Genomic DNA, 57,422 nt, shown 5'->3' with positions numbered 1-57,422 from the left:
GCGTCGTCCAGCGGATCCTCGATGAGCGAGACCTCGCGGATCTCCGAGTGCTCGAACCCGACAGCCAGCGAGCCGACCGCACGGCGCCCGAGCGCCTCGTACAGCCGCACGATCACATCGCCCGATCCGTCGTCGGCGAGCTTGACGCCCGACACGACGATGCCGTCGCCCGCGACCGATACGAGCGGCTCGACCTCGCGCGCACCGCGCACGACGGATGCCGGCGCGTTGAGCGCGATGCCCTCGGCGGTGGCGATCGCGGCATCCGCTCCGATCACGAACCCGATCTCGATCTGGTGCGGTCCGTGGTCGGTGTCCGGGTCGGGGAACCGCGGCGCGCGCAGCAGCGACAGACGCACGGTCGTGGTGACCGCGTCGCCTTCCACGTCACGCGACGTGTCGTACCCGTAGATCGAGTCGTTGACGAGCGCGACGCCGAAGTCCTGCTCTCGCACGAGCACGAAACGGTGCATCGACGCCTCGAACTTCGCGGCCTCCCAGCTGGTGTTCGTGTGGGTGACGCGCGACTGGTAGCCGAACTGCGTCTCGGCCTCGGTGTGCGACGCCTGCACGTCGAGCGGGAAGGCGAGCTTCAGCAGCTTCTCGGTCTCGTGCCAGTCGACGTCGTTGCGCAGGTGCACCGTGCGCGAGCCGGGGGCCAGCACGATGGTCTGCTCGATGCGCGACTGAGAGAACTCGCGCACGACCCGCACTGCGGCCACGCCGTCGACGACGGATGCCGAGATCGACGCGACCCCGGTGAGGTCGTCGACGCTGTTGCGGTAGTAGCGGTCGATGTCCCACGCGTCCCACATGTTGGGGAAGTCCTGGTGCAGCTGGAAGAGGTTCGCGGCGCGGCCCTCGGCGACGGCCTCTCGTCCCGTGGCCTTGTCGACGGCCGACACGATCAGACCCTCGCCCGACACGAGCACCGACACGAGCTCGTTCTCGAGACGCCAGCCGCCCGCCTCCTCCTCGAGCGAGGCGGGAGCGCCGGCGGGTCCGTCCGCCCAGGCGGCGCCGAGCGCGCGGCCGCGACCGTCGACGGAGCTCGGCGTGAACCGCAGCTCGCGGTCGCCCTCGCCCGCGAGCGACCGCCGCGCGGCATCCGCGATGTCCTGCGCGTCCGACAGCACGCCGCTCAGCACCTCGACGGCCTCGCGGTGGACCCAGGCGATCGAGGTGCCGGGCAGGATGTCGTGGAACTCGTGCAGGAGCACGGTCTCCCACAGCCGGTCGATCTCGGCCTTCGGGTATGCGGCGCCGGTGCGCACGGCATCCGTCGCCGCCCACAGCTCCGCCTCGACGAGCGCGTGCTCCGCCCAGCGGTGCAGCGCCTTCGTCGCATGCTGGCTGGTGAGCGTGCCGCGGTGCAGTTCGAGGTAGAGCTCGCCGACCCAGACCGCGGGGTTCGCGATCTCGGCGCGCGCCTTCTCGAAGAAGGAGTCAGGATGCTCCCATTCGACGCGCGCGCTGCCCTCGAGGTCGCGCAGACGCTCGGCCTTGCCGGTCATCTCGCGGGTCGTGCCGCCGCCGCCGTCGCCCCAGCCCACGGGCGCGATCGACCGGGAGGAGACGCGGTTCTCCTTGAACTGGCGCGCGGCCTTCGCGACCTCCATGCCGCTCAGCTGCGAGTTGTAGGTGTCCATCGACGGGAAGTGCGTGAACATCCGCGAGCCGTCGATGCCCTCCCACAGGAAGCTGTGGTGCGGGAACACGTTCTGCTGGTTCCAGGAGATCTTCTGCGTGAAGAACCACTCGAACCCTGCCCGCCGCATGAGCTGGGGCAGGGCGGGCGAGTAGCCGAAGCTGTCGGGCAGCCAGACCCCCTTCGAGCGGATGCCGAACTCGCGCTCGAAGAACCGCTGGCCGTACGCGAACTGGCGCACGAGCGACTCCCCCGACGGCATCACGGTGTCGGATTCGACCCACATGCCGCCGAGCGGAAGGAAGCGTCCATCGGCGACGGCGGCCTTGACGCGCTCCCACACCTCCGGGCGGTGCTGCTTGAGCCACGCGTACTGCTGCGCGCTCGACATGCCGTACTGGAAGTCCGGCTGCTCCTCGATCAGCGAGGTCATCGACGAGGTCGTGCGGGCGACCTTGCGGATCGTCTCGCGCACCGGCCACAGCCAGGCGGAATCGATGTGCGCGTGCCCGATCGCCGAGATCCGGTGCGCGCTGGCCTCGGCAGGCGAAGCCAGGACGCCTGCGAGGCGGGCACGGGCGTCGGAGGCGGTCTCGGCGATGCGCTGCAGGTCGAGCACGTCGAGCGCGTCATCCATGGCCTGCAGGATACGCATGCGCCGCGGCGAGGTCGGAGCGAGCTCGGCCTGCAGCTCGTAGAGGACCTCGAGGTCGAGGGACAGGTCGAAGACCTCCTGCTCGAACACGGCGAGGTCCATCCGCCGCGAGCGGTACAGGCGCTCCGGGGACGACGTGCGGATGTCGCCCTCCTGGGTGGGGAGGAAGGGGTGGTAGTCGAGCAGCACGGGGTTCGCCGCCGCCTCGAGGTACAGCTCGACGGGCTCGTCGCCGGCGGCGGTCTGGGCGATCGGCACCCACTGGTTGCGCGGGTTGATGCTCTTCACGGGAGAGCCGTCGGGACGATACACGAGCGCCTCGCACTGGAACCCCGGCATGTTGATGTCGAAGCCGAGGTCGATCACGGCCTCGACGCGGCGGCCGGCCCACTCCGCCGGCACGCTGCCGGTGAGCCGGAACCACGTGGTGCCCCAGGCGGGACCCCACATCTGGCCGACCGCGGCCGGCTCGAAGTCGAGGGCGAGTCCCTCGGTCGGGGCGATGGGCTCACCCGGCAACTCGTGCAGTGCGATCTCCAGCGGCACGGAGGCCGAGTGGACGGCGGGGCGGATCCGCTCTTCCAGGACGCGCTTGACGCGGCCGACGGTGAGCGAGGTGTCGTCATGCATGGGTCAGTCTCCGAGCTCGACGGTGAGAGGGGGCGGGGGACGGCGAGGGGGATTGCGGTGCCGTCCGACGATGCTATCCGATTTACTAAAGCGATCTAGCATCGGTGCTTGCAGGGTGTCGTCACTTCTTCCTGCGGGCTAAACCGATCAAGTATGGTGAGGGACTATGAGCCCGGCGAAACGCGTCACCATCGCCGACATCGCGCGCATGGCCGGCGTCTCGCCCGGTGCCGTCTCGTTCGCCCTGAACGGCCGCCCCGGCGTCAGCGAGGAGACGCGGCAGCGCATCCTGTCGATCGTCGAGGAGAACGGCTGGCAGCCCAGCTCCGCAGCCAGGGCACTCGTCGGGGCGCGCGCGAACACGGTCGGCTTCGCCCTCGCGCGCCCGGCCCGGTCTCTGGGGTCGGAGGCGTTCTTCACCGACCTCATCGCCGGCATCGAATCCCGCCTCTCCGAGAGCAAGGTCAGCCTGCAGCTGCGCCTCGTCAGCGGCATCGCCGAGGAGATGGAGGTGCATCGGCAGTGGCGCTCGTCCAATCAGGTCGACGGCATCATCCTGATCGACCCTCGCGACGACGACCCCCGCGGCGAGCGCATCACCGCCCTCGACGCCCGCGCCGTCATGATCGGCTCGAAGCCGTCGCCCGAAGGCTCCGTGCCGAGCGTGTGGATCGGCGACGACGCGGTGGCGGAGTCGCTGTTCTCGTATCTCGCCGCACTGGGCCACGAGCGCGTCGCCTACGTCGCCGGGCCCGCCGAGCTCGAGCACACGCGGCTGCGTGCCGAGGTGCTCGACCGCATGACCGGCGACGGCGTCGCGGGCGAGGTCATCACGACCGACTTCTCCCCCGCGCGCGCGTCGGCCGTGACCCGCACGCTCCTGGCCGGCCGTCAGCGTCCGACCGCGATCGTCTACGACAACGACGTCATGGCCGTGGCCGGGCTCCGGGTGGCCCAGGAGATGGGCCGACACGTCCCCCGCGACGTGTCGCTCGCGTCCTTCGACGACTCGGTGATCGCCGGCCTCATCAACCCGTCGATCACGGCGATGACCCGCGACACGTTCGAGCTCGGCGAGCGCGCGGCGACGCTGCTGCTGCAGCAGATCGAGGCCGGGGCGAACCTGCCGAGCGTCGAGGGCCCGACCCCGACGCTGACGGTGCGCGAGAGCACCGCGCCGCCGGCGCCGGTCGCCTGAGCGGGCGACCCCGGCTCAGGCCTGCACGACGGTGTTCACCGAGCCGTAGCGGTCGACGCCGCTCGCGGCGAGATCGGGACGGATGAGGTGCCGGATGCCGCGGGCGTCGAGCGCCGCGGCATCGAGTGCGTCGAGGGAGGTGACCAGGGCGGGGTCGAGCCCGCCGGCGCACGCATCCACCCACGCCTGGAACACCGCTCCGCCCGGGCTCAGCGCGGCCCGGCTCACCGGCACCTCCCGCTCGTCGACCTCGACGACGATCGCGGTGTCGCGCGCGGGGGCGGCGGTGCGCCGCCGCAGCTCGGGGATGAGTTCGGCCAGGCGGCGGCCGATCGGCTTCGCAGCACCCGTCTGATCGATGAGGCCCAGCGAGTACTCCAGCTCGGGGAAGTCTCCGAGCTCGCGGCTCACGTCGTGCGAGCACCACCAGGTGATGCCCCAGAGGTTCTCGGTGCGCGCGGCCGAACGGACGGTCGCCTCGAGGAAGTCGGGCATCTCGTCGTCGGCGAGGCAGTTCGACGGCGCGCCGACCTCCTGCAGCCAGACCACGCGGTCGGGGTCGGTCGCGAAGGCGCGGGAGAGCTCGATGAGGTACTCGGCGTGCCGGTCGGAGGCCACCGACCTTCCGCCGTAGCGCTGCGCCGTGCCGTTGAAGATCCACGAGTGGATGGTCGTCATCGCCCCCAGGCGGGAGGCGTGCGCCGGCGTGAACCCGTGGCCGTCCATGTACCAGACGGCGTCGTACTCGCTGTGCACGTGCGGCAGCCCCGGGGCCGCCTGCTCGGCCGCCGACAGCAGCGCCGAGATCCATCCGCCCGCCTCGTCCTGCGTCACCGGCCAGGGCGAGGGGTGGGTGTGAGCGGAGAACTGGTTCGTCTCGTTGCCGAGCGTCAGGCCGAGGAAGTTGGGGGCGTCGCGCAGCGCACGGCCGAGGCGATCGACGAGCGCGACCTGGCCGCTCAGGGCCTTGGCGTCGGTGAACATGTTCTTGTCATGCCAGGTCCCGAGCCAGGACGGCACGAAGTCGAAGCTCGACAGGTGGCCCTGGATGACGTCGACGCTCGCGTCCATCCCGAACTCGCCGGCGATGTCGACCACCGCTCGGACGTCGTCGACAGCCCCGTCGCGGATGAAGGTGCGGTTCGGCTGCAGCACGGTCCACAGCGGGAAGACGCGGACGTGGTCGAGGCCGAGCTCCGCGAGAGCCGAGAAGTCGCGGCGCACGTCGTCGGGGGTGAAGTCCAGCCAGGAGTGCATCCAGTCCTTCGACGGCGTGTAGTTCGCCCCGAATCTCAGGGGAGCATCGAGGGCGCCGCGCTGCGTCATGTATCCGGACCTTTCCGACGGTGTCCTCCGGCGAGGACGGGATCGGACCACTATAACGCTTGAGCAACATCGTGCATACCACGCCGCAGATCGCCGCAAGAGGCCGCCGCGGCGAGCCTTGACACGCGCCGTTTCGGATGGTTTCATCTGCTAAAGCGCTGTAGTCCAATGATCGGACCGGCGCCCGATCGCCCGCCTCGAGGAAGAAGCACGATGAGAGTTCCGACACGCATTGCCACGGTGGCAGCCTTCAGCATCGGCGTCCTGGCGCTGACGAGTTGCACGGGAGGTGGCGGCGCGGGCGGCGACAGCGGCCCGATCGACACGTCCGGCGAGCTGAGCGGAACGATCCAGTTCCAGACCTGGTCGCTCAAGAACGAGAAGTTCACGCCGTACTTCGAAGACCTCATCGACGCGTTCGAGAAGGAGCACCCCGACGTCACGGTCGAGTGGCTCGACCAGCCCGGCGACGGCTACCAGGAGAAGATCCTCAGCCAGGCCAACGCCAACACCCTGCCCGACGTGCTGAACCTGCCGCCCGACATCGCCTATCCGCTCGTCGCCGCCGGCAAGCTCCTCGACATCGACGAGGCGGATGCCGACCTGAAGTCGGTCTACAACACGGGCGCGTGGGAGTCCTACAGCCAGTACCCGGGCGTCGAGGGCACGTACGGTCTGCCCTGGTACCTCTCCAGCGACGCCTCATGGTGGAACCTCGCACAGCTCGCGCCCTACGGCGTCACCGAGGACAACCTGCCCACCACGGTCGACGAGCTCCTCACCCTCGCGAAGGACGTCGCATCGCAGTCCGGCGGCAAGGTGCAGCTGCTGTCGTCGATCCCCGCACTCGACACCTTCACGTCCGCCGGTATGGAGGTCATCGACGACGAGGGCGAGTTCGTCTTCAACACCGACGAGGCCGCCGAGATCATCCAGGCCTACGCCGACGCCTACGCGGCAGGAGCGATGCCTGCCGAGGCGCTGACCGGCGACTACGGCGGGAACGCCGAGGCCTACATCCAGGAGAAGGTCGCCTTCACCACCGGCGGCACCGGCTTCACCACCGACCTGCAGAAGGACGCCCCGGCGCTCCTTGAGAACACGGTCGCGACGCCGCGCCTCGGCATCCCTCCCCTGTACGTGCAGGGGCTGAACGTCTCGGCCGACTCCGACAACAAGTCCGCGGCGCTCGCGTTCGCCGAGTACGTCACCAACGAGGAGAACCAGATCGCGTTCTCGTCGCTGGCGGTCGGCACCGCGCCCGGCACGACCTCCGGCGGCGACACGGTCGTCGAGAACATCTCGTCGTCGGTCACCGACCCGAAGCAGCTCGCCGCGATCGACACCGTGTTCACCGCGATGCAGGATGCGAAGGCGATCCCGTTCCAGTGGACGTCCGACATGGCGACGTACATGACGCAGCAGATCGCGCTCGCCATCAACGGCGAGGCCGACCCGAAGACGCAGCTCGACAAGATCGTCGAGTACGCCAACGCGAACCGGGTGGACCAGTAAGCATGGCCGCGGACACCGGCACCCGGAAGCGGAGCAGCGGGATCACCTCCCACAGGTGGTTCACGCCGTGGCTCCTGCTCGCACCCGCCGTCATCTGGGTGCTGGTGTTCGCGCTCTGGCCGTTCCTCAACACGGTCGTCCTGAGCTTCACGGACGCCAAGCCCCTGCGCACGCCCGAGTTCGTCGGCGGCGCGAACTACGAGCGCATGTTCGGCGACGAGATGTTCTGGAACGCGCTCACCACCTGCATCATCTACGTGGTCGTGTGCGTGCCGCTGCTCACGATCCTGCCGCTGCTGCTGGCGCTGCTCGTGCAGAAGAAGCTCCCCGGCATCTCGTTCTTCCGCACCACCTTCTACTTCCCCGTGATCGCCTCGGTCGTCGTGGTCGCCCTGATCTGGACCTGGCTGTTCGACAGTCGCGGCATCATCAACCAGACGCTCGAGTTCCTCGGAGTCGTCGACAAGCCGGTGGCGTTCCTCGTCGATCGGTGGCTGCTGCTGGGCTGCGCCATCCTCCTCACCGTGTGGAAGGGCCTCGGCTACTACATGGTCGTGTACCTCGCTGCACTCGGAAACGTCGGCAAGGAGCTGCACGAGGCGGCGATGCTCGACGGCGCCGGATCCTTCCGTCGTTTCCTGTCGGTGACGATCCCCTCGGTGCGCGGGGCGATGCTGCTGATCTCGGTGCTCATAGCGGTGTCGGCGATGCGCGTCTTCGCCGAGCTCGACGTGCTCTCCAAGAGCACCGGCGGGCCGGGCGGCTACGACATGTCGCTCGTCATGCTGATCCGTCAGGTCGGATCCGGCCTGAACGGCAACATCGGCTACGCCTCCGCGATCAGCGTCGCGCTGTTCCTCCTCACCCTCATCCCGCTCGCCGCGATCGCCTTCATGAATCGCGAGAAGAAGGCGAAGGCTCCCGCATGAGCATCCTGACCCGCCCCCGCACCGAAGACGAGCGCCCCGCCGACGACGCCGCGCCGCCGTCGCGCGAGCGCATCTTCCGCCGCCGCGGTTCGGGCGACTTCAGCAAGCCGACGCTCGGCGGGCTGATCGGCCGCTACGCGCTGCTCCTGCTCGTGCTGTTCCTCGTGATCGGCCCGTTCGTGTGGCAGCTGTCGACCTCGTTCAAGGGCCCGCAGGAGAACATCTACTCCTTCCCGCCGAACCTCATCCCCCGCGATCCGACCCTCGGGAACTACGCCACCGTCGCCGACGTCGTGCCCGTGTATCTGTACGCGTGGCACTCGCTGCTCGTGTCGGTCGGCACCGTGATCAGCAACGTCGTGCTCGCGACCTTCGCCGGCTACGCACTGGGATGCATGCGGTTCCGCGGCAAGTGGATCGTGATGGCCATCCTGCTCTCGACCCTGCTCTTCCCCGGCGAGGTCACCGTGACGAGCAACTTCCTCACGATCCGCGCGCTCGGCCTCGCCGACACCCTGTGGGGCGTCTTCCTGCCGGGAGCGATCAGCGCCATGAACGTGCTGCTCGTCGCGACGGCGTGCCGCATGATCCCGAAGGACGTGCTGGATGCCGCGACGGTCGACGGGGCCACGACCTGGCAGCGCATCCGCCACATCGTGTGGCCGAACATCCGCGGCATGGTCTCGGTCGTCGCGATCTTCGCCTTCATCGGCGCGTGGGACGACTACCTCTGGCCGCTCATCGTGCTGTCCGACCCGTCGAAGTACACCCTGACGGTCGGCATGGCCTACCTGAACAGCAGCTTCTCCGTGGACCCGCGGCTCATCGCTGCCGGCACCATGATCGCCCTCGTGCCCATCGTGATCATGTTCTCGTTCACGCAGCGGTTCTTCTTCAAGGGCGTCCAGGAGGGCGCCGTCAAGGGGTGACCGCGCCGCGGCTCACCCCCGCGGACGGCCCGGCGGACCCGCCGTCGTCGCGCCCGCGCTCCGGCGTCCTCGCGGCGCCGGTGTTCGCGTTCGACGTCGATCCGGCCGCGGGCCCGCAGCGCGTCGACGTGCCGGACCTGGGCCCGATCGAGATCACACCGGACACCGTGCTGCACTGGGCCTTCTACGCCGACAGCGCGGATGCCGCGCTCGCGCCGCACGCCGCGCTCGCCGTATCGGTCGACGTGCGCGTCGATGACGGCGACGGCAACGATGACGGCGACGGGAACGGCAACGGGCTCGGCGACGTCACACGCCTCGGCGACGACCCGGCCGTCCGCGACCGCTACGGTTTCGCGATCACGGCGGACGCGCAGTTCGCGGCACGCTGGAGCATGCCGGAGCAGTGGAACGCCGACACCGTCTCGCTCGCGCCGCTCGCCGGGCGTCGCGGGGCGGTCGAGGTCGTGCTCGGCGCGGGATCGCTGGCCGATGCCGCCGGCCTCCCCGCCAGGGTGAGCGGGTTCGTGCAGGTGCTGGTCGAGCAGCGGAGCGCCGCGGCATCCGACCTCGCTCCCGTGGAGCGGGTCGACACGCGTCGCGGAACGCACTCGGGTGCGCGGTTCTCGCGCGGCAACACCATTCCCGCGGTGGCACGCCCGCACGGCTTCGCGTTCGTGACCCCGGCTACCGACGCCGCCGACGCGAACTGGCCGTACCGCCCGTCCGTGCACGACGATCCGCAGGGCCGCCGGCTGGAGGCGTTGCAGTTCTCGCATCAGCCGAGCCCGTGGATCGGCGACCGCTCGGTGCTCCAGCTCATGCCGTTCGCGGGGACCGCGGCATCGGAGCGCGGCGCCCGCCGGCGCTGGATCGTCCCGGGGTCGGAGCGCGCACGGCCGCACGAGTACGCGGCGGCGCTCGACGACGGGCACGGCGGCCTGATCCGCGCGGAGCTCACGGCGACCGGGCACGGCGCGGCGTTCCGTGTGCGCGGCGACGACGACGAGCGCGTGGGCTTCGTGATCGACCAGCTCACGGACGAGGGAGAGCTCCGCTGGACGGATGCCGACGGTTTCGCGGGCTGGATCCCCGAGGGGTCCGAGGACTGGGGCAATGCCCCGCGCTGCTACTTCGCCGGGCGGGTGGTCGGAGGCGGCTGCGCCGAACGGGGCCCGCTCTCCGACGCCGGACGAGGACGGGTGGCCGGGTTCGTCGCCGGCCGCGGATCGCTCGAGGTGCGGGTGGCCGTGTCATTCCTGTCGATCGAGCAGGCCGAGCGCAGCCTCGCTCTCGAACTCGACGCCGCGACCGGGTTCGACGAGCTGCGCGCCGACGCCGCGGCATCCTGGAACCGGCTGCTCGGCCGCGTCACGATCCCATCGCTGTCCGCGTCCGACGCGGCGTATCGTGCGCTCGCCGATGAGGAGGACAGGGCGCGGATCGCCGCCGCCCTGCATCGCATGCACCTGTATCCGAACACCGCAGCCGAGGACACCGGGTCGGCCCACTCTCCGGCATCCGCGTTCGCCGATGTCTTCGCCGAGCGGACGCCGTTCGGCGAGACGCGCACGGGCGCGCCCGTCGTCGCGGGCGAACTCGTCGTCAACAACGGCTACTGGGACACGTATCGCACGGAGTGGCCCGGCCTGGCGCTGCTCGATCCGGCGCTCGCGGGGCGCCTGCTCGACGGGCAGCTCGCGCAGTACCGCCGCGGCGGCTGGATGGCGCGGTGGAGCGCACCGGGGTACGTCGACAGCATGGTGGGCACGTCGAGCGACCAGATCTTCGCGGATGCCGCGCGCTGGGGCGTCGAGTTCGATCGGCGCGCGGCGTTCGAGAGCGGGTGGCGCAACGCCTGCGAGCCGGGGCCCGACGCACGGCGCGGGCGAAAGGGCATCGACCGCGGCCGCTTCACGGGGTACATCTCCTCGGCAGTACCGGAGGGTATGAGCTGGAGCATCGAGAACGCGATCAGCGACGCCGCCCTCGGCCGGTTCGCCGCGCAGCTCGCGTCCGACGAGGCGACCTCGACGACGGATGCCGCGCGCTACCGCGCCTTCTCCCGCTACTTCGCGAACCGTGCGCTGTCGTACCGCTCGCTGTTCGACCGGGAGGCGGGGTTCTTCCGCGGCCGCGACGACCGGGGATCGTTCTCGTCCGAACCCTTCGACCCGCGCACGTGGGGCGGCGACAACGTCGAGACGAACGCGTGGGGCATGTCGGTCGGTGCGGTGCACGACGGCGACGGACTGGCCGACCTCTACGGCGGCCGAGCCGGACTCCGACAGCACCTCGATGCGCTGTTCGCCGAACCGGAGACCGCCGACGAGCAGTTCGCCGGCGCGTACGGCACGGTCATCCACGAGCAGCGCGAAGCCCGCGCTCTGCGCGCCGGCATGTGCGCGATATCCAATCAACCAGCCCACCACATACCGCTCATGTACGCGTTCACGGATCAGCCGTGGCGCGCGGGCGAGACCGTGCACGAGCTGGCCGGGCGCCTGTTCGCGGGCGCGCACATCGGCCAGGGCTTCCCCGGCGACGAGGACAACGGCGAGATGAGCGCCTGGTGGCTGTGGGCCGCACTCGGGCTCTATCCGCTCGAACTCGCCTCGGGGATGCTGCGCATCGGCTCGCCCCTGCTCGACGATGTCCGCGTCGACCGCGGGAACGGGTCGTCCCTGCGTATCCGGTCGCGCCGCAGCACGCCGAATGCGCACGTGCTGCACGAGGCACGGCTGAACGGCGTCTCGCTCGCGACGGCCGAGCTGCCCGTCGACGCCCTGGTCGGATGTGCGTCCGACGACCTCGTGCTCGATCTCGTGTTCGGCGACGACCCGCAGGACTGGCTCGGCGGAGTCCCTGACACGGATGCCGTGCCCTGGCGTCCCGACCTCACGGCGACCGACGGCTCGCCGATCGCCTCGGAGGGCGTCCGGCACGCGGAGCGCGCGTTCGACGACGGGGATGCGGCCGGCGCCGACGGCGTCGTCCTGCGGCAGGGCGAGTGGATCGGCTGGCGGTTCGCCGAGGCGCGGGCGGTCAGCGACGTCTCGGTGACGACGGTGACGGCGGCGTCCTCGACCGCGCTCGTGTGGGAGTCGGAGACATCGAAGGGCTGGGAGCGGATCGCCGTCACCGCCGAGATCGAGCTTCCCGCGGATCGCACCACGCCGTTCACCCTCGCCGGACGCACCGCGACCTCGGCGCTCCGCGTGCGGGCGGAGGCCGAGGTCACCGTGCGTCAGCTCGAGCTCTTCGATCTGGGCTGACGGCCCCGATTCCCGCTCACTGCGGGGAGTAGACCGTCGCCTCGCCCTTGATCGCCTCGGTGATGCCCGAGATCAGCGACGACTGGTTCGTCGCGGTGAGGTTGTACGCGACGTAGACGCCGTAGCCGTCGGCGGCCGTGCGCTGCGCGAAGTCCGCTGCGGTCGCCGCGCTCGTGTTCGAGAGGTCGATCGCCGCGGCGCCGATGCGCGACCTGTCGTCGAGCCCGGGGACCGTGGGGGCGTCGTAGGTCGGGTAGTACGGATTCCAGGCGTAGTCGAGAGTGGCGCTCACGTCGAAGGCGCCGAAGTCGGTCGTGGTGTACGACGGTCCGATCGCGTACAGCGTGATGAGCTTGTCGGGGCCGAGACGGTCGCGCAGAGCCGACGCCACCCATCCGAACGACTGCGCGTTGGGCTGGGGCGTGCCGTTCGCGCCGTACTGGCTCCACTCGTCGTCGAAGTCGATGCCGTCGAGTCCGTAGGTCGTCACGGCGTCGGCGAGCTGGGCGGCGAACGCGTCGGCCTCGGCGTACGTCGAGAAGTTCGCGAAGCCGGCGCCCTGGTGGTTGCCGAGCACCGACAGCAGCACCTTGGTGCCCTGGGCCTGCAGCGGACGGATCTGGTTCTCGGCATCCTGCAGCGTCTCGGTAACGCGCTCGTTGAAGTGCAGGTACGCCTTCTCGCCGTCGTAGTTGATGTTCGCGGCGAAGATCATCGCCAGGTCGACCGCCGGGGCCCCGGAATCGGAGAGCCGGTAGTCGGCGACGTTCGCTAAATCGTTCGAGTTCACTTCGACATAGACGGCGAGCTTCGCGTCGGTGTCGGGCGCCTCGTCTGCCGCGGCCGACGAGGCGGCGACGCCTCCCACGGCGGCGATGGCGAGCGCAGCGGATGCCGCCAGGCATCGCCGGATCAGGGAATGACGGGGGTTCGGCTGACTCATGGTGGAGCTTCTCCTTCGGCGTCGTTGTCGATCTCGCGCCGCGTCGATGCGGCGTGCCGATGACTATATCGCTTAAGTGAAGCGCTCGGAAGAGGTCGGCGCACACAGCAAAGAGGGGCGGATGCCGCAGCATCCGCCCCTCTCCCCGGCGTCAGATCGGTCGCGATCCGCTCAGATGTTCACGTCGCCCACGAGGTTGACCTTGATGCCCATGCCGGCGAACATCGCGGCCTTCGCGATGAGCGCCTTGTCGGCGGTCTCGGCGTCGGGGGCGTAGACGGTCTGCGCGTGGTTGGCCTTGTGGCGGGCCATGAACTGATCGCGCGAGATGCCGTGCAGCACGACGTGCGCGATCGGCCACTCCGGGTTCGTGTCGTTCTTGCGGCGCTGCGTCTCCTCCTCGGGCAGCTCGACGACCGAGGCCCGGAAGATGTCGGCCTGCAGGATGCCGTCGGCGATGAAGACCCGCGACAGCACGACCTCGCCGGGCTTCGAGACGCCGTTGATCGTGGCGCCGCCCGCGGGGAAGAACACGTGGCCCTGCCGCCATCCCTCGGCGTTCTGCCACCCGCCGAGGTGGGAGGCGGGCACCGAACCCGAGATCTCGTAGACCCAGACGAACCGGCCGTCGTAGTCCTCGCCCCAGCGGACGTCGTGCAGCGTGTTGTCCGGCACGAGCCCCATGGCGCGCCACACCCGGTCGGTCACGAGCGCGTCGACCGCGACACCCTCGTCGGCCTCGTTGAAGTGCGGGAACGCGCGCCCCTCGTGCAGCACCCGCGAGCCGTCGCGGGAGGTGACCGGCGGACGCTCGGTCGAGTTGAGGATGCCCTCGGCGAGGTCGGAGGCGGGCACGAGATCCTTGAGCCCCTGCTGGTACTGGATGCCGACGGCATCCAACCCGAAATCGTCGGCGATGCGCAGCGCGGCGATGTACATCTTGAGCTGCCACTGCACCTGCTCGCGGGTGAGCTCGGTCGCGGCGTCCTCGCCGTACCGGAACGTCATGCCGTGCTCGATGAGCCAGTCGTAGGCGGCATCGGCCTCGGAGTCGGCGACCTCGAGCATCTCGGCGTACAGCGCCGATTGCGACAGACGCTCCTTGTAGATGCCCGTCTTGTTGAGCAGCTCGTCGTCGAAGATCGCGTTGTACATGCCCATGCAGCCCTCGTCGAAGACGCCGATGATGGCCTTCTCCGCGAGCAGTTCCGCCGCGAGCGCCTCACCCAACTGCTTCTCCGGACTGTCGGGCAGCTCGGGCAGCGCGCGCACGTGCGAGGCGTCGTGCGTGATGGTGCCGGTCTCGGTCCATTCGCGGATGCCGTCGCGGAACCAGTCGTCGGTGAAGTCGACCGACCAGATCGACGAGTACGGCTTGTCCATCTTGGTCAGGCCCGCGTTCAGGCCGAGCAGGCCGACCAGGCCGGGCCAGTCGCCCGCGAAGTTCGCGACGGTGAGGATCGGACCCTCATGCGTGCGGAGTCCGGCGAGCACGTGGTGCGAGTACTGCCACACGGCCTCGGCGACGATGAGCGGAGCGTCGACCGGGATGTTCTTGAACACCTCGAGGCCCATGCGCTGACTCGAGATGAAGCCGTGACCGGTCTCGGGGTCGACGTCGTTCGCGCGGATCACGGTCCAGCCCAGGTCGTTCAGCACGCCGGTGACGCCGGCCTCCAGCTCGACCTGGGTCGGCCAGCCGGCCGTGTTGGCCGACTCGCGCAGATCGCCTGACGCGATCAGGTACGCGGTCTTCGGGGCGGATGCCGGGCGGGATGCCGGTGCCGGCAGGGTGTAGGTGGTCATGGTGCCTCTCCGGTGGTGCTGGTGGTGCTTGTGCTGGTGGTGGCGCTGGTGCTGGTGGTGGGTGTGGTGGTGCTGGTCGTGCTCGTCCCGGGCGGTCGGAGATCGACGCGGTGCGTCTCCCCTTCGCCGAGCCGGATCGCGCCGGCGACGCTGCGATCGCGCAGCGCGAGATCTGCGATCTCGAGCCGTCCGCCCTCGACGTGGAGCGTGAGGGAGTCGTCGTCGATCGCGACCCGCCCCCAGCCCGTGCCGGTCGTGAAGAGGCCGGTGAAGAAGCCGCCGCCCGCCGGCGCGAACGAGAGCGTCTTCGTCGGGGCGTCCCACTGCGCACCGCTCGCGCCGAGCAGCAGCGCCCACGACGCGAGTGACCGCGCATAGTGGTTGCCGCACTCGATCTCGTTCCACGGGTTGCGGTCGACGCCGTCGTAGCGCGCGCGGACGGCCCGTTCGATCCGCAGCGCGTCGTCGGAGCGCCCGGCGTACAGCAGCGATGCCGCGACCTGGTGCTCGATGCCGGTCCAGACCTCGTCGGAGTACACGAACGGGATCGTCGGCCGGCCGCCGCGGGGCCAGGAGGCGAGCAGCAGTCCGCCTTCGTCGTTCAGTGCGTACACCCGCTGCGTGCTCTCCTGCGCCGAGAGGTCGTCGCGGAGGTTGTGGGCGACGATCGCGGCGAGCGCCGAGTCGATGTGCGCGGCGGGGAGGATGTGACCGAGGCCGTTGACGAACGCGTGGAACTGTCCGAGCAGCTGGTCCGACAGCACGCCGTCGCCGTACTGGTAGCGGTGCGCATCGACGTCGTCGATCACCTGGCGGTAGTACTCGCCGTTCCACAGCACCTCGTCCATGGCGGCGGCCACGTGGTCGGCGCGGCGCGTCCACTCCTCGGCGCGATCGAGATCACCGAGATGCGCGGCCATGCGCGCCCCCGCGCGGAGCGCGGCGAGATGGATGCCGTTGGCGAGCGGCTCCGTGCCGTGGAACTCGATGTCGTACGTGTTGTGCATCTCGCCGTCGAGCAGACCGTCGCCGTCGCGGTCCCACTCGCGCGCCGCATAGTCGAGGGTGCGGACGGCTGCGGGCCACACTTCGCGCAGGAAGTCGTCATCACCGCTGAAGCGCCACTCGCGGTGCAGGCGCAGCAGCGTGCCGAGCTGGCCGTCGACCGCGGGGGCCATGAACCACGACGGACCGCCGAGCACCCGGTTGCCGCGGAACTTCTGCGCGCCGGCGTCATCGGTCTCGAGCAGGTACTCGGCCCGGCGGGCGCTGCGCTCGAGCGACGGGAACAGCCAGGCCACCGTCTGCGCGTACGACCACACGTGGGTGCTGGTGCCCTCGCAGGATCCGCCGTGATCGAAGGACCCCTCCCACGCCGCGAACACCGGCCCCTCTCCGAGATCGGGATGCGGCGACTCGACGACGAAGCACGTCGTCGACCGGGCCGCGGCGATGTTCGCGCCGACCGCGTCGGCCAGCACGGGGTCGAGGCTGCCGCCGTAGAGCGCCTCGACGAAGGCATCCGTCGTCCGCTCCAGGGTTGGCAGCTCGGTGTGCAGGTGCGCGGCGGCGCTCCACGCGTCGGGCCAGAGCGTCGCGTAGTGGTTGCGGATGATGCCGTCCGCCGGGTCGGCGAACACGATGTGCCCGTGCCAGCCGCTGCGGCGGTTCGGGAAGCTCCACGCGAGCACGAACTCGAAGTCGCGGCTCTCTCCCGGAGCGAGGGTGTGCACGATGCCGAGCGAGCCGGTGCGCAGCCGCGGCAGCTTCGCGAGCATCTGCTCCTCGGTCAGCGGGGCCGCCTCGGAGGAGTCCGCCGCCCCGGTCTCGTCCAGCTCGGCGAAGAGCCCACGCGGCCGGTCTTCGAGCGTGAGACGCGGTTCGGGCTGCAGCAGGCCGTCGTCGGCGAGGTCGTCCCAGAACAGCCGGGCGCCGTCGGGCCAGTAGCTCGTCACCCACTGGGGCTTCACCGTGGTCGACTCGTCGGCGGTGGTGAGGCTCAGCGTGCCGTACCCGGGGTCGTCGTCCGGGAGATCGATGTCGAAGTCGAGCCCGCGCACCCCCTCCTCGTCGCGCCAGCGCACCCGCTGCGTGCCGCGCATTCCCCAGGGAGCGTCGGGCCCCGGCATCCCCCGTCCGGCCGTGTGCGAGACGCTGCCGACGACCGTGACGGCGACGGGGACCTGCCCGGGGTTCGTCACGCGATAGCGCAGCACGGCGGCGGGGATGCCGGACTCGTCGGCGTCGAGGGGGACGAGCGGGGTGAACGCGTGCAGCGAGACGTCGACGGGGAGCGTCGTGTCGGTGAAGTCGACGTCGACGACCGGGTACTCGCCGTGCAGCGTCGCTCCGTCGAGGCGCGGCAGGCCGGCGAGCTGGTCGAACGGGTACCCCGCGTCGGCGTCGTGTCGACCCGTCAGCCGCGCCTCGAGCACGCGGGTGACCGACCGACCGCCCTGGGGTGCCGCATGGATCGCGAAGAACGAGTGCGGGTTGCGGCGTCCCTTGTCGGGGAGGTTCTCGAGCTCCCAGTCGCGCAGCTCGCCTCGAGCCCCGATCGACACGTTCCCGGTGCCGATGCCGCCGAGGGGGAAGGCGGTCGCCTGCGAGGTGTGCGGGATGCTGCGGGCGCGGCGGGTCATGCCGACGCGCCCCTCTGCTCGGCGGCGAGCTCGTGAACGACGTCCGCCGTCTCGCGGTAGAGGCGGGTGTAGCGGTCGAACAGCTCGTCGTAGAGCTCGCGCAGCGAGTCGTCGGGACGGATGGTCTCGGTGACGGGGTTCCACGCGGCGATGCTCGGCGCTTCGCCGTCGGCCGTGGCATCGCCTTCGACCGTGGCGACCGCCGCGAGGAAGGCGGCGCCGTAGCTCGCGCCGATCGTCGTCGCCGGCACCTCCTGCACGAGGCCGGTGACGTCGGAGACGATCTGCAGCCAGAGCCGTCCCTGCGTGCCGCCGCCGACCGCGACGATGCGGCGGATGTCCGCGCCCGCTGCACGCATCGTCTCGACGTTGTGCCGCACACCGAGGGCGGTCGCCTCGAGCGCGGCGCGGTAGAGGTCACCGCGGGTGTGGGCCAGGGTGAGCCCGGCGATGACGCCGCGGGCGTCCGGATCCTGGATGGGCGTGCGCTCCCCCGCGAAGTACGGGAGCACGAGCAGTCCGCGGGCCCCGGCGCCGGAGGCGGTCGCCTCGGCGAGCAGCTGCGGGTAGTCGGCGCCCGTGAGGTCCTTGAGCCACGCGGTGAGGGCGCCGGACGTCGAGAGCCCACCCGCCAGGTTCCTCGTACCGGCGAAGGCCCCGGCCGTGGTCCACATGGAGGGCGTGCGCAGCGTCTCCTCGCCCGTCGCGACGAGGAACATCGTCGTGCCGTACATGAGCATGAGGTCGCCGAGCCCGTGCGCACCGACGCTGACGGCCTCGGTCCATGCGTCGATCGTGCCGGCGATCACGGGAGTGCCCTCAGGGATGCCGGTGGCCTGCGCCGCGTCGGCGGAGACGGCGCCGGCGACATCGCCGGCCCAGAGCAGCGGCGGCTGCTCGATCGACGACGCGTACCGCTGCCACCACTCGTCGTGCCACGCCTCGCGCTCGATGTCGTAGAGAGGCGAGACCTGGCTCGCCGACTGGTGGTCGAGCACGTAGGCGCCGGTCAGGCGTCGGGCGAGCCACGAGGCCGGCATGTACACCCGGCGCGCGCGCTGCCACACGTCGGGCTCCTCGTCGGCGACCCAGACGAGCTTGGGGCCTCCGGCCTGCGAGGTCAGGGTCGATCCGCCGATGCGCGTGATCTCCGACTCGCCCAGTTCCCGCGTCATCCGCTCGATCTGCGCGGTGGAACGGGTGTCGACGCCGTAGAGGATCGCCGGTCGGACGGGGCGATCGTCCTCGTCGGCGAGGAGGATGCAGGGGCCCATGCCGCTCACGCCGACGCCGGCGACCTCGGCGTCGGGCACCGCAGCGAGGAGTTCGCGGGCGAGGTCGACGAACTCGTCCCACCACACGTCGCCGTCCATCTCGACCCACCCCGTGCGCGGGCGGGAGACGTCGTGCGACCGAGTCGCGGTGGCGACGATCGCGCCGTCGGCATCCACCAGCACGCCCTTGCTGCTGGATGTGCCGATGTCCACCCCGAGGGTGCAGCGCATGGTGTCCTCCTTGAAACCCGGGCCGGTGATTCTGAAATCTCTCGCAACTGTACGCGAAATCGATTTCAACGTGCAAGCGCTCCGACCATTGCTGCACCGGAGCGGGCCGGTGACGAGCTGTCCACGCCTTGCGGACCGAACCGGCGCTCGGCGCGACGAGGGACCGAAATACCGTGACAACCTGGGCTTTCGCTCGCAGAATGGAGTCGTGGAGATGACCGAACCCCAGACCTGGACCGTGATCGGCGTGTTCGCCGCGATGATGCTCGGCGGCATGACCCTCATGACCACGCAGTTCAGCCGGGTGATCCGCGCCGAGGTCGGCGGCCTCCGCAGCGAGATGCTGGGGGAGCTGGGCGGATTCCGTGGGGAGCTGAACGGGTTCCGCGGCGAGGTGAACGGACGGTTGGACGTCATCGAGAGCCGCCTCACGCGCGTCGAGTCGAAGGTCGACGACCTCGACACCGAGCTCACCAATCTGGCGACACGGTTCTGGAAGTCGCAGTAGCCGGATTCGCCGTAGCCGGGGGCAGTCGGCGAAGTCAGGCCCGCGCGGTCCGTGCCGGCTGGATCTCGTTGCGCAGCACCACGGTGCGCGAGGGCTGCGTGTCACCGCCGATGCGCTCGAGCAGCATCCGCGCCGCCGTCACGCCCATGTGTCGCGCAGGGAGCCGCACGACCGTCACCGCGCTGGGAGAGAGCGTCGTGAACGGCAGCGAACCGATCACCGCGACGCCCACGCGCGGCGGGGTGAGGCCGCGCTCCGTCAGCACCTGGATCGCGCCGACTCCGATGAGGTTGTTGCCGGCGACGACGGCGTCGGGTGGTTCGGGCAGCGCGAGCAGCTCCTCCATCGCCTCCCGGCCGCCGTCCACGCGGAAGGATGCGAAGCGAGCGAGTCCGTCGACGTCGAGGTCGGGCTGCACCCTGGTCAGCGCCGCCCGCCATCCTGCCGCGCGCTCGGCGGCGGTGTCGATGTGCTCGGGCCCGCCGATGTATGCGATGCGGCGGTATCCGGCATCCAACAGGTCTTTCGCGGCCGACGTCCCTGCCGCCCTGTTCGCCATGACGACTCCGTCGATGTCGTAGGCCGTGCTGCGGTCGACCGCGACGACCGGGCGCCCCGTGGCGAGGATCGTGTCGAGCTTGGTACTCTCGTCGGCGGTCGCGATGATGACGCCGGACATGTGCTCGGCGATCGCGATCCGCAGATACGTCGCCTCCTTTTCGACCTGGGAGTCGGAGTTGCAGAGCACGACCGAGTAGCCTGCCTCGGACGCGACGTCCTCGACGCCGCGGGCCATCTCGGTGAAGTACGGGTTCTCGATGTCGGGGATGACGAGGGCGATCACCTCGGAGCTCTGCCGACGCAGGGAGCGAGCCATCCGGTTGGGGGTGAAACTCAGTTTCGCCGCGGCGTCGCGCACCGCGGCCACCTTGTCCTCCGACACACTCGTGCCGTTGAAGACGCGCGAGACCGTGGCGGGAGACACTCCGGCGAGTTCCGCGACGTCGTAGATGGTGGCCATTCGAACCTCATTGCTGTGCCCGGCCGAGCCGGATCTCCAGCAACAGTAGCGCGCGATCACGGGATCTCTGGTGTTCCATCCTGAAATCGATTACATTGGCCGCCATGACTTACGCATCCTCCGACCTCGCGAGCATCGCAGCGCTGCGATCCGTGCAGACGCGATCCATCAGCCCCGAGAACTTCGACGGATCCGCTGGGGGCGGAGGCCGGGCGACCGAGGGCACGGGGGCGTCGTGCGCCCGCGACCTCGGCCCCGGCTGGAAGATCTCCCCGAGCGTCGACGTCAAGGCCGGCGAGACCTTCGACCTCGCGAACATCGAGGGCGCGGGAAAGATCACCCACATCTGGATCACGACCCACACCGACAACTGGCGCACCCTGCTGCTGCGCGCCTACTGGGACGGGGCGGAGGAACCGGCGGTCGAGGTGCCCTACGGGGACTTCTTCTGCAACGGCTGGGGCGTGTTCGCGCAGGTGAACTCGCAGACCATCGCCGCGAACCCGCACGGCGGGTTCAACTCGTACTGGCCGATGCCGTTCCGCGACGGTGCACGGCTCACGATCGAGAACACGTCTGTCGTCGACGTGCGCATCTACTTCCAGATCACGTACGAGATCGGCGGCGATCACTCGGACGACGCGTACTTCCACGCGCAGTGGCGCCGGTCGAACCCGCTGGAGGAGCTCACCCCGCACGTGATCCTCGAGGGCATCGAGGGCCAGGGGCAGTACGTCGGCACGTACATCGCGTGGGGCGTGAACTCGAACGGCTGGTGGGGCGAGGGCGAGATCAAGTTCTACCTCGACGACGACACCGACTATCCGACGATCGCGGGCACCGGCACCGAGGACTACTTCGGCGGCGCCTGGAACTTCGACATCCCCGGGCAGGGGTACACCGCGTTCTCGACGCCCTATCTGGGGATGCCGCAGATCATCCGACCCGACGGCCTCTACGTCAGCCAGCAGCGCTTCGGCATGTACCGATGGCACCTGCTCGACCCGATCCACTTCGCCACCGGCATCCCGAAGGTCGACATCCAGGCGCTCGGCTGGCGGAGCGGATGGCGCTACCTGCCGCTGCGCGACGACATCGCCTCGACGGCGATGTTCTACCTCGACCGCCCCACGGCGCGCAGGCCCAGGACGCCCTCGGCCGATGACCTGGAGGTGCACCTAGGAACCGCCCCGGTGCCCGACCTCGGCGCCACTCCCCCGCGGTGAGCAGTACTGATCCTGATCCGCCGCCTACCTCGCCGCGGACGAGTCTGGTGTCGTATCCTCGTCGTCGCTCATCAGCCGTGCGTGGAGGTCTCGGAGAGCCCCTTCGACGGAGGGGATGTCCTGTCCGACTGTGACCCGCACGGTCTCGATATCGATCCAGGCGTAGCCGTGCGCGATACGGTTCCGCATTCCCCAGATCACGATCCACTCATCTCCGAACAGGTCCGTCGTGAGGTCCGGCGCACCGCGATGTAGAGCCTCGATCATGGCCGCCAGACGCAGCGACACGGCATCCGCAACAGTCTCGTCGTCAATGCTGCCTCGATCGAGGTGGCGGTGAAGGGCGTCGAGGTGAGCGATCGCTTCCGCTACGAGCTCTGCCGTCGTCCGACTCAGAGCGGCACCGCCTCCGCGAGCACTCGTTCCTTGACGTATGTCGGAAGTGAGCGCAACGGGACGACGTCAACCTGAGCTTCGAGGGCGACCCGCAGCTCCTGCTCCAGCCGGGCGATCGCCCCCAGGCCCATCACGTTCGGAACGTCGATCAGCAGATCGATATCGGAATGAGGCCCCTCATCGCGAGTCGCGACGCTGCCGAAGACGAGCGCCTCCTCGACGCCGTGCTTCGCGAGGATCTCGAGCAGGCTCTCCCGCTTCGTCGCAATGCGAAGAGCCAGCGGACCCGGTCGGCTCTGCTTGAGAAGGCGCGATACCTCGGGCTGACTGCGCCCCACCAAAGCGGCGATCTCTCGCTGATTCGCCCCCTCCGCTGCTGCGCGATGCACGGCATCGACCAACAGGCCGCGCGCGTGGCGATGCAGCGCATCCGCGCGCCGAGCCTCCTGCCGAATTTCCTTGAACGCAGCACTACTCATATAGCAAATACTATCAGGGGTCGGTTCGCGGGCGAGAATGCAGTGGCGGCGGCCTGCACGCCAGTCCTTCCATCGGTCCCAGCACGCCGCTCGCGCCGGTCACGGAGAGCAGCATATGACCACCCGCCTACACGAGCCCCTGCACGCGGAACTGCTCGGAGTGGTAGACGCTGTTGTTGCCGGTGTTCCACTGGCTGACGCTGAGGTGCAGGTCAGACAGCGTCGACCCGGGGATGATGTACCCGCCGTAGAGCTGGGCGACGTGGGAGGAGTCCTCCTGCCCCCACTCCGTGCCGGTCAGCAGGGTGGTCTTCGCGGCGGTGTAGAGATTGTCGGTCGGGGTGTTCAGCACCATCGCGTCGATCCGGTACGCGGCCGCGTTGAACCAGGTGAGGATCCACTTGCCGCCGAGCGGCCGCAGGCACATCTCCCCGAAGCCACCGGGCAGGATCTCGGTCACGGGCTTGCCCCAGCCCCACGAGCCGTTCGCGAAGCCCCAGGGCTGGTAGGCCGACAGGGTGGTCATGTCATTCGACGGCACACGGTAGAGCACGATGCCCTTGTCGCGCTGGAACCCGGTGCCGTAGATGTACACGTATCCGTCGTTGCCGAGGCCCCACGTGATGCACTGGAACTTGCCGCCCGCCATATCCGCCGGGAACTGCAGCCCGGTGTGCTGCCAGGTGGCGCCGTTGTCGTCGGACTTCCACAGCTCGGTCCATCGCACCGCCCCGAACTGCGGGCCGTTCACGATCGCGTGCAGATACATGCGCGAGCCGATCGTGATGACGTCCGACGGGATGACGGTCGTGAAGTACGCATCGTGCGGGTAGTACCAGAACTGCGGCGCCACACCCTGCGTGTTGGCGCCCGCTCCGGCCGAGCCGGTGAAGACGACCCCGGCGGCGAGGTTCGTGGTCGACGAGTAAAGACCGACAGGCGAACGCCAGTTCGCGCCTCCGACGTGATCGGCCCACGTGTCGCCGAAGACGAACAGCAGACGTCCGTCCGGCGTGCGAGCCGGGATGCCGAGATCGGTCGCCCCGATCCCGTACTGCACGGGACTCTGCGTCCCGGCGAGCACCTTCAGTCTCGTGACGGTGAGCGGGCCGGCGGCGGATGCCGGAGCGGCGGCGCCGATTCCGACCGCGGGTGCCGCCAGCATCCCGGCGCCGAGCGCGAGCGCGCCCTGCAGGATGCCTCGGCGGGAGATGAGCGGGGATGTGTGCTGCTCGGTCATCGTCGACCTCTTTCCGTGTGGGTGTCGCTCTGCGTCGGCCGGCCCTACTTCAGACCGGCCATCTTGATGTTTCCGATGATCTGGCGCTGGAAGATGAGGAACAGGATCATGACGGGCGCCGCGGCCAGCACCGAGCCGGCCATGAGCAGCCCCAGCTCGCTCGTGCGCTCGGACCGGAACGTCGCGAGGAACTGCTGCACGACGAAGCGCTCGGGCGTGGTGATGGTGAGGATCGGCCACACGTAGGAGTTCCAGTACGCGAGGAACGACGTGATGCCCATGACCACGAACGGCGGCTTCGACAGCGGCAGGAAGATGCGCACGAAGATCGCGAACCGTCCGCAGCCGTCGAGCATCGCGGCCTCCTCGAGGCTGGCGGGGATGTTCAGGTAGAACTGGCGGATGAAGAACACCGTGCCGGCGCTCGCAGCCCCAGGCAGCACCAGCACGGCGAGCGTGTCGAGCATCGACAGCCGGGTCACGACGATGAAGCTTGTGAGCAGGATCGTCATCCCCGGGATGAACATGGTCGTGATGACGATGACCCACAGCGTGCGCTGGAACCGGAAGTCGAGGCGAGCGAACGCGTAGGCGGCGAGCGAGTTGACGGTCAGGCTCAGCAGCGTGAAGAGCACCGCGCCGCCGAACGTCCACAGCATCGTGCGGGTGAAGGTGGGGTCGGCGAGGATCTGCGCGTAGTTCTCCCAGCGCCACACCTCGGGGAAGAACTGGAACGGGGTCTGGATGACCTCGGTCTTCGACTTGAATCCGGCGATGATCATCCAGGCGAGCGGGAACAGCGCCGCCACGAGGAACACCGCTCCTGCGAGCATCTTCGCGATGACCGTCGCCCACGATCCGGGGGTCCTCGGCAGGCGGGCGCGCCGGGACGGCTCGGTCCCTGCGAGCACGATCCCGCGCGTGGTGTCCTGCGGCGCGATGGTGACCATCAGTCCACCAGCCTCTCGGAGTTGACGAACTTGAAGACGATCGCCGAGACCGTGCCGAGCACGACGAACATGACGAGCGCGGCGGCGATCGAGTACCCGACGTTGATGTCGTTGCGGAAGTGGTTGAAGATGAACAGGTTCGGCAGGGTCGTCGAGTCCAGCGGCCCGCCGCCTGTCATCACGAGCGGCAGCTCGAACTGCTGGATGGCCGCGACGAATCCGGTGATCAGCAGGTACAGGATGATGTTCTTCATCTGCGGCAGCGTGATGAAGGCGGTCTTCTGCCACCAGTTGGCGCCCTCCATCGCCGCCGCCTCGTAGAACTCGGTGGGGATGTCGACCATCGCGGCGACCATGATGAGCGACGTGAGTCCCATGCCCAGCCAGATCGCGGGGATCGCGATCGCGAGCAGCGCCCACGCCGGGTCGCCGATCCAGGCGATCGGGTCGACGCCGAAGATGCCGAGGAACCAGTTCAGCAGTCCGCCCGAGTAGTCGTACATCAGCACGAAGATGATCGACGTGATGACCGACGAGATGATCGTGGGGATGTAGATGCTGACCTTGAGGATGCCGGCGAAGCGCCGCGACACGCTCACCACCAGGCTCGCGAAGAAGAATGCGAGCACGAGCATGGGCGGCACCGTCATCGCGACGAAGGCGAAGCCGCGGCCCACCGACGCCCAGAACAGCGGGTCGCTGAGGACGGCGGTGAAGTTGCGGAAGCCGACGAACTCGGGGTCCTTGTAGAAGCTCCAGTTCTGGAACGACAGGAACCCCGCGTAGATCGCCGGCCAGATCACGAAGATCCCGAGCAGGCCGACCACCGGGAGCAGGAAGAGGTACGCGACCTTCGTGTCGCGGTAGCGTCGGGCGTCCGTGCGGCGTCTCACCGCCCGCCGCTCCGTCGAGACTGCACTGACCATCGTTCGCTCCACCCGTTCCCTCGTTCTGACGTGACCCGCAGGCGGGGGCGGCGCGCGGCGCCGACCCCCGCGTGGAGTGCTACTGGCTCGGCGCCTTGTCGGCGAGACCCTCGCGGTCGATGACCGTCTGGATGGCCTTGTTCGCGGTGTCGATCGCGGCATCCGGCGACGCGGACCCCTTCATGACCGACTCGAAGGCGGTGCCGACCGCGAGGGAGACGTCCCACGGGTAGGTGGGCTCGGGGATCGCGTTCGGGGCGATCTCCTCGGTGATGATCGACGACCAGGGGGCGTCGGCCGCCTTGGGGTCGGCCGCGACGGCATCCTGCACCGACTGCCGCACCGGCGCCTTGGTGAACTGCGTGTCGACGAAGAACGGCACGAGGTTCTCGGGGTCGCCCGCGATGGCCCAGGAGAGGAACTTCCCCGCGGCCTCGGCGTTCTTGGTCTTGGCGTCGACGACCCACTTGAAGTTACCGAGCGTGGTGGCGGTGCGGCCGTCGGCCTCCGCCGAGTTCACCATCGGGCCGATCCCGGTCTTGCCGAGCACGTCGGCGTAGTCCGAGCCGATCTCCGACAGCATCCACGACCCGGAGACCTTGAACGCGACCTTCTCCTCGCCGAAGTCCTTGCCCCCGCCGTAGTCCGCGAGGGGCTGCTTGGGCATGTACCCCTCGTCCCACAGCGTCTTGTACTGCGTCATCATGTCGCGGTACCCGGCGTCGTCGATGTCGGCGGCGGTCCAGTCGGAGTTCAGCGCGGTGTGCCCGGCGAAGTTGTACTGCTGTCCGACGGTCGACCACGCGAACGTCGCCGCGTCCTGCGCCGGCGAGATGCAGTACTGCCCGTCGGCGAGGGTCGGCTGGATCTTGGCGCACGCGTCCATGAGCTCGTCCCACGTGGTCGGCCCCTGCTCCGAGTCGACGCCCGCCGCGTCCAGCATGTCCTTGTTCCAGAACAGCACCGCCTGCGGCTCGAGCAGCAGCGGATAGGCGTAATAGGTGCCGTCGATCTCGGACACGGGCTTCGCGGCATCCGAGATCTCGGCGAGGGCGTCGTCCGGCACGATCCCGTCGAGCTCGTGCAGCTGCCCCGCGTTCACCGCGTCCTGGATGCTTCCGGGGTGGGTGTAGATGTCAGGCGCCTTGCCCGCGGCCTGCGCGGCCTTCATCTTCTGATCCCACGCATCGCCGGGCACCTGCGTGCCGACGACCTTGATCTCGTCCTGCGAGTCGTTGAACTTCTTGATGATGTCCTCGTACCACTCGTTCTCGACCGGCGTGAAGTTGCGGTGCCAGAACTGGATCGTGGTGACGCCATCCTCGCCGCCGGAGTCGGCGGATTCTCCTGGCGTGCCGGATCCGCAGCCGGCGATCATCGCGCCGATGGTGAGAGCCCCGAGAGCGGCGAACGTCGCCCTGCGGGTGCGTGGGGTGATTCTCATGGGTTCCTCCTCAGGAACGGACTCCTCGTCGAGTCGCTGCTGTGTGCTCGGCTGTCGCCGAAACCCACCGGCCCAGCCGACGGTCCTCGGCGACCGGGTATGCGCCAGAGTAAGCGAAATCGATTTCATAAGCAAGAGATCCGATATCTCAGTTCGACCGCTCGAGATCGGCAGAGAACCAGAACACGTTGTACGGCCCCCACAGCGACAGCGTGAAGTGGATGCGCCTGCCGTCCTCCGTCACGTACCGCGGATTCAGGTACGGCGAGTAGAGACCCTCGTACTCGCTGCCCGGCACGAGCTCGAGCGGATCGCCCCACGGCCCCCACGGCGTGATGCCCTCTCGGATGTACGCGTTCCCCGCGTCGGAGTACGTCATGACCCATCGATCGAGGTACGTCGACCACATCACCGAGAGCTCGCCGATCGTGCCGTCGACCACGGTCTGGGCGTCGGCCATGTCGTCGCTCCAGGTCGGCGCACCGCCGTCGACCCCGGCGAAGTACGAGTACGCCGACTGGTCCTCGACGGCCTCCTCTGTCGCTCGGACGCGCATGAGCTGCACGCTGCCGAAGCGTCCGGACGGGATCGACCAGAAGTAGATCCAGTCCTCGCCGCCCTCGTTCACCTCGGCGGTCGCGACCTGGACGAAGTTGGAGTCCCCCGGCCATTCGACGCCCTCGACGGGGTCCCAGCTCTGGCCGCCGTCGCGCGAGACGATCAGCGCCGATCGATTGGCATCCCAGGCCCCGGGCTCTCCCCAGAAGCGCACCGACATGTACGACACGTACATGGTGTCGCCGATCGCGAAGCCGTACGTGGGGATCTTCGTGACCTCTCCCTCCGCGCCGTTGGCATCGTGATCGCCCTCGATGAGGGCCTCCGCCAGGCCGATGTCGTCGGTCACCCACCCGTCGAAGTCGATGCCGTCGGTCGGGTCGTCGTCCTCCGTCCACGCCGCGACGTTCGACCGCCAGAACCCGCCCTGCCCGCCGATCGACTCCGGGTCGCGCTCGCCGAACGTGTCGCCGAAGAAGAAGAAGGTGCGGTCGCCGACGTTCGTCATCGAACCGAGATCGGTGCCGGCCACCGACACCGCGGCCGTGTCGTTCATCGCGCCGGGTCCGGTCAGGCGCGCGATCTCGGTGAGGTTCGAGACACCCTCGAGCACGAACGGCTTGTCGGGGTTCGGATCCACGCTCACGACGGATCCTCCGGCTCCTGCCGCGCAGCCGGAGAGCGCCAGAGCCAGGACGACGGATGCCGCGGCGAGGCGGCGATGGGATGCGGATGCACGGCGCATGATCCTCCTCGATCGGCGGTGCGGAAGCACCGCGCCTGGCATCGAACCTAGCGAAATCGATTTCATAGCACTAGGGTCTCAGGCATGTCCGCATCGAGCGAAGGACCCTGGCTGCGCGCCGACGGTGAGCCGCGGTGGGGTCACCGCGACGGCATCCGGATCGGCATCCCTCCCCTGCCCGGCCCGCGAGGTCTCCTGCGCGTCTACACGCCGTATCTCGACCACCCGCCGGAACGACTCGTGAACTTCATCGCCGTCGAACCGATCCCGCAGGGGCGGGCGGAGCGCGGGTTCTCGGAGCTGGAGCCGAGCACGCTCGACCCCGGCGAGCGCGGCAAGCGCATGTGGGCGGCCGACGACCCGGAGGCCGCAGCGGACCCCGACCCGTCGGCGGGGCCCGCCCGCGGGGTCGTCGCGGAGATCGACGGTGTCGAGACCCTGACGGTGTGGATCGGGGTCGAGCGCTTCGACGAGGGAGCAGACGTGCGTGTGCGCGTGCGCTTCGCCGCCGATCGCCCGCACGAGGTCGAGGTCGCGGGGTTCGCGAACGAGGGCTCGGTGCCGCTCGCCCATCTCGTGCTCACCGCCACCATGGGCAACTGGGCGCGGCTGCGTGTGCTGCGGCTCGCCGACCGCATCGTCACCCCGGGAGATCTGTGGCCGGGATTCACCGGCACCGCCTTCACGGAGCACGGACGCTTCGGCCTCGCCGAGTTGATTCGCGACGGCGGGGCAGCGATCGTCGAAGCCGTCGGGGACGAGGAGGATCCGTGGTCGGTCGAGTACGCGCCCGACACCGCCGACCACTGGCGGTTCCTCGGCCGGCGTTCGGTGCAGCGGTGGCGGGTCGACGATCCGCATCCCGAGCTCGAAGCCCGAGTGAATGCCCGCTGGGCCTACTGGGCCAGCACCTCGCCGATCCCCGGCGGTCCGGCGTTCGAGAACGTCGAGATCGTCGAGCCGTTCCGCCAGGGGGCGGCGTTCCGGTTCTCGGTCGAACCGGTGTGAGCGGAGTCCCTACATGCCGGGGTCAGCTGATCCAGGCCGGCACGCGTCCGCGCAGGAACGCGCCGTCGAGCGAGAATCGTCCGGCGCCGGTGAACGCGAGCGCCAGGGCCGCCACGCCGAGCACCGCGACGAACTCGTAGCCGCCCTCGCCCACCCAGAGGCCGGCGGGCAGGTGCACGGCGACGAGCGCGACGACCATGTCGACCGCGAGCAGGATGCCGACGGGCCGCGTGAACAGACCGAGTGCGAGCAGGATCCCGCCGATCAGCTCGAGGAACGCGACGAGCGGAGCGGCGATCTCGGGCAGCGGGATGCCCATGCCCGAGAAGCTCCCGATGGTTCCGGGGATCGTGTACTCGAAGACCTTCTGCGCACCGTGGGCGGCGAAGATCCCGCCGACGACGAGTCGCAGGACCAGCAGTCCGAACGAGGGGGCGGCAGAGGGGGCGGTGGTGTTCGTCATGAGGAGTTCTTCCTTCGTGGCAGGACACCGCGCCAGGCGCGGAGCAGGGGCGTTCCCTGCCTCCACGCTAGGAACGACACTTTGCGATCTCCTGTGCGCGGCGAGCTCCGGCGGCGTACTCGCCTGACGGCCGACGCCGAGGGGCGGGGCGACCGCGTCACCCCGCCCCTCGCACCATCCGCTCCGCCCGCGCTCAGCCGGCTGTGGCGTTCTCGTAGGCGCGCATCGCGGCCTGCTGGGCGTCGGCGAGCGCCTTTTCCGGCTCCTTGTCGCCGAGCAGGGCCGCGGTGATCGCGTTGTTCAGCTCGTTCTGGATCTCCTGCCCCGCGGGCGAGGAGCCGAACGACTGGCCGTAGCCGACGACGTCGTAGAAGGTCGAGATGACCTGGTCGAAGCCGGCGTTGCCGGTCTCGGTGACGAACTTGTCGCGGATCGCCTCGTCGGAGGCGGGGGAACCGGTGAACAGCCCGGTGTTGAGACCGCCGTCATCGGTCAGGGTCTGCGCCCTGGCCTCGCCCGCCGCCATCCAGGCGTCGTCGGAGGTGAGATCGACCATCCACGCACAGGCCGCCGCCGGGTTCTTCGCGCCGACCGGCACGACGAACGCCGTGCCCGAGGCGACCGAGAACGGCTCGCCGTCCTTGTCGCGGAACGGTACGGCTTCGATGTCGATCTGATCCGCGTACGGACCGAGCACGTTCGGGTACCACTGCGCGTTGACCTGCGCGCCGACCTGACCGGCGACGTACTGGTTGTCGTCGCCGAACGTGTCGAACGAGTCGGTGAAGCTCTTCACCGCCGCGAATCCGCCCTGGGCGTCGGTGATGCGCTTCAGCAGCTCGATGCCGGCCAGGTTGCTCGGGTCGTCGAGCGTCGGGGCACCCTCGTCGTCGTTGAGCTGACCGCCCATCGCGAGGATCCAGAGTCCGCCCTGGCCTGTCGCGACCGGGTCGAACCCGAGTCGCGACGGCACACCGCCGGACTCCTGATAGATCTTGCCGATCGCGTCGATGAGACCGTCGGGGTCCGACGTGTCGAACTGGTCGGGGGTGACGCCGGCCTCGGCGAGCACCGTCTTGTTCACGATGATGGCCGGCGGCTGATAGAACTGCGGCACCGCCCAGACCTCGTCGTCGTACGTGACATCGTCGACCACGAACGGATACCAGTGGTCGCGCGGCTCGACGTCCTGCGCCGCGAAGCACTCGTCGAGCGGCATGATCAGCCCCTGCGCCGCGTAGGTCGTCACGTAGCGGCGGTCCATCTGCACGACGTCCGGCACGTCGCCGCTCGCGATGCGCGTGGTGAACTTCTGCGCGTCGAAGGCCGTGGCGTCGAGGTCGACCTCGACATCGGCGAGCTGCTCGGCCGCGTAGTCGACACGGGACTGCCCCACGTCGTCGGCGTTCTCGAAGCCCCAGGCGTTGAGGGTGCCGGTGGGTTCGGCGTCGAAGTCGGCATCCGCGCCGCCTTCGCCCGCCCCTCCCCCGCTGCAGCCGGCGAGAACGATGGCTGATGCCGCGGCCATGGCGGCGAATCCCAGGATGCGGGTGCGCATGTCATTCCTTCTTTCGTTGCTGTGTGGTGTCGGATCGGTGCAGGAGCCGTGGTGTCCCGGTCGGCCCCTGCGGTCTAGCCTTTTCGGCCCTGGGTGGCGACTCCCTCGATGAAGTAGCGCTGCCCGAAGGCGAACAGGAGGAGCATGGGCAGCGTCACGATCAGCGACGCCACCATGACGTACTGGTAATCGCCGTGGCCGCCGGCCGTCGGGCTGTACTTGGTCATGGCATAGGCGATGCCGAGCGGTGCCGTGAACTCGTCGACGGACCCGGCGTTCAGATAGATGAGCGCCGACTGCAGGTTGTTCCAGCTGGCCTGGAACTCGAACAGGAAGACGATGATGAACGACGGGATCGAGAGCGGCATCGCGATGCGCCAGAACAGCCCCCAGTAGCTGGCGCCGTCGAGACGCGCGGCCTCGAAGAGCTCGCGCGGCAGGCCGAGGAAGAACTGCCGCTGCAGGAAGATGTAGAACGCGGAGCCGAAGAGGTTCATACCCCACAGGGGCACCCACGTGCCCAGCATCCCCGTCTCCTTCCAGATCAGGTAGATCGGGATCATCGTGACGGCGCCCGGCAGCATCATCGTGGCGAGGACGAGTCCGAAGAGCAGTCCGCGGCCGGGGAACTTGAAGTACGCGAAGCCGAACGCGACGATCGAGCTCGAGATCGCGACAGCCCCGGCGGCGAGCAGCGCGATCGCGATGCTGTTCCACATCCAGCTGAGCAGCGGGAGCTGGTTCCACACCTCGATGTAGTTCTCGGGTACGAACGTCTTGGGGATGAGCGAGTTGTCGAAGACCTCTCCGCGGGGCTTGAAGCTCGCGGCGAGCAGCCACACGAACGGGTAGAGGAAGAGGAGCCCGAACCCGACGAGGATGACGGCGAGCACGATCCGCACCGCGAGGCTCTTCGGCTGCGACATCGCGCGCCGCCATCGCGACTTGTCGGGCACGGTGATCGCGCGGGTCTCGTTCTCGAGCACGGGCTCGGCGGCAGGCGGCAGCTGCCGCAGCGACGTCGACATCAGCGATCTCCCTCGTAGTAGACGAACCGGTTGCCGACCTTCACCTGGATGACCGTGATGATCATGATGATGACGAACAGCAGCCAGGCCATGGCGGCGGCGAAACCGAAGTTGAACTGACGGAAGGCCTGTTGGAAGAGGTAGATCGCATAGAAGAGCGACGCCTCGGGAGACGAGTTGCTCTGATCTCGCCAGAACAGCAGATACGCCTGGTCGAAGATCTGGAAGGCGGCGATCGACAGCACGATGACGTTGAAGAACATCGCGCCGGAGATCATCGGGAGCGTGATCGAGAAGAAGCGGCGGATCGCCCCCGCGCCGTCGATGGACGCGACCTCGTAGAGCTCGGTCGGCACGTTCTTCAGCGCCGCGAGGAAGATCACCATCGTGCCGGCGACCGTCCACAGAGTCATGATGACGATGCTCGGCTTCACCCATGCGGGGTCGACGAGCCACTGCGGACCCTGGATGCCGAAGAGGCGCAGGAACTGGTTGATCGCGCCGGAGTTGCCGTTCAGCAGCAGGAAGAACACGGCGGCGGTCGCGACGGCCGGCGTCATCTTCGGCAGGTAGTAGAGGGTGCGGAAGATGCCGGCCCCGCGGCCCACGCGGTTGAGCAACAGCGCGAGGATGAGCGCGAAGACGATCTCGAGCGGCACGGCCATGACGACGTAGAAGAGGGTGTTGGCGAGCGAGACGCCCACCCGCGGATCCTCGAACAGCTGCTCGTAGTTGGTCGTGCCGACGGGCCGAGCCGTGTTGGTCGCGAGGTTGTAGTTGCTGAACGAGATGTAGAGGCTGTACGCCATCGCCCCCGCGGTGAAGATCAGGAACCCGATGATCCACGGCGAGATGAAGAGGTATCCGGCGAGCGCCTCGCGCTTGTTGTAGTGCTGCTTCAGTGCGCGCCCGTTGCCGTCTCGAACGCGACCGCGACGACCTGCGCTGCGCTGCGCGGCCTCCTCGCGGTGCCGGGTGTCTGTCATGTCGTGTCTCCCGTCGCCTGTGGCACCGCGAAAGGTTAGGACCGGAGAAGCGCTCCTCCATGCCCCTTGCGCTTCTCTGCTCGGTTGTGCTTCCCCACCTCCCGATCGATCGCGTTCACTCCCCTGTCGGTCGGTGTGAACAGCGGATCCCTAGGGTGAGGGCGGCCCATCTCGGACAGGGAATCCCGATGCGGCCTCACTTCACCACCTGAGACTGGGGACATCCATGGGGACCTTCACGTCATCCCGGCGCGCCCGCGCCGATCGACCGGGGGCGCGTGCCGCGCTCCGCCGCCTGCTCGGCTCGACCGCCGCGGCCGCGCTGCTCGTCGGAGGCCTCACGGCCCTCGGCGCACCCGCCGCCACGGCCGCGGCCACACCACCGCCCGTGCTGCCGCGCGACGGCAACGTCGTCACGTCGGATCCGATCCCGACCGTGCAGATCGACAACGGCTACGTGTGGGCGCAGGCCATGATCGGCTCCACCGTGTACGCGGTGGGCAAGTTCGACAACGCCCGCGAACCCTTGGCCGCACCGGGTACGAAGCTCACCGCCCGGTCGAACGTGCTCGCGTACGACATCGAGACCGGTCAGCTGCTGCCGTTCGCCCCGAAGGTCAACGGCGTCGTCAAGGCCGTCGCCGCCTCGCCCGACGGCACCCGCATCTACATCGGCGGCTCCTTCAGCCAGGTCAACGGCAAGGGCCGCTCGAACTTCGCCGCGCTCGACGCCAAGACCGGCGAGCCCATCCCGGGCTACGCGCCCGCCGTCGGCGGCAGCGGCGTCTACGCGCTGAGCGTCGGCAACAACAACGTCTTCCTCGGCGGACTCTTCACCCAGGTCAACGGCACGGCGCGCAAGAACCTCGCGGCACTCGACCCCGCGTCGGGTGCGCTGCAGCCGTGGGCACCGACGACCGACCTGCAGGTCGACGCGATGGTGTCGGACCCGAAGAAGACGAAGCTCATCGTCGGCGGTCGCTTCTCGCAGGTGAACGGCGACGGATCGCAGCGCGGGGTGGCCGCGCTGAGCAAGAGCACGGGCGCGGTCGATACCTCGTGGCAGGTCAACCGCACGGTGAAGAACGGCTCGCCGGCGGGCAAGGCCGGGATCTTCTCGCTGAACGCGGACGCGACGGGCGTCTACGGAACCGGATGGGCGAACTCGGGAGACGTCAACGTCTCCAACCTCGAGGGCACCTTCGCCGCGGAGGCCGGCAGCGGTCAGCTGCGCTGGATCGCCGACTGCCTCGGCGACCACTACGGCGTCTACTCCACCGGCAAGGTCGTCTACACGACCAGCCACACGCATGCGTGCGAGACCATGGGGCTGCACCCCGAGCAGAAGCCGACCGTCCACCGCTACTCCGAGGCCTACACGGTCGACGCGCGAGGGACCCTCGGCCGACAGATGTCTCCGGCCCCGCAGTACAAGAACTGGGAGGGCACACCCGCACCCTCGGCATATCACTGGATGCCGGACTGGGCGGTCGGCACGACGTCCGGCCTGGGGCAGGCGGGTCTGTCCATCACCGGGAACGGCTCGATGATCTCGATCGGCGGGGAATTCCGGTCGGTCAACAACGGGCAGTTCGAGGGTCTCGTGCGCTTCTCGACGACTCCTCCGAACGGCTCGAAGGACAAGCCGCGCCTCTCCGGGGCCAATTGGCCGGCCACGGCGATCGCCGTCCCCGGGGCCTCCGGCGGAGTCACCGTCACGGTGGCCGCCAACTGGGATCGCGACGACCAGACGCTGAGCTACGAGCTCTACCGCAGCGGCACCGCCTCTCCGGTCGCGACCACGTCGTCGGCATCCACGTGGTGGAACCGCCCGCAGATCCGCCTCGTCGACTCGTCGGCGCCCCGCGACGCCTCGCTGCAGTACACGGTGGTGGCGAAGGATGCCGCGGGCAACACGGCCTCGACACCGACCCTGTCCGTGCAGACCTCCGCCGCCCCCGGCGACCGCTTCCCCGCGGGTGACGTGGGTATCGTGGCGCGCCAGAGCTCGAAGGCCATCGCGCTGACGGGCGGGCAGATCGCGCTGCAGGAGAGCAACGGACTCGTGCCGCAGCGGTGGACTCCCGTCGCCCTCGGTGACGGCTCCTACCAGCTGAAGAACAAGGAGTCGGGCACGTGCCTCTCGATCGACGGGCAGCTGCAGAACGACGGCACGCGCGCCATCTCGTGGGGCTGCGCGAACGAGGGGCACTTCCGTTGGACGCCCAAGCCGCTCGGCAACGGGTACGCGCAGCTCGTCGCCGGCCACTCGGGCAAGTGCCTGACCGTCGAGGGCCGCAACGCCGTCGGCGGGGCTCGCCTGGTGCAGCTGCCGTGCTCCGACGCCTCCGACGTCGCCCAGCAGTTCGCCTTCGGGCCCACCGGTCAGGTGACCCTGGTCGCCAAGCACAGCAACAAGGTCGTCGGCATCAACGACCGTGGCCTGCTCGTGCAGCAGGAGAACCGCGACACCATGGCCCAGCGCTGGCTGCTCGTGCCGCAGGACGCCGGGCAGTTCCAGCTGCAGAACAAGCAGACGGGTCAGTGCGCACAGGTCGACGGCGCGCTGGCGAACGACGGACAGCGGGTGACTCCGTGGCAGTGCACCGCGCAGGCGCACTTCTTCTGGACGCGAACGGATGCCGGCGGCGGCTACTCGTACCTGACGGCCGGTCACACCGGGCTCTGCATGGCCGTCGCCGGGTCGCGCACCGACAACGGGGCACCGCTGCAGCAGACCGCGTGTTCGACCGCGCAGAACGGCTCCGGTCAGTTCCAGCTCCGCAGCGTGCGCTGACGGGTTCGCCCCTGCGCGTCGCGCAGTGACGAGGTGCCGGTCGGGATCATCCCGACCGGCACCTGCCGTTCTCCCCCGCAGCACTCCGTAGACTCGCCAGGAGACGCGGCGCGCGATCCGGCGCGCGACGGGGAAGGGGCAGCGGCGAAGGTGAGGGCACGAGCGGTCTTCGGCGTGCTGCGCCTCGCGGCGGCGAGCGTCTGCACCGTGGCCCTCGTGCACCGGCTGTTCTGGGGCCTCAGCTCTCGCACGATCGCCGGCGACAACTTCTTCGCCTACCTGACCGTCCAGTCGAACTGCGCTCTGGTCGTCGTGCTCGTGATCGGCGCGGTCCTGGCTTTCGCACGGGCGGCCGACCCGCGATGGTTCACGGTCGCGCTGGCCCTGGTGCTGACCTGGACGATCACCGCCGGCCTCGCGTTCGCCCTGATCGCCTGGCAGGCGGGGCTCCGCGGCATCCGCGTCGACGTCCCGTGGTCCGATCAGGTGCTGCACTTCTACCTGCCGGCCTGCACCGCCCTCGCCTGGGTCCTGACCCCCGGACACAGGGGCGTCCCGTGGTGGGTCGTGCCGACCGCGCTGGCCTTCCCGCTCGCCTGGGGCGGGGTCACGCTGTGGCGGGGCCCGATCGTCGGCTGGTACCCGTACTACTTCCTCGACCCCCGGCAGGTGTCGGGGCCGCCGGAGTTCCTCATCACGAGCGCGATCGCCCTCGCGATCTTCGCCGCCGTCGCGGCGGTGATCGTCCTCGTCAGCAGGATGCGACGCCGAGGCCACGACAGGCCGCCGGTCTGACGCGGTTTGCGGGTAGGGAATCAGGCCGTCAGGGCGGCAGGGTGTCAGGGCGTCAGGGCGGCAGGGTGTCAGGGCGTCGCGAGGAACGGAGCGAGCGACGCGATCGCGGCCTCGAGCGCCTTCTGATCGTCGAGCTCGGCGAACTCGCCCGCGGCGTCGCCGCCGACGATCCCCACGACGATGCTCTCGCCCGTCTCGGGGCTGAGGTCGAACCAGGTGCGGATCAGCGCGTCTCCGCCGACGACATGCCACATCGTCGGCACGGCAGCGGGATCGGCGGGAGCATCCGCGTCGGCGTCCGCCGGGGCCGTCGCGGCGAACGGCGACTCGTCGAACCGCATCCACACGGTCTCGATGCGACCCATGCCCAGCTCGGCGATGGCTCCGCGCTGGCCGAACGGCAGCGCGGGTGCGAACTGCAGACCCTCGCCCTGCAGCACCCCGAGCGGAACGGTGATGACGACGCGGTCGAACGACAGCGACTCCCCTGTCGCGATGCCGAGGCTCACCCCGGCCTCGTCGTAGGCCACGCGTGACACCGGCGACGTCAGGCTCACCTTCGCACCGTCGAGCAGGTCATCGACGATCGTTCCGAGATCGCCGAGCGGAGCGGTGAACTCGGTCGGCGGCAGGGTCGGAGGGAACCAGGTCGACGCCTCGTCGACGTCGGAGCCGGAGGATGCCGCGATCGCGGCGAGCAGCGCGACCACGCCGGGGTCGTCGAGGTCGACCCCCGCCTCGGTCAGAGCGTCGGCCAGCGCGACGTCGGCCGGCTGCTGCTGCCCTGCGGCGATCGCCGCGTTCACGGGGTCGGACGACACCGGGGCGACGTCGCCGTCGGCCGAGCGCCACAGCGGGGTGCCGAGCGTCGTCGAGCGGATGTCGAGGCGGGTGAGCTGCGCGGCCATCTCGGTGTCGGCGGAGGCGAGCAGCCACCCGCCCAGCTGTGCGGGGACGGGCCACTGCTCCTCGTCGACCACGGACTGCACGCGCCCGCCCACCCGGTCGCGGGCCTCGAACACCATGACCTCGTGTCCGGCTGCGACGAGCCGCGAGGTCGCCACGGCACCGGCGAGCCCCGCACCGATCACGGCGATCCGCTCGCCGTCGCCCGCGGCGCGGATCACGTCGTCGGCCGCGCGGTCACCCGACCGCAGGGCCGCGTCGATCGTGCCCGGTGCCTCGGTGTCGGTGGCCTCGCCGGCGAAGAAGAGACGGTCGTCGACCGGGGCGGCGAGAGCCTCGCGCGCGCTCTGCTGCGTGCCGGGCGGCGTGTAGCTGGCGGCGCCGAGCGAGAACGGGTCGCTGGTCCAGGCGCTGCGCGCGAACGCGGTGGGCGAGATCGCACCCCCGGTCGGCTTCGGCGTGGGCGTCCGCGAGGGCGTGGGAGTGGGCGCCGGCTCGGGCGTGCAGGAGGCGAGAATCACTCCCAGGACGCCGGCGCCGGCGCCGATCAGCAGAGTGCGACGCGTCATCCTCATCGTGTCGCAACGATACCGCGCCGAGGTGGACGACCTCTCCTGCCTCGCCCGCCGGATTCGACGATTTCTCCCCGGACTCAGTTCCGGCCGCTGCCCGGATGCCAGAGAACGAGTTCGGTGGAGCGGCGGATGCGCCGACCGCTCGGCATCGGGACGACGCCCGACGAACCGGCAGCGAAGACGCGGACGCCGGGGCGGTTCTCCCGCTCCGCGCGCAGAGCGGCATCGAGCTCGGCGATGCGACGGCGCAGCATCCGGTTCTCGTCCTCCAGATCGAGGAGTCGTGCGATCGCGGGGAGGCTCATGCCCTCGGATGAGAGCTGTGCGACTTCGCGGAGCTGCTCGATGTTGCGGGTCGAGTAGCGGCGCGAGCCGCCCGAGGTGCGGCCGGGCACCACGAGCCCGATCCGGTCGTACTGCCGCAGGGTCTGCGGGTGCATCCCGGCGAGCTCGGCCGCGACGGCGATCGCGAACACCGGGGTGTCGGCATCCATCTGCATGTCAGCCACGGAGTGTCACCTTCTTCCGTCCGGTGTTCGTGATCGTCGTCATGGTCTCACCGCCGCGCCTTCGCCATGAGGTCGGCGCGGGGGTTCTCAGTGGGCTCGAGGGCCTGGAACTTCCGCAGGGCCTCCTTGGCCTCCTCGTCGAGGTGCGACGGCACCGCGATCTGGAGTTCGGCGAGCAGGTCGCCGGTGCCCTTCGCGGTCGTGACGCCGCGTCCCTTGACGCGCAGGACGCGCCCCGAGGGAGTACCGGGTGCGACGCGGAGCTTGACCGTCTCGCCGCCCAGGGTGGGCACCTCGATGGTCGCGCCCAGTGCGGCCTCGGTGAAGGTCACCGGAACGACGATGCGCAGGTTCAGGCCGTCACGGGTGAAGACCGGATGCGGTCGAACCGTGATCTGCACCACGATGTCGCCGCTCTCACCGCCGTCCGGGGACGGGCGCCCCCGACCGCGCAGACGGATCTTCTGTCCGTCGGAGACGCCGGCGGGGATCTTCACCTTGAACGGCTTGCCGTCTTCGCCCTGCAGGGTGATGGTCTCGCCCTGCACGGCGGTGACGAAGTCGAGCGTGGTGCGTGCGGTGACATCGGCGCCCCGCTGGGGGCCGCCGAAGCCGCGGAACCCACCGGAGGTCTGCCCGAACCGGCCGGAGCCGAACGAGCCGCCCTGCCCCTGATTGAACATCGCGAAGATGTCCTCGAAGTCGGCGGACTGTCCGCGCCCCTGCTGGCCGAACCGGCTGAACACATCTTCGAAGCCGCCACCGGACTGGCCGCCCGCCGTGAAGCGAGCGCCCGAGCCCATGGCGCGGATCTCGTCGTACTCCTTGCGCTGCTCGGAGTCGGAGAGCACCGAGTAGGCCTCGCTGATCTCCTTGAACTTCGCCTCCGCCTTCTCGTCACCCTGATTGGAGTCGGGGTGATACTTGCGTGCGAGCTTGCGGTACGTCTTCTTGAGATCGGCGTCGCTGACGTCCTTCGAGACCCCGAGGGTCTTGTAGAAGTCCTTGTCGAACCAGTCCTGGCTAGCCATTCATCACCTACTCGGCAGGTACGGCGACGACGACCTTCGCTGGCCGCAGCTCGACGTCGCCGAGGCGGTATCCGACCTCCACCACCTCGAGGATCGTGGTGGTCGTGGCGCCGGGGGTGGGCTGCTGGAAGATGGCCTCGTGGCGCTGGGGGTCGAACTCCTCGCCCTTCTCGCCGTACGAGACCACACCGAGGCGATCGACCACGGCGCGCACCTTGTCGGCGATCACGGCGAAGGGCGTGCCCTCGACGAGGTCACCGTGCTGGGCGGCGCGGGCGAGATCGTCGAGCACGGGGATGAGGCCCTTGGCGGCCTCGCCCTTCGCACGCTCGATCTCGACCTGACGCTGCTCCTCGGTGCGGCGGCGGTAGTTGGCGTACTCGGCCTGCAGGCGCTTGAGGTCGTGCAGCAGCGCGTCCTCGGCATCCGCCAGTGCGGCGTCGCCAGCCGCGGCCTCCTCGGTCTGCCCCGCGCTGAGGATGTCGTCGACCGTCAGGTCGTCGGGGGCGCCGTCGACCGGCGTCTCATCCGACCCTTCGGCGGCCATCGCCTCGCGGGAGTCCTGGTTCTGCGGCTCGGGGCCGGATGCCTGAGCATCCGACCCCTCGCTGCGAACCTCGTCGTCGTCGAAGTTCTTGTCCGTCATGATTACTTCTTCTCGTCCTCGTCGTCGACGACCTCGGCGTCGATGACGTCCTCCTCGGAGGAGGAGCCGTCACCGGCCGGGGCGTCGCCCTCGGCGCCGGCGCTCGGAGCGCCCTCCGCCTGCGAGGAGGCGTACAGCGCCTCGCCGATCTTCGACTGCGACTGGTTGAGCTTGTCGAACGCCGTCTTCACGGCCTCGTCGTCGTCGCCCGCGAGCGCCGTCTTGAGCGCGTCGACGTCGGCCTTGACCTCGGTCTTCACGTCCTCGGGCAGCTTGTCGTCGTTCTCGGTCAGCAGCTTGTCGATCGAGTACGCGAGCGTCTCGGCCTGGTTGCGGACCTCGGCGGCCTCGCGACGCTGCTTGTCCTCAGCGGCGTGCTCCTCGGCCTCGCGCACCATGCGCTCGATGTCCTCCTTCGACAGCGACGAGCCGCCGGAGATGACGATCGACTTCTCGGTGCCGGTGCCCTTGTCCTTCGCGGACACGTGCACGATGCCGTTGGCGTCGATGTCGAACGTGACCTCGATCTGCGGGATGCCGCGGGGCGCCGGCGCGATGCCGGTCAGCTCGAACGTGCCGAGCGGCTTGTTGTCACGCGTGAAGTCGCGCTCGCCCTGGAAGACCTGGATCGCGACGGACGGCTGGTTGTCGTCGGCCGTGGTGAAGGTCTCGCTGCGCTTGGTCGGGATGGCCGTGTTGCGCTCGATGAGCTTCGTCATCATGCCGCCCTTGGTCTCGATGCCGAGGCTCAGGGGGGTGACGTCGATCAGCAGCACGTCCTTGCGCTCGCCCTTGAGGACGCCGGCCTGCAGGGCTGCGCCCACGGCCACGACCTCATCGGGGTTGACGCCCTTGTTGGCCTCCTTGCCGGTCTCGCGCTTGACGAGCTCGGCCACGGCGGGCATACGGGTCGATCCGCCGACCAGCACGATGTGGTCGATGTCGGCGACCTTGATGCCGGCTTCGCGGATGACGTCCTCGAAGGGCTTCTTGGTGCGGTCGAGGAGGTCCTTCGTGAGGTCCTCGAACTTCGCGCGGGTGATGGTCTCGCTCAGCGACACCGGTCCGGACTCCGTCAGCGACAGGTAGGGCAGGTTGATGCTGGTCGAGGTCGAGGAGGAGAGCTCCTTCTTCGCCTGCTCCGCTGCCTCCTTGAGGCGCTGCAGGGCGATCTTGTCACCCGAGACGTCGACGCCGGTGGTCTCCTTGAACTGCTTGATCAGGTAGTCGACGAGACGCTGGTCCCAGTCGTCACCACCGAGGCGGTTGTCACCGGCGGTCGCGCGGACCTGGATGGTCGAGAAGTCGTCGTCCTTGCCCACCTCGAGGAGGGAGACGTCGAAGGTTCCGCCACCGAGGTCGAAGACGAGGATGAGCTCGTCCTCCTTGCCCTTGTCGAGGCCGTAGGCCAGTGCGGCAGCGGTCGGCTCGTTGATGATGCGCAGGACGTTGAGACCCGAGATCTCGCCGGCCTCCTTGGTGGCCTGGCGCTCGGCGTCGTTGAAGTACGCGGGCACGGTGATGACGGCATCCGTCACGGTGTCGCCGAGGTAGGACTCGGCGTCGCGCTTGAGCTTCTGGAGGATGCGCGCGGAGATCTCCTGCGGCGTCCACTTCTTGCCGTCGACGTCGAACGACCAGTCGGTGCCGATGTGACGCTTGACCGACGCGATGGTGCGGTCGACGTTGGTGACGGCCTGGCGCTTCGCGGTCTCGCCGACGAGCACCTCGCCGTCCTTCGTGAACGCGACGACCGAGGGGGTCGTGCGGAAGCCCTCGGCGTTGGCGATGACCTTCGGCTCGCCGCCCTCGAGGACGCTGACGACGGAGTTCGTCGTACCGAGGTCGATTCCTACAGCACGTGCCATGTTCTTCTCCTTTGTGTTGCTGAGTCTGATGGTCGGAAAGTCCGGGGCGATCAGGGAAACCTGAGTCGCGATGGCTCAACTGTACTCCGGACCCCCTCGGGTGTCAAACAAACTTGATATGGATCGGCTCAACTTTGAATCCGCCGAGAAGAGAGGGGGAAGTAAGGCCACCCTCACCGACTGCTGGCAGGATGGAGGCGGAGGTACGACATGACCGACACGACGCCCTACGACGCGCTCATCGTGGGCGGAGGGCCGGCCGGCCTCTCCGCCGCGCTGAACCTGGGCCGCTCACTGCTGCGTGTGCTCGTGATCGACGCCGACCGGCCTCGGAACGCCGCGACGCTGACCTCCCACGGCTTCCTCACGCGCGACGGCGTGCCGCCGCACGAGCTCCGCCGCCTGGCCCGCGCCGAGCTGGCCGCCTACCCCGGCGTCGAGATCCGCTCCCGCGTGCGAGTGCTCGAGCTCAGCCGGGACGGCGACGGCTTCACCGCCGCGATCGGCCGCACCGCTCCGACCGAGGTCGCCTCAGCGGCATCCGTCCTGCTCGCGACCGGGCTGCGCGAGACGCTGCCCGACGTGCCGAACCTCCGCGGCTACTACGGCATGAGCCTGTTCAGCTGCGCGGCGTGCGACGCGTGGGAGCTGCGCGGCCGGCGCCTCGCTCTGATCGGCGAGACCCCCGATCTCGCCGACCGCGCGCGGCTCATCGCGCGCTGGACCGACAGCCTCACGGTGTTCACGAACGGATCGGATGCCGTGACGGCGGTGCAGGAGGCGGAGCTCGCGGCGGCCGGCGTCGACGTGCGCCGTGCGCGCATCGCCGAGCTGGTGGGCGATCGGGGACGCATCGAGGCCGTCCGGCTGGACGGCGGCTCCGTGGTGCCGGTCGACGGCGGGTTCGTGCGCCCCGAGTGGCACAACGACCTGTCGTTCCTGCGGGGGTTCGCCCCGGCCGTCGATGCCGCGGGGCACCTCGTCGTCGACGGCGAGGGCCGGACCGACGTCGCCGGCCTCTACGCCGCGGGCGACACGGCCGTGCCCGGTCCGCAGCAGCTCATCGTCGCCGCCGGGGCGGGCGCCCGCGTCGCCGGAGCGATGGTGCGGGATGCCGCGGGGGTGTCGTTCACGCACTGAGCGCGACACCGGCCGCAGCGCAGCGTCGCCGTCCTACAGCCCCGCGCCGCCGCGGTACCGCGCAGCGGGGTGCCGGTCCGGAAGCCGCGGCCCCTCTCCGAAGATCCGCTCGCGCAGCGTCTCCCCCGGCTCGTACCGCTCGCGCATCCGTCCGCGTCGGCGCAGCTCGGGGACGACCAGCTCGCCGAAGTCCCGCGCCGTGTCGAACGAGTGGTACTGGCGCAGGTTGATGCCGTCGATGCCGTCGTCGTCGAGCCAGCCCTCGATGATGTCGGCGACCTGCTGCGGGTCGCCGACCGCGAAGAAACGGGAGTCCCAGGCTTCGTCGACCGCCCGCGCGAACTGTCCGACGGTGAGGTGCAGCGGCAGCGCGCCCGCGTCGATCACGTCGTGCCGGCCCTCGCGCTCCAGCGCCTCGCGCACGGTGAGCTCGGCGGGGTGGTCGAGCGGATGGAACGGCACGCTCATGTGGATGAACGCGCCCTCGGGGTCGCGGAACGAGCGATAGCGTTCCGCCTTCTCCCTGGCCTCCTGCTCGGTGCGCCCGACGATCACGGTGGCCATGACGAGGAACCGGGTGTCGTCGGGGCGTCGCCCCTGCCGCACGCTCTCGTCGCGGATCGCGGCGATGTTGCGCTCGAGCGCACCCGGCGGTCGATCGGCCGTGAAGAGCACCTCGGCGTGCTGCGCCGCGAACGCGATGCCGGCTTTCGACGCCGACGCCTGGAAGAGCACCGGCACCCGCTGCCGCGATGGCTCGCTGAGATGAGGCCCCGCGACGCGGAAGTGCTCGCCCTCGTGGTCGATCGCGCGCACGGATCCCGGGCGGCTGTACACGCCGGCATCCTTGTCGACGACGACCGCGTCGTCATCCCAGGAGCCCTCCCACAGCTTGTAGAGCACCTCGACGTACTCGGCGGCGATCTCGTAGCGGGTGTCGTGCGGGATCTGGTCGGCGAGGCCGAAATTGCGCGCGGCGTTCGGCAGGTACGAGGTGACGATGTTCCAGCCGACCCGACCGCCGGTCAGGTGATCGAGGGTGGCCATGCGCCGGGCGAACGCGAACGGGGGCTCGTACGTGGTCGAGAACGTGACGCCGAAGCCGACGTGGTCGGTGACGGCCGCCATCGCCGCCACCAACAGCATCGGGTCGAGGTTGGGGATCTGCAGGCCGCGCTCCAGCGCCGGCTCGAACGCGTCGTCGTACACGTCGTACGCCCCGACGACGTCGGCCAGGAAGATCGCGTCGAATCCGGCATCCTCCGCGATGCGGGCGAGCTCGGTCCAGTAGGCGACGTCGGCGTAGCGCTCGCGCTGATTGTCGGGCTGACGCCACAGCCCGTGCGTGATGTGCCCGGGCGTCGCCATCTCGAACAGGTTGACGATGAGGCGCTTGGTCACGAGGAGGCCCCCGTCGCCGCGGGCGTCGGGTTCTGCGGCTGGTTGAACAGGGGCACGACCCCATTCAACTCCCAGTCGCCGAGCGCGCGCTGACGCTGCACGCTCGGGTTGTGGGTCGCGACCGTGCGGGCGTTGCGCCAGTGCCTGTCCAGTCCGCGGCCGACGTCGACCGACGACGCTCCGCCGACCTCGAACAGCTCGCCGGTCGCCTGGATCACGCTCGGAAGCACGGTCTGCTGCGCACGGTAGACGTCGAGCTGCGCGCGGGTGAAGGCCGCGGGGTCGCCTTCGCCGAGCCGGTACCCGTCGAGGGCGGTGTCGAGCGAGCGCGCGGCCTCGAGCACGGTGGCCCTCGCCGCGAAGGCCGCCGAGGACAGCCGGCCGACCACGCTCTGCACGAGCGGATCCTGACGAGGGAGCGCCTCCCCGCCGAATCCGAAGATCCGGCGGCGGGGCTGCACGAACGCGACCGCGTCATCGACGGCCGCCCGTCCGATGCCCGCGACGACCGCGAGCAGCACGAGCTGGAAGAACCCCATCAGGTACGGATGCCGGAACCCGTCGTCGTCGAGCGCATAGGGCCGCACGCGTGCGGGGTCGACGACCACGTCCGTGAACGTCGTCGTGCCGCTGCCGGTGAGGCGCTGACCGAAACCGGCCCAGTCGTCGACCGACTCGACGCCGTCGACGTGCGTCGACACGATCACCTGGTGGTCCTCGCCGCGGTGCCGCGCGGAGAGGTCGATCCAGTCGGCGTAGAGACTGCCCGTCGTGTAGTACTTGCGTCCGTCGAGACGCAGACCGCCGTCGCGCTCCGTGAGGGTCGTGGCGAGGTCGGAGGTGCCGGAGAGCTCCGACTGCGCGTTGCCGACGAAGTCCCCCGCCAGGACGCGCCCGTACCAGTCGGCGCGGCGCGCGGCATCCGGCTCGAAGTGCTGCTGCTCGACGAACGCCAGGTGCCCGCGGAACACGTGCGCGACGTTCGAGTCCGCGGCGGCGAGGTCGATGAGACGTGCGAAGAGCGTCGCGAGGTCGACGCCCTCCCCGCCGTGCTCGACGGGGACGCGCGCGGCGCCGAACCCGGCATCCAGGAGCTCGCGGATCTCGGCACGCGGCAGCCGGCGGTCGCGGTCGCGGTCGGCCGCGCCCTCGCGCAGACGGCGGAGCAGGTCAGGGGACGGCTCGGACATGGTTCCTCATTTCACGGCGCCGAGCGACAGCCCGGCGATCAGGCGCCGCTGCGACACGACGAACAGCAGGAGCAGGGGCAGCGAGGTGATGACGGCGAGCGCCATGAGGCTGTTCCACTCCGCGGAGTAGGTGGAGTTCTGCTGGGCGAGCAGTCCGCTCACGGGCAGCACCACACCCTGGGGCAGGAAGTTGATCGCGTACACGAACTCGCCCCACGCCGAGATGAACACGATGCACACGACGGTGACGATGCCGTTGCCCAGCATCGGCACGGTCAGCGAGCGGAACGTGCGCCACCGCCCTGCGCCGTCGAGCTCGGCGGCCTCGTACAGCGCACCGGGGATCGCGAGCGCGAACGGCCGGAGCAGCATGATCGCGAACGGCAGCAGCAGGGCGATGTCGGCGATGATCACGCCGGCGAGGGTGCCGAGCAGCTTCCACGAGGCGAGCACGCTGTACAGCGGAATGACCGTCATGGGCTGCGGAACCATCTGGAGCACGAGCAGCGCCGCGAGGAAGACGGTGATCACGTGGTTCCACCCGGCCGAGACTCGACGCGCGAGAGCTGCGGCGGCCGGGACCGCGATGAGCAGCGTGATGACGGTGACGCCGACGCCGATCTGCAGCGAGGTCGCGATCGCACCGATGCCGTCGCCGATCACCGTCGCGTAGGTGTCGAGCGTCGGCGTGAAGACGAGGCCGTTCGGATCGGCGAGCACCTGCTGCTTCGTCTTGAACGAGGTGAGCACGATCCACAGCAGCGGCAGCAGGTAGACGAGGCCGAGCGCGACCGCCAGCACGCGGAACGCGGCGCGCGTCCGTCGGGGGATCATGCCTGCTCCTCCCGCCGGACGGCGCGGATGTACGGCACGGCGAAGATCGCGACCGCGAGCATCGACACGAGCGCGATCGTGGCCCCCGTGCTCATCTCGAAGCCGCTGAACGCGGTGTTGTACGCGAGCACCGGCAGGGTGTTCGTCGTCGTCCCCGGACCGCCCTTCGTCGTCACGTAGAAGAAGTCGAAGCTCTTGAACGCGTACAGCACGGTCAGGATCGCGAGGATGCCGAGCGTCGGTCGCAGCTGCGGGAGCACGATCCGCAGCTGCGTGCGCCAGTAACCGGCGCCGTCGAGAGCGGCCGCCTCGAGCAGATCGGTCGGCACCGCGAGGAGCCCGCCGCGGATGACGAGCACCGAGAACGGCAGCGCGGCCCACGCGATGATGGCCGTGACCGACCACAGGGCGAGGTCGGGCGAGCTCAGCCACGACACGGGCGGTGCGCCGAACACGCCGAGCGCGGTGTTGATCGGCCCCCGGTCGTCGAGGAGGAACGAGAAGGCGCTGCCCGAGACGAGGGGCGGCAGCGCCCAGACGAACACCATCACGGCGAGGACCGTCTCGGTGATGCGTCCGCCGACCGAGAGGATGGACGCTCCGATCACGCCCAGCACGAAGTTCGATGCGAGCAGCACGACCGCCACGCCCACGGTGCGCAGCAGCGCGGCCCACAGCTCGTCGTCGCCGAGCACGGCGGCGACGTTCTCGAGCCCGACGAACGGCCAGTCGCCGACGATGTTGCTCGGCCCGACGTCGCTCAGCGACATCCGCACCAGCACGATCAGGGGGTAGACCGCGAAGCCGGCGAGCAGTCCGATCGCGGGGACGAGGAACCAGATCGGCGTGCGCGCGAGAGCACGCGCGAGTGCGGGACGCCCGGTCGGGCGTCCCGCACTCGTCGGCGTCACCGTCGGCGCTGCCTGCAGGAGCGAGGAGGTCACCGGCAGCCGCCGCCGCCGTCCTCGAGCGCGGCCTTGATGTCTGCCACCGCCGCCGCGCTGGCGTCGGCCGCCGAGCTCTGCCCCGAGATCACACTGGAGACCGCTTCCCCGAGAGCCTTCTGGATGTTGGCGGTGTTCTCGTTCTTGGGCCACGACCCGGAGGTCTGCGCCGCCGCGACGAACGGCTGCACGGCCACGTTGTCCTTGATCGCGGGCAGCTCGGCCACGTCGGCGCGCACGGGGATGGATCCGGCGGTGGCGAAGATCGCCTCACCGGCCTCGGGGGTGAGCACCGCCTCCTCGAGGAACTTCCAGGCGAGGTCTTTCTTGTCGGAGTTCGCGCCGATGCCGAAGCCCTCGCCGCCCGGGTAGACGACGCTCGTGCCGCCGGTCGGCGCCGGGTACTGCGCGGTGCCCCACTCGAACCCGGCCTCCTCGGCGTTGCCGAGCTGCCAGTTGCCGTTGATTCCGAAGGCGTACTGTCCGGTGGCGAACTGCTGCCACGAGTCGTTCTGGTCCCAGGTCGCGGTGGCCTGCGGCGTGTAGCCGGCCTTCGCCCAGGTCTGGGCGCGCTCGAACGCCGCGTCGACCTCTGGTCCCTCGAAACTGCAGTAGTCGATGCCGAGGCCCAGCAGTTCCGGGGCGAAGAGCCAGGCGCCCTCGACCGTCGGCGCGCCGGAGAGGGCGATTCCGTCGTACCGGCCGTCGGCCTTCACGATCTCGAGGTCGGCCTGCAGCTCGTCGAGGGTGGCGGGCGGCGCGTCGATGCCCACCTCGGTGAGGATGTCCTGGTTGTAGTAGAGCCCGATGAGGTTGGTGAAGGGCAGCAGGTTGTAGACCTTGTCGTCGGACGACCACGCGGCCGACTCGGCGAACTGATCCTTGTCGGCGAAGCCGTCCCAGTACTCGGTGAGGTCGGCGGTGACGCCGCCGGCGACGAGGGTCGGGAAGTCGACGACGATGTTGTTGATGAAGAGGTCGGGGGTGTCGCCGGTGGCGACGGAGGCGAGGAGCTTCTGATCCTGCTGGTCGCCGACGGTCTTCACGATGTCGACCGTGACGCCCGGGTTGTCCTTCTCGAACTGGTCGACCTGGGCCTGCAGCCAGTCGGCCTGCGCGCCCTGGTAGTAGCTCCAGAACGTCAGCGTCTGGTCGTCGGCTGAGCCGCCGCCGTCGCTGCCGTCGGAGATCGCGCAGGCGCTCAGCCCGGTGGCGAGCCCTGCCGTGATGATGAGCGCGCCGATGCGCCGTACGCGGAGTGAGTGCATGGGGGAGGATCCTCGGATGCGGGGACGGATGCCGGTCGTAGCGACCGCGTCTGAACGCTAGGGGAACCCTCGATCACCGGCGACACGCCCGACGCAATTCGACACGGGGCGTCATACGAGGCGTCACACAGCGCGATATACCGCGCAGAGCGAGTGGATGTGCAAGCGGGCGCTCGTCACTTCCCGCCGGGAGGGCCCGCCAGCAGCAGGATCACGTACAGCGCCACGATCGCCGCGACGAGCAGGATCGCGAGTACCCAGGGGCGCTGCAGGAACCAGCGCATCAGACGGTCGTACCAGCGGGCGTCACGCGGGTCGTCCGTCTCGGTGAGACGCCATTCCCCCGTCAGCCGGCCCGTACGGTGCAGCCAGATCTCGGCGGGGATGGTCGCGTAGGGAACGACGGCGCTGGCGATCGCGACGATCGCGACACCGACGTGCCAGCGCTGGTTGAGCGCGACGAGCACGGCGGTCGCGCCGTAGGCGAGGAACACGAAGCCGTGGATGCCGCCGCCCACCGTCACGACGACGCCCGGGGCGCCGACGGCTCTGGCGACGATCGCCGCGATGAGGATCGTCCAGGTGATCGCCTCCGCGATCGCGAGGACACGGAACAGACGACCGGGTGAGCGGAACACGGGACTCCTCGGGTGGGTGTCCTGCCAGCGTAACCGGGCGTCCTCCCGCCGCTCGAATCGGAATACCGGTCGCCGTCCGAGCGTTGCCGAAGGCATGGTGACGACCGTTCCCTCCGCCCTCACCCGGGTGCTCGACGGCGTCGACCTCACGGTCGGCGTCGCCCGCCGTGCCGCGTTGCAGCCCGGCGAGCGCCTCTCGCTCCCTGCGGGGTCAGCGACCCTCGTCTACCTCGCGGAGGGCACGGTGCACGGGCATCCGCCCCTGAACACGGGCTGCCGACTCGATGTCGACCGCGCCTCGACCCTCATCGCCGTCGACGAGCGACCGGCCGACACGGCGTTGACGGTCGGCGACGCCTTCCTCACCCTGGGGCGCACCGCATTCGCGCTCGAGGCCGCGGGACCGGCCGACGTCGTCGTGTTCGATCTCGAGTTCTCCGACGCCGCGCAGGCGCTCATCACCGGACTCCCCGACCCCGTCACGGTGATCGCGTTCGACGCGCTCGAGCCGGCGGCAGCTGCCCTCGCCGGCAGCATGGGTCCGACGGACCCTCCCGGCTCCCCCGCCCGGCAAGGCGACCCGCTGATCTGCCGCATGATGGCGAAGACCGTGCTGCTCTCGGTGATCCGCGCATGGGCCGCGAACGGCTGCGCGCCGGAGGGCTGGCCCGCGGCATCCCCCGATCCCTTCCTCGACCGCGTCGTCGCGGCGATCCACGATCAGCCCGGCCGCGAGTGGACCGTCGAGAGCCTTGCGACCGTGGGCGCGATGTCGCGGTCGGCGTTCGCCGAGCGGTTCCGCCACGCGATCGGCCGCTCGCCCGCCGACTACGTCACCGAGGTGCGCATCGACGTGGCGAAGGGGATGCTGGCGGCCGGCCGCACGGTCTCGGAGACCTCCCGCGAGCTGGGCTACGCCTCCGACGAAGGGTTCAGCCGCGCGTTCCGTCGCCGCACGGGGCTGACGCCGTCGGCCTGGCGGGCGTCGCAGCGCACGCCGGTCCCGGCCTGAGCCGCGCGCGCGTCAGCCGCGGGCCGCACGCGAGCTGACCCGGTTCGACGCCCCGAACAGCACAGCACCCAGCACGAGCACGACCGCGCCGATCACGTAAACCGCCTCGACGCTCAGGGTGTCGACGAGCAGTCCGCCGACGCCGGCCGCGAGCGTGATGGCGCCCTGGAACCCGACGACGACCAGGCTGCCGCCCGCCTCCAGCCGGTCGGGCATGCGATGCCCGACCCAGGTGTTCGCGACGAGCAGCCACGACGAGAAGAAGAAGCCCCACACGAGCACGACGATCCCGACTCCGATGACTGTGCCCGAGAGCAGGATCATCGCCAGTACGGAGACGGCGATCACGGCGGGTGCGAACACGGCGAAGAACGCGAACCGCCGGTCGATCACGAACCCGATCGACAGGTTGCCCGCGAGGCCGCCGAGGCCGAACAGCGCCAGCAGCACGACGATCGTCGAGGCGTCGACGTCGGGGATCCGCTCGAGCGCGAGCCGCACGTACGTGTAGGCGAGGAAGTGCCCGAGCACCACGAACACGTGACCGATCATGCCGAGTCCGATGCCGGGTCGGCGCAGCGTGTCGACGAGGAGACGGATGCTGGACGCCTGCTCCGCCGGCACCGACGGCAGCACGAACCGCAACGCTGCGACCAGCAGCACCATGAGCACGCCGGCGATCGCGAACACCGCCTGCCAGTCGACGAGCTCGCTGAGCATGACGCCGAGCGGCACACCGGCGACGGTCGCGAGCGAGACGCCGGCCGAGGTGAACATGACCCCGCGGCCGAGGTGCTCCGGCCCGGCGAGCCGCACGGCGACCGTGATGGACATGGCCCAGAACGCGCTGATCGCGGCCCCGAGGAGGAATCGCGCCAGCAGCACGATGAGCAGGTTCGGCGCGATCGCGACGACGAGGTTCGACACGGCGGCGGCGAGCGCCATCCACACGAGCAGCGACCGTCGATCGAGGCGGGGGAAGATCAGCCCGACCGTGGGCGCGACCACGAGGCCGACGAGCGCGGTGACCGTCACGGTCTGCCCCGCCTGGCCTGGTGTGACGCCGAGGGCGTCTGCCATCTCGGTGAGCACGCCGTTGGGCAGGAACTCGGCCGTGACGAGCAGGAAGCCCATCAGCATCAGCACGACGAGTCCGCCGTAGCGGATGCCGTCGGCGCGGGAGGTCGTCACGGGAACGGGGGCGGTCGTGGTCATGCTTCCAGCATCGCGGCCCGACCCGCGTCGCGCCCGACGCGGCGTCCACGGCATCCGACCGTTCGTCCAGACCCCCGGCAGGGCCCAGGCAGGGCGCAGGGAGGGCGCAGGGACGGTGCAGGGAGGGGCGGATGCCGAGAGGGCTGCTGCCCCGGCATCCGCCCCTCGTCGACGGCTACTTCACGGTCGCGGTGTACGCACCCGATCCGGTGCTGGCCCGCAGGATGAGGCGGTAGGTCCCGGCGGTCGCCGAGTACGACAGCGTCTCGTCGGACGCCTTCGTCGCCGCCCGGGCGACCGTCGACCAGCCGAACGTCGACCGCTTCTGCAGCGACAGGTCGAAGTCGGCGCCGTCGGGTCCGTCGAGGCACGCGTCGATCGTGCTCGCGGTGGTGCGGGTGAACTGCGCCGTCGCGACCTGCTGGCCGCTGGTGAGCGTGCCCGTGCCGAGCGTCGTCCCCGAGCAGGTGCTCGGCGGAGGCGAGACGACCCAGCGGAACGAGACGCTGTCGGTCGTGGGCGTCGCGGCACTGTCGCGCACCGCCACCGTGACGGTCGCGGTGCCGGCGGTGGTCGGCGTGCCGCTGATCCGGCCGGTGGATGCGTCGATCGTCACGCCGGCCGGCAGACCCTGCGCCGAGAACGCGTACGGCGCGGTGCCTCCGGTCGCCGCGGCCTGCAGGTCGACGGCCGTGCCGACGGTCGCGGTCTGGTCGGCGACCGCCGCCAGGTCGACCGGGGTCGTCGTGCCGTTCAGGAAGCCCGCGAACAGCAGCCGGTTCGGCGACCCGGCGGTGAGGCCCGTGATCTTCCCCGGCGTCGCGTTGTCGACGATCGCGGCGTGCACCTGGGCGGGCGTGGCGGCGGGGTTCTCGGCGAGGTACAGCGCTCCGGTGCCGGCGACGTGGGGCGATGCCATCGAGGTGCCCGTCGAGAGCACGGCCGACGCATCGCCGGTGAACCACGCCGAGGCGATCTCGGTGCCCGGCGCCCACAGGTCGAGGCAGCGACCGTGGCTGCTCGATGCGGCCTTGGCGTCGGTGCGCGTCGAGTTGCCGACCGTGATGCCCGCCGCGACCTTCTGCGGGCTGTAGAGGCAGGCGTCGTCGTTCGAGTTCCCGGCGGCCTGCACCCACGTCACGCCCGAGGCGATGAGGCTGTTCACCGCGCGGTCGATCGCCGGGCTGTCGCACGGCGTCTTGCACCCGACGCTGTAGTTCGCGATCGCGGGCTTCTGCGCGTTCTCGAGCACCCATTCGATGCCGGCGAGGATCGCGACGGAGCTGCCCTGACCGCGGCAGTCGAGGATGCGCACGGGGTACACGGTCGCCTTCTTCGCGACACCGTACGTGGTGCCGACGGCGGTGCCGGCGACATGCGTGCCGTGGCCGTTGCAGTCACTCGCATCGCCGCCGGCTGTCACGGCGTCGAAGCCCGGGCGGATGCGCCCGGCGAACTCCTCGTGAGTGAGACGGATGCCGGAGTCCAGCACGTACACGCTGACGCCCTCACCGGCGGAGTCCGGGTACCGGAACCGCCCGTCGAGGGGCAGGTCGCGCTGATCGATGCGGTCGTCGCCCCAGTTCGGCGTCGGGGCCTGCTCGCCGAGGGCCTCGAAGGTCTGCACCTGCTCGACGAACTCGACGCGCTCGTCGGCGGCGACCTGCAGGGCCGCCTCCTCGGTGAGCTTCGCCGAGTACCCGTCGATGACGGAGTTGAAGACGTCGACGACCTCGCCGCCGACGGTGTCGGTCAGCGCGCTGGCGATGTCGTCGGCGGCGCCGAACTGCGACTGCGGCTTGAGCACGACGATGTATTCGCCCGGCACGGCGGTCGGGGCGTCGGCGCCGACGATCTCCGGGGCGTCCGGGGATCCGGTCCCGGGGCTCGCGCCTGCGAAGGTCGGTGCGAGCAGGAGGCTCGCACCGGTCAGGGCAGCCGCGGCGGCGGCTGCGATTCGGGGCAGGGTCGCGCCCCGCGCACGTCGAAGGGACATGGTTTTCCTCTCCTGGGGATGAACGATCTCCGGAGAGGCATGGCGGGAGACGTGGGGTCTCCCGCTACCTGTTCGCGCGGACGCCCGGTGTGGGGTGTCCTGGCGTCGTCGCACGGGGTCTCCGGTCCATCGGTTGCGACAGACCGTAGCGGCGCGTCTCGCACGGGGTCCAGGGTTTCTGGACGAGGTGCAGAATCGTATACCGGTCGAACCGGTTGAACCGGTGTGTGCTCAGCGCGCGAGGCGCGCGGCCAGCAGCGACACCAGCTCGTAGACGACATGGCTCGCCGCGATCCCCGTCATCTGCGCGTGGTCGTACGCGGGCGACACCTCGACGACGTCGGCGCCGACGATGTCGCGGTCGCGCAACGCCCGGAGGATGCGCAGCAGCTCGCGGCTCGTGAGACCACCGGCCTCGGGGGTTCCGGTACCGGGCGCATGCGCGGGGTCGAGCACGTCGATGTCGATCGACACGTACAGCGGCCGATCGCCGACGCGCTGCAGGATGCGCTGGATGCCGGCCTCGACGCCGTGCTCCTCGATGTACTCGCTCGACACGATCGAGAAGCCGAGGCGGGCGTCGTCCTCGAGGTCCTGCTTCGAGTACAGCGGCCCCCGCGTGCCGACGTGGCAGCTGGCGGTCAGGTCGATCAGCCCCTCCTCGCTCGCGCGGCGGAACGGCGTGCCGTGCGTGATCGGGGCGCCGAAGTACGTGTCCCACGTGTCGAGGTGGGCGTCGAAGTGCAGCACGGCGACCGGTCCGTGCTTCGCCGCGACCGCCCGCAGCAGCGGCAGCGCGACCGTGTGGTCGCCGCCGATCGTGACGATGCGCTGCACCTGCTCGCCCAGGGCCCGCGCCGCCGTCTCGACCTCGGTGACCGCCTCGGTCAGGTCGAACGGGTTCACGGGGATGTCGCCGGCATCCACCACCTGAGCCAGCTCGAACGGAGACACGTCCTGCGCGGGGTTGTACGGCCGCAGCAGTCGCGACGACTCGCGCACGTGCGAGGGACCGAAGCGGGTGCCTGGCCGGTAGCTCACCCCGGAGTCGAACGGGATGCCGACGACCGCGATGTCGGCGCGCTCGACGTCTTCGATGCGGGGCAGCCGCGCGAAGGTCGCGATGCCGGAGTAGCGGGGGTTGGCGGAGGCGTCGACGGGGCCCACGTTCTCGGTCATGTGTCGTTCCTGTTCGTCACGGAGTGGAGGGGTGGAGGAGGTGCGGGGGCAGGTGCACGAGCTGCACGCCGCCGGTCGCGATCGCATCGCGGATGCTCGGCACGATGTCGGACTGCTCGTCGACGCGGCGACCCTGCGCGCCGAAAGCGGTCGCGAGCGCGGCCCAGTCCGGCTGCACGAGGTCGACGCCGACCGGCTCCATGCCGCGGTCGACCTCGTTCTGGCGGATCTCGGCGTACCCGCCGTTGTCGACGCACACGATCGTGACGTCGAGGCGCTGCTCGACGGCCGTGACGAGCTCGTTGACGCAGAACATGAGCGCACCGTCGCCGATCACCGTCACGACCGGGTGCTCGGTCTGCGCGACCCTGGCGCCGATCGCGGCGGGCAGGCCGTAGCCGAGGGTCGCGTAGGTCGGCGTGTACAGCAGCGTGTGCGGACGCGGCGAGCGCAGCACGCTCCCGAGCGCCATGTAGACGACCTGCGAGGAGTCGCCCGCGACGATCGCGTCGTCGGGGAGGGCCTCGGCGATGAGCTCGGCGAGGGCGACGGTCTCGGGAGCCGTCTCACGGGACTCCCGCTCGATCGCCGCACGCTCGGCTGTCACGTCGCGCTCGGGGCGATGATCGGCAGGGAGCAGCCGCAGCAGCTCGCCGGTGACGGCGGCGGCGTCTCCGACGAGACCGACCGTCGCCGCGAGGTTCTTGTCGAGCTGCGCCGGGGAGATGTCGATCCGCACGACCGCGCCGCGGGCGTCGAGCCGCGGCGCCCACAGCTCCGCCTCTCCGAGCTTCGAGCCGACCACGAGCAGCACGTCGGCGTCCTCGGCGACGGCGCGGGCGGCGGCCAGGCGCAGGTTCGACCCGAGGGAGAGCGGATGCCGTTCGTCGACGACGCCCTTGCCGTTCAACGTCGTCAGCACCGGTGCCCCGAGGCGCTCGGCGATCGCGGTGAGCTCGTGCGAGGCATCCGTCGATCCGCCGCCGGCGACGATGACCGGACGCTCGGCGCCGATGAGGAGTCGGACGGCCTCGGCGAGGGCTGCGGGGTCGCCCGACGCACGCGGCGGGAGCGGCCGCGGCCGACGTGCCTCGGCGGGCACGCCGGCCGGCGCTTCGAGGACGTCGAGAGGGATCTCGATGTGCACGGGGCGCGGCCGACCGGTGCGGAAGAGCGCGAACGCGTCGTGCACGGCATCCACCGCCTCCGCCGCGCTCGTGACCCGACGCGACCACTCGGCGATCGCACCGACCATGGCCGTGGCGTCCTTCGTCTCGTGCAGCGTGCCGACGTCGGCGAACTCGGCGCCGAGCGCCACCCCCGGCGAGAGGACGAGGAGCGGACGCGACTCGCAGAAGGCCGTGCCGATCGCGCTCATGGCGTTCTGCAGGCCGGGCCCCGAGGTGGTGATGACGACGCCGGGCAGGCCGGTCTGCTGAGCCCAGCCGTCTGCGCCGTAGCCCGAACCCTGCTCATGACGGTTCGTCACGACCCGGATGCCGAGGTCGGCGAGCGGTCGGTACAGCTCGAGGTTGTGCGTGCCGGGGATGCCGAAGACGGCGTCGACGCCGTACCCGCGGATGGTCTCGAGCACCGCCCGCCCCGCGGTGTCGGAGTAGTCGGTGGTGTCATCGAGGACGGCGCTCACGTCAGGCACGGTACCGCCGCTCGCCGTCGACCCAGGTCTCGCGCACCGCGATCTGCGCGATGTCCTCGCCGGCCACTGCGAGCGGGTCGTCCGACAGCACGACGAAGTCGGCGTACTTGCCGACCTCGAGCGAGCCCAGGTCGTCCTCGCGGCCGATCGACACCGCCCCCTCGTACGTGTGCGCGCGGAGCGCGGCAGCGGCCGAGATGCGCAGGTCGTCGGGGCCGAGCCTGTGACCGCGCCGCGTGACCCGGGTGACGGCGGTCTGGATGGCCTCGAGCGGGATCGGCTCG

Annotated in this window: 45 protein-coding genes (2 of these 45 cut by a window edge); 12 read left to right on the top strand and 33 right to left on the bottom strand. The window is 69.9% G+C overall.

The genetic code is table 11. The features are described 5' to 3' along the window. Positions 1–2,933, bottom strand: partial view of a glycoside hydrolase family 38 C-terminal domain-containing protein gene (locus MRBLWO14_RS10745; protein WP_341933148.1) — the 5' portion only. It extends 64 nt beyond the left edge of the window; only the first 2,933 of its 2,997 coding nucleotides appear in the window; its start codon is at positions 2,931–2,933; its stop codon lies off the left edge, out of view. A gap of 166 nt (positions 2,934–3,099) precedes the next feature. On the opposite strand from MRBLWO14_RS10745, the gene MRBLWO14_RS10740 reads away from it, so the two are divergent. Then, the gene (locus MRBLWO14_RS10740; protein WP_341933147.1) at positions 3,100–4,131 is read left to right on the top strand and encodes a LacI family DNA-binding transcriptional regulator; all 1,032 of its coding nucleotides are present in this window, start codon (positions 3,100–3,102) and stop codon (positions 4,129–4,131) included. Between the two features lie 15 nt (positions 4,132–4,146). On the opposite strand, the gene MRBLWO14_RS10735 is transcribed toward MRBLWO14_RS10740, so the two are convergent. Then, positions 4,147–5,457 (bottom strand): glycosyl hydrolase, encoded by a 1,311-nt coding sequence (locus tag MRBLWO14_RS10735; protein WP_341933146.1) that lies wholly within the window; start codon positions 5,455–5,457, stop codon positions 4,147–4,149. 213 nt (positions 5,458–5,670) lie between these two features. Here MRBLWO14_RS10735 and MRBLWO14_RS10730 point away from each other — a divergent pair, with 213 nt between their 5' ends. Genes MRBLWO14_RS10730 through MRBLWO14_RS10715 form a run of 4 tightly spaced genes read left to right on the top strand, consistent with a single transcriptional unit; the run spans position 5,671 to position 12,105 of the window. Then, positions 5,671–6,972, top strand: coding sequence for an extracellular solute-binding protein (locus MRBLWO14_RS10730; protein WP_341933145.1), 1,302 nt, complete (start codon positions 5,671–5,673; stop codon positions 6,970–6,972). 2 nt (positions 6,973–6,974) lie between these two features. Beyond that, positions 6,975–7,901, top strand: a complete 927-nt coding sequence (locus tag MRBLWO14_RS10725) for a sugar ABC transporter permease (protein WP_341933144.1) — start codon at positions 6,975–6,977, stop codon at positions 7,899–7,901. Beyond that, complete coding sequence (locus MRBLWO14_RS10720) at positions 7,898–8,830, top strand: carbohydrate ABC transporter permease (protein ID WP_341933143.1); 933 nt, start codon at positions 7,898–7,900, stop codon at positions 8,828–8,830. The genes MRBLWO14_RS10725 and MRBLWO14_RS10720 overlap by 4 nt, the downstream gene beginning before the upstream one ends. Next, the gene (locus tag MRBLWO14_RS10715) at positions 8,827–12,105 is read left to right on the top strand and encodes a glycoside hydrolase domain-containing protein (protein ID WP_341933142.1); all 3,279 of its coding nucleotides are present in this window, start codon (positions 8,827–8,829) and stop codon (positions 12,103–12,105) included. The genes MRBLWO14_RS10720 and MRBLWO14_RS10715 overlap by 4 nt, the downstream gene beginning before the upstream one ends. 16 nt (positions 12,106–12,121) lie before the next feature. Here the strand turns inward: MRBLWO14_RS10715 and MRBLWO14_RS10710 are convergent, their stop codons facing one another. From MRBLWO14_RS10710 to MRBLWO14_RS10695, 4 genes are all read right to left on the bottom strand, one after another. After that, positions 12,122–13,048: an endo-beta-N-acetylglucosaminidase H gene (locus MRBLWO14_RS10710; RefSeq protein WP_341933141.1), complete on the bottom strand. Its 927-nt coding sequence runs from the start codon at positions 13,046–13,048 to the stop codon at positions 12,122–12,124. 171 nt (positions 13,049–13,219) lie between these two features. Continuing rightward, a complete protein-coding gene (locus MRBLWO14_RS10705) occupies positions 13,220–14,854 on the bottom strand; it encodes a fucose isomerase (RefSeq protein WP_341933140.1) in 1,635 nt (544 codons plus the stop codon). Further along, positions 14,851–17,496, bottom strand: coding sequence for a GH116 family glycosyl-hydrolase (locus MRBLWO14_RS10700; protein WP_341933139.1), 2,646 nt, complete (start codon positions 17,494–17,496; stop codon positions 14,851–14,853). Before MRBLWO14_RS10700 ends, MRBLWO14_RS10705 begins: the two co-directional genes overlap by 4 nt. Beyond that, positions 17,493–19,001 carry an FGGY-family carbohydrate kinase gene (locus MRBLWO14_RS10695; protein ID WP_341933138.1) on the bottom strand — a complete coding sequence of 503 codons (1,509 nt, stop codon included), beginning with the start codon at positions 18,999–19,001 and terminating at the stop codon, positions 17,493–17,495. Before MRBLWO14_RS10695 ends, MRBLWO14_RS10700 begins: the two co-directional genes overlap by 4 nt. Before the next feature lie 214 nt (positions 19,002–19,215). Here MRBLWO14_RS10695 and MRBLWO14_RS10690 point away from each other — a divergent pair, with 214 nt between their 5' ends. Beyond that, a complete protein-coding gene (locus MRBLWO14_RS10690; protein ID WP_341933137.1) occupies positions 19,216–19,509 on the top strand; it encodes a hypothetical protein in 294 nt (97 codons plus the stop codon). A gap of 34 nt (positions 19,510–19,543) precedes the next feature. On the opposite strand, the gene MRBLWO14_RS10685 is transcribed toward MRBLWO14_RS10690, so the two are convergent. Beyond that, a complete protein-coding gene (locus tag MRBLWO14_RS10685; protein ID WP_341933136.1) occupies positions 19,544–20,530 on the bottom strand; it encodes a LacI family DNA-binding transcriptional regulator in 987 nt (328 codons plus the stop codon). A 104-nt stretch (positions 20,531–20,634) separates the two neighbouring features. Between MRBLWO14_RS10685 and MRBLWO14_RS10680 the strand changes: the two genes are divergently transcribed. Continuing rightward, on the top strand, positions 20,635–21,756 hold the full coding sequence (locus tag MRBLWO14_RS10680; protein ID WP_341933135.1) for a glycoside hydrolase family 172 protein: 1,122 nt from the start codon (positions 20,635–20,637) through the stop codon (positions 21,754–21,756). 392 nt (positions 21,757–22,148) lie between these two features. Here MRBLWO14_RS10680 and MRBLWO14_RS10675 read toward each other — a convergent pair whose 3' ends face one another. The 6 genes from MRBLWO14_RS10675 to MRBLWO14_RS10650 form a co-directional block, all read right to left on the bottom strand. Beyond that, a complete protein-coding gene (locus MRBLWO14_RS10675; protein ID WP_341933134.1) occupies positions 22,149–22,631 on the bottom strand; it encodes a nucleotidyltransferase domain-containing protein in 483 nt (160 codons plus the stop codon). Positions 22,632–22,758: 127 nt separating this feature from the next. Continuing rightward, positions 22,759–23,871, bottom strand: coding sequence for a DUF4185 domain-containing protein (locus MRBLWO14_RS10670; protein ID WP_341933133.1), 1,113 nt, complete (start codon positions 23,869–23,871; stop codon positions 22,759–22,761). 44 nt (positions 23,872–23,915) lie between these two features. Continuing rightward, on the bottom strand, positions 23,916–24,821 hold the full coding sequence (locus MRBLWO14_RS10665) for a carbohydrate ABC transporter permease (protein ID WP_341933132.1): 906 nt from the start codon (positions 24,819–24,821) through the stop codon (positions 23,916–23,918). Further along, complete coding sequence (locus MRBLWO14_RS10660) at positions 24,821–25,747, bottom strand: sugar ABC transporter permease (RefSeq protein ID WP_341933131.1); 927 nt, start codon at positions 25,745–25,747, stop codon at positions 24,821–24,823. The genes MRBLWO14_RS10665 and MRBLWO14_RS10660 overlap by 1 nt, the downstream gene beginning before the upstream one ends. A gap of 79 nt (positions 25,748–25,826) precedes the next feature. Continuing rightward, positions 25,827–27,191 carry an extracellular solute-binding protein gene (locus MRBLWO14_RS10655; RefSeq protein WP_341933130.1) on the bottom strand — a complete coding sequence of 455 codons (1,365 nt, stop codon included), beginning with the start codon at positions 27,189–27,191 and terminating at the stop codon, positions 25,827–25,829. A gap of 148 nt (positions 27,192–27,339) precedes the next feature. Next, positions 27,340–28,494, bottom strand: a complete 1,155-nt coding sequence (locus tag MRBLWO14_RS10650) for a DUF4185 domain-containing protein (protein WP_341933129.1) — start codon at positions 28,492–28,494, stop codon at positions 27,340–27,342. 84 nt (positions 28,495–28,578) lie between these two features. Here MRBLWO14_RS10650 and MRBLWO14_RS10645 point away from each other — a divergent pair, with 84 nt between their 5' ends. Beyond that, a complete protein-coding gene (locus MRBLWO14_RS10645; RefSeq protein ID WP_341933128.1) occupies positions 28,579–29,502 on the top strand; it encodes a hypothetical protein in 924 nt (307 codons plus the stop codon). A 22-nt stretch (positions 29,503–29,524) separates the two neighbouring features. Here MRBLWO14_RS10645 and MRBLWO14_RS10640 read toward each other — a convergent pair whose 3' ends face one another. The 4 genes from MRBLWO14_RS10640 to MRBLWO14_RS10625 form a co-directional block, all read right to left on the bottom strand. After that, positions 29,525–29,965: a DoxX family protein gene (locus MRBLWO14_RS10640; RefSeq protein ID WP_341933127.1), complete on the bottom strand. Its 441-nt coding sequence runs from the start codon at positions 29,963–29,965 to the stop codon at positions 29,525–29,527. Between the two features lie 193 nt (positions 29,966–30,158). Next, a complete protein-coding gene (locus tag MRBLWO14_RS10635) occupies positions 30,159–31,523 on the bottom strand; it encodes an extracellular solute-binding protein (RefSeq protein WP_341933126.1) in 1,365 nt (454 codons plus the stop codon). A 74-nt stretch (positions 31,524–31,597) separates the two neighbouring features. Next, positions 31,598–32,551 (bottom strand): carbohydrate ABC transporter permease, encoded by a 954-nt coding sequence (locus tag MRBLWO14_RS10630; protein ID WP_341933125.1) that lies wholly within the window; start codon positions 32,549–32,551, stop codon positions 31,598–31,600. Beyond that, positions 32,551–33,537, bottom strand: coding sequence for a sugar ABC transporter permease (locus MRBLWO14_RS10625; protein ID WP_341933124.1), 987 nt, complete (start codon positions 33,535–33,537; stop codon positions 32,551–32,553). The genes MRBLWO14_RS10630 and MRBLWO14_RS10625 overlap by 1 nt, the downstream gene beginning before the upstream one ends. A gap of 226 nt (positions 33,538–33,763) precedes the next feature. On the opposite strand from MRBLWO14_RS10625, the gene MRBLWO14_RS10620 reads away from it, so the two are divergent. Then, complete coding sequence (locus MRBLWO14_RS10620) at positions 33,764–36,334, top strand: RICIN domain-containing protein (RefSeq protein WP_341933123.1); 2,571 nt, start codon at positions 33,764–33,766, stop codon at positions 36,332–36,334. Between the two features lie 150 nt (positions 36,335–36,484). Continuing rightward, positions 36,485–37,129 carry a Pr6Pr family membrane protein gene (locus MRBLWO14_RS10615; RefSeq protein WP_341933122.1) on the top strand — a complete coding sequence of 215 codons (645 nt, stop codon included), beginning with the start codon at positions 36,485–36,487 and terminating at the stop codon, positions 37,127–37,129. Positions 37,130–37,197: 68 nt separating this feature from the next. Here MRBLWO14_RS10615 and MRBLWO14_RS10610 read toward each other — a convergent pair whose 3' ends face one another. From MRBLWO14_RS10610 to dnaK, 5 genes are all read right to left on the bottom strand, one after another. Beyond that, positions 37,198–38,610: an FAD-dependent oxidoreductase gene (locus MRBLWO14_RS10610; RefSeq protein ID WP_341933121.1), complete on the bottom strand. Its 1,413-nt coding sequence runs from the start codon at positions 38,608–38,610 to the stop codon at positions 37,198–37,200. 77 nt (positions 38,611–38,687) lie between these two features. Further along, entirely contained in the window at positions 38,688–39,104 is a 417-nt protein-coding gene (locus tag MRBLWO14_RS10605; protein WP_341936189.1) for a MerR family transcriptional regulator, read from the bottom strand. Positions 39,105–39,166: 62 nt separating this feature from the next. Beyond that, positions 39,167–40,150 (bottom strand): DnaJ C-terminal domain-containing protein, encoded by a 984-nt coding sequence (locus MRBLWO14_RS10600; protein WP_341933120.1) that lies wholly within the window; start codon positions 40,148–40,150, stop codon positions 39,167–39,169. Between the two features lie 7 nt (positions 40,151–40,157). Next, the gene (locus tag MRBLWO14_RS10595) at positions 40,158–40,796 is read right to left on the bottom strand and encodes a nucleotide exchange factor GrpE (protein WP_341933119.1); all 639 of its coding nucleotides are present in this window, start codon (positions 40,794–40,796) and stop codon (positions 40,158–40,160) included. Positions 40,797–40,798: 2 nt separating this feature from the next. Next, positions 40,799–42,664 carry a molecular chaperone DnaK gene (gene dnaK / locus MRBLWO14_RS10590; protein ID WP_341933118.1) on the bottom strand — a complete coding sequence of 622 codons (1,866 nt, stop codon included), beginning with the start codon at positions 42,662–42,664 and terminating at the stop codon, positions 40,799–40,801. 210 nt (positions 42,665–42,874) lie between these two features. On the opposite strand from dnaK, the gene MRBLWO14_RS10585 reads away from it, so the two are divergent. Continuing rightward, a complete protein-coding gene (locus tag MRBLWO14_RS10585) occupies positions 42,875–43,804 on the top strand; it encodes an NAD(P)/FAD-dependent oxidoreductase (protein WP_341933117.1) in 930 nt (309 codons plus the stop codon). A gap of 33 nt (positions 43,805–43,837) precedes the next feature. Here the strand turns inward: MRBLWO14_RS10585 and MRBLWO14_RS10580 are convergent, their stop codons facing one another. From MRBLWO14_RS10580 to MRBLWO14_RS10555, 6 genes are all read right to left on the bottom strand, one after another. Further along, positions 43,838–45,205 carry an NtaA/DmoA family FMN-dependent monooxygenase gene (locus MRBLWO14_RS10580; protein WP_341933116.1) on the bottom strand — a complete coding sequence of 456 codons (1,368 nt, stop codon included), beginning with the start codon at positions 45,203–45,205 and terminating at the stop codon, positions 43,838–43,840. Further along, positions 45,202–46,395: an acyl-CoA dehydrogenase family protein gene (locus tag MRBLWO14_RS10575; RefSeq protein ID WP_341933115.1), complete on the bottom strand. Its 1,194-nt coding sequence runs from the start codon at positions 46,393–46,395 to the stop codon at positions 45,202–45,204. The genes MRBLWO14_RS10580 and MRBLWO14_RS10575 overlap by 4 nt, the downstream gene beginning before the upstream one ends. Before the next feature lie 6 nt (positions 46,396–46,401). Continuing rightward, on the bottom strand, positions 46,402–47,229 hold the full coding sequence (locus tag MRBLWO14_RS10570; protein WP_341933114.1) for a carbohydrate ABC transporter permease: 828 nt from the start codon (positions 47,227–47,229) through the stop codon (positions 46,402–46,404). Then, the gene (locus MRBLWO14_RS10565) at positions 47,226–48,173 is read right to left on the bottom strand and encodes a sugar ABC transporter permease (RefSeq protein ID WP_341933113.1); all 948 of its coding nucleotides are present in this window, start codon (positions 48,171–48,173) and stop codon (positions 47,226–47,228) included. Before MRBLWO14_RS10565 ends, MRBLWO14_RS10570 begins: the two co-directional genes overlap by 4 nt. Continuing rightward, positions 48,170–49,441 carry a sugar ABC transporter substrate-binding protein gene (locus MRBLWO14_RS10560; protein ID WP_341933112.1) on the bottom strand — a complete coding sequence of 424 codons (1,272 nt, stop codon included), beginning with the start codon at positions 49,439–49,441 and terminating at the stop codon, positions 48,170–48,172. Before MRBLWO14_RS10560 ends, MRBLWO14_RS10565 begins: the two co-directional genes overlap by 4 nt. Positions 49,442–49,617: 176 nt before the next feature. Beyond that, positions 49,618–50,079: a DUF3817 domain-containing protein gene (locus tag MRBLWO14_RS10555; protein ID WP_341933111.1), complete on the bottom strand. Its 462-nt coding sequence runs from the start codon at positions 50,077–50,079 to the stop codon at positions 49,618–49,620. A gap of 94 nt (positions 50,080–50,173) precedes the next feature. On the opposite strand from MRBLWO14_RS10555, the gene MRBLWO14_RS10550 reads away from it, so the two are divergent. Continuing rightward, the gene (locus tag MRBLWO14_RS10550; RefSeq protein ID WP_341933110.1) at positions 50,174–51,091 is read left to right on the top strand and encodes an AraC family transcriptional regulator; all 918 of its coding nucleotides are present in this window, start codon (positions 50,174–50,176) and stop codon (positions 51,089–51,091) included. 12 nt (positions 51,092–51,103) lie between these two features. Here the strand turns inward: MRBLWO14_RS10550 and MRBLWO14_RS10545 are convergent, their stop codons facing one another. From MRBLWO14_RS10545 to MRBLWO14_RS10525, 5 genes are all read right to left on the bottom strand, one after another. Then, positions 51,104–52,306 carry an MFS transporter gene (locus tag MRBLWO14_RS10545; RefSeq protein ID WP_341933109.1) on the bottom strand — a complete coding sequence of 401 codons (1,203 nt, stop codon included), beginning with the start codon at positions 52,304–52,306 and terminating at the stop codon, positions 51,104–51,106. Between the two features lie 175 nt (positions 52,307–52,481). Then, positions 52,482–54,302, bottom strand: coding sequence for a S8 family serine peptidase (locus tag MRBLWO14_RS10540; RefSeq protein ID WP_341933108.1), 1,821 nt, complete (start codon positions 54,300–54,302; stop codon positions 52,482–52,484). A gap of 231 nt (positions 54,303–54,533) precedes the next feature. Further along, complete coding sequence (speB, locus tag MRBLWO14_RS10535; RefSeq protein ID WP_341933107.1) at positions 54,534–55,481, bottom strand: agmatinase; 948 nt, start codon at positions 55,479–55,481, stop codon at positions 54,534–54,536. A 16-nt stretch (positions 55,482–55,497) separates the two neighbouring features. Then, positions 55,498–57,129, bottom strand: a complete 1,632-nt coding sequence (locus MRBLWO14_RS10530; RefSeq protein WP_341933106.1) for a thiamine pyrophosphate-dependent enzyme — start codon at positions 57,127–57,129, stop codon at positions 55,498–55,500. A 1-nt stretch (position 57,130) separates the two neighbouring features. Beyond that, positions 57,131–57,422 carry the final stretch of an amidohydrolase gene (locus tag MRBLWO14_RS10525; protein ID WP_341933105.1) on the bottom strand. The gene runs 1,376 nt beyond the window's last position, so only the last 292 of its 1,668 coding nucleotides appear in the window; its start codon lies beyond the right edge, outside the window; it ends in the stop codon at positions 57,131–57,133.

Origin of the sequence: Microbacterium sp. LWO14-1.2 (assembly GCF_038397715.1) — a bacterium.
Classification (GTDB): domain Bacteria; phylum Actinomycetota; class Actinomycetes; order Actinomycetales; family Microbacteriaceae; genus Microbacterium.
This window is presented reverse-complemented; position numbering and strand designations above follow the sequence as displayed.

Bases quoted from the DNA above. Each gene is read 5' to 3' on its own strand.
- MRBLWO14_RS10740 (WP_341933147.1), top strand. From the start codon at position 3,100: ATGAGCCCGGCGAAACGCGTCACCATCGCCGACATCGCGCGCATGGCC.
- MRBLWO14_RS10735 (WP_341933146.1), bottom strand. From the start codon at position 5,457: ATGACGCAGCGCGGCGCCCTCGATGCTCCCCTGAGATTCGGGGCGAAC.
- MRBLWO14_RS10730 (WP_341933145.1), top strand. From the start codon at position 5,671: ATGAGAGTTCCGACACGCATTGCCACGGTGGCAGCCTTCAGCATCGGC.
- MRBLWO14_RS10725 (WP_341933144.1), top strand. From the start codon at position 6,975: ATGGCCGCGGACACCGGCACCCGGAAGCGGAGCAGCGGGATCACCTCC.
- MRBLWO14_RS10720 (WP_341933143.1), top strand. From the start codon at position 7,898: ATGAGCATCCTGACCCGCCCCCGCACCGAAGACGAGCGCCCCGCCGAC.
- MRBLWO14_RS10710 (WP_341933141.1), bottom strand. From the start codon at position 13,048: ATGAGTCAGCCGAACCCCCGTCATTCCCTGATCCGGCGATGCCTGGCG.
- MRBLWO14_RS10705 (WP_341933140.1), bottom strand. From the start codon at position 14,854: ATGACCACCTACACCCTGCCGGCACCGGCATCCCGCCCGGCATCCGCC.
- MRBLWO14_RS10700 (WP_341933139.1), bottom strand. From the start codon at position 17,496: ATGACCCGCCGCGCCCGCAGCATCCCGCACACCTCGCAGGCGACCGCC.
- MRBLWO14_RS10695 (WP_341933138.1), bottom strand. From the start codon at position 19,001: ATGCGCTGCACCCTCGGGGTGGACATCGGCACATCCAGCAGCAAGGGC.
- MRBLWO14_RS10690 (WP_341933137.1), top strand. From the start codon at position 19,216: ATGACCGAACCCCAGACCTGGACCGTGATCGGCGTGTTCGCCGCGATG.
- MRBLWO14_RS10685 (WP_341933136.1), bottom strand. From the start codon at position 20,530: ATGGCCACCATCTACGACGTCGCGGAACTCGCCGGAGTGTCTCCCGCC.
- MRBLWO14_RS10680 (WP_341933135.1), top strand. From the start codon at position 20,635: ATGACTTACGCATCCTCCGACCTCGCGAGCATCGCAGCGCTGCGATCC.
- MRBLWO14_RS10675 (WP_341933134.1), bottom strand. From the start codon at position 22,631: ATGAGTAGTGCTGCGTTCAAGGAAATTCGGCAGGAGGCTCGGCGCGCG.
- MRBLWO14_RS10670 (WP_341933133.1), bottom strand. From the start codon at position 23,871: ATGACCGAGCAGCACACATCCCCGCTCATCTCCCGCCGAGGCATCCTG.
- MRBLWO14_RS10665 (WP_341933132.1), bottom strand. From the start codon at position 24,821: ATGGTCACCATCGCGCCGCAGGACACCACGCGCGGGATCGTGCTCGCA.
- MRBLWO14_RS10660 (WP_341933131.1), bottom strand. From the start codon at position 25,747: ATGGTCAGTGCAGTCTCGACGGAGCGGCGGGCGGTGAGACGCCGCACG.
- MRBLWO14_RS10655 (WP_341933130.1), bottom strand. From the start codon at position 27,191: ATGAGAATCACCCCACGCACCCGCAGGGCGACGTTCGCCGCTCTCGGG.
- MRBLWO14_RS10650 (WP_341933129.1), bottom strand. From the start codon at position 28,494: ATGCGCCGTGCATCCGCATCCCATCGCCGCCTCGCCGCGGCATCCGTC.
- MRBLWO14_RS10645 (WP_341933128.1), top strand. From the start codon at position 28,579: ATGTCCGCATCGAGCGAAGGACCCTGGCTGCGCGCCGACGGTGAGCCG.
- MRBLWO14_RS10640 (WP_341933127.1), bottom strand. From the start codon at position 29,965: ATGACGAACACCACCGCCCCCTCTGCCGCCCCCTCGTTCGGACTGCTG.
- MRBLWO14_RS10635 (WP_341933126.1), bottom strand. From the start codon at position 31,523: ATGCGCACCCGCATCCTGGGATTCGCCGCCATGGCCGCGGCATCAGCC.
- MRBLWO14_RS10630 (WP_341933125.1), bottom strand. From the start codon at position 32,551: ATGTCGACGTCGCTGCGGCAGCTGCCGCCTGCCGCCGAGCCCGTGCTC.
- MRBLWO14_RS10625 (WP_341933124.1), bottom strand. From the start codon at position 33,537: ATGACAGACACCCGGCACCGCGAGGAGGCCGCGCAGCGCAGCGCAGGT.
- MRBLWO14_RS10620 (WP_341933123.1), top strand. From the start codon at position 33,764: ATGGGGACCTTCACGTCATCCCGGCGCGCCCGCGCCGATCGACCGGGG.
- MRBLWO14_RS10610 (WP_341933121.1), bottom strand. From the start codon at position 38,610: ATGAGGATGACGCGTCGCACTCTGCTGATCGGCGCCGGCGCCGGCGTC.
- MRBLWO14_RS10605 (WP_341936189.1), bottom strand. From the start codon at position 39,104: ATGGATGCCGACACCCCGGTGTTCGCGATCGCCGTCGCGGCCGAGCTC.
- MRBLWO14_RS10600 (WP_341933120.1), bottom strand. From the start codon at position 40,150: ATGGCTAGCCAGGACTGGTTCGACAAGGACTTCTACAAGACCCTCGGG.
- MRBLWO14_RS10595 (WP_341933119.1), bottom strand. From the start codon at position 40,796: ATGACGGACAAGAACTTCGACGACGACGAGGTTCGCAGCGAGGGGTCG.
- dnaK (WP_341933118.1), bottom strand. From the start codon at position 42,664: ATGGCACGTGCTGTAGGAATCGACCTCGGTACGACGAACTCCGTCGTC.
- MRBLWO14_RS10585 (WP_341933117.1), top strand. From the start codon at position 42,875: ATGACCGACACGACGCCCTACGACGCGCTCATCGTGGGCGGAGGGCCG.
- MRBLWO14_RS10575 (WP_341933115.1), bottom strand. From the start codon at position 46,395: ATGTCCGAGCCGTCCCCTGACCTGCTCCGCCGTCTGCGCGAGGGCGCG.
- MRBLWO14_RS10570 (WP_341933114.1), bottom strand. From the start codon at position 47,229: ATGATCCCCCGACGGACGCGCGCCGCGTTCCGCGTGCTGGCGGTCGCG.
- MRBLWO14_RS10560 (WP_341933112.1), bottom strand. From the start codon at position 49,441: ATGCACTCACTCCGCGTACGGCGCATCGGCGCGCTCATCATCACGGCA.
- MRBLWO14_RS10550 (WP_341933110.1), top strand. From the start codon at position 50,174: ATGGTGACGACCGTTCCCTCCGCCCTCACCCGGGTGCTCGACGGCGTC.
- MRBLWO14_RS10545 (WP_341933109.1), bottom strand. From the start codon at position 52,306: ATGACCACGACCGCCCCCGTTCCCGTGACGACCTCCCGCGCCGACGGC.
- MRBLWO14_RS10540 (WP_341933108.1), bottom strand. From the start codon at position 54,302: ATGTCCCTTCGACGTGCGCGGGGCGCGACCCTGCCCCGAATCGCAGCC.
- speB (WP_341933107.1), bottom strand. From the start codon at position 55,481: ATGACCGAGAACGTGGGCCCCGTCGACGCCTCCGCCAACCCCCGCTAC.